Genomic DNA, 54164 nt, shown 5'->3' with positions numbered 1-54164 from the left:
GGCGATCGGTCCGCTGATCATGACCGCGGTGTTGAGCACCGGGCTCGGCTGGCGCTGGGGGTACGGCATCATCGCCGCCGCCCAACTCGTCCTCGCCGCCGCGTTCGCGCTCACCGTGCGGGCCTGGCACCGTGGCGTCCCGGCCGGCACCGAGGCGGGCACGACCGTCCAGGCCGGGCTCTCCGCCACCGATGGCGGGTCGGCACCGGTCGTCCGGGTTCCGATCGGGGAGACGCTGCGGCTGCCGGCGGTCTGGTCCGGGACGCTCGCCTTCGTGCTGTACGTGGCGATCGAGGTGTCCGCCGGGCTGTGGGCGTTCCTGCTGCTCACCGAGGGACGCGGGCTGAGCGCGGCGGTGGCCGGCGGCTGCGTCTCCGCGTACTGGGGCAGTCTCTTCGTCGGCCGGGTCGTGCAGGGTCTGGTCGCCGAGCGCCTGGGGGCGGGGCTGGTGCTGCGCGTCAGCCTGGCCGGAATGGCGGTCGGCGCGGCGCTGATCGCGGTACCCGGGCCGGCTGTCCTGGCGGTGCTCGGCCTGGTCGTTGTCGGTTTCGCCGCCGCGCCGGTGTTTCCGCTGCTCACCCTCACCACCGCCGAACGGGTCGGGGTGGCGCACGCGGACCGGGCCATCGGGCTGCAGATCGGTGCCGCTGGCATCGGCGCGGCGCTCGTCCCGGCCGGGCTGGGCGTGCTGATCGGCAACACGTCGGTGCAGGTGCTGGGCTCGGCGCTGCTGGTGCTCGCGCTGGCACTGATCGCGCTGCACGAGTGGGGTACGCGCCGACCCGCCGTCGAGCCGCCCGCGCCCGACCGGCCCGGGAACGCGGGTCAGACGTCCGGCCCGGTCCTGCCGGTGGTGGACGGGCGGTAGGCGCGCTGCGGGTCGGTGGCCTCCCGGCTGTTGCCCCGGGCCTGCCCCTCGCGGTCCGACGCGGCCGCCCCGTGCCCGAACGCGGCCTCCTCGCCGGCGTCGTTGCCCGTCACGTCGTCGGCCTGCCCGTCGAGGCTGGAGCCCGACACGGCGCGCTCCAACTCCTCCAACGGAAGCCGCTCCTCGTCCCGCCACACCCTGATGCTGTCGTCGGTCATACCTCCAGCCGTACCCGGGCACGATGATCGCAAACAGGCTCGGACACGGCGATGGCCGCCGGGAACCCCGACGGCCATCTGCGGTCACCGCTCAGCGTCACGGCTGCGGACGGTCCACCTGCCCGCGCCAGGCACCGGTCTCCTGACCACGCCGTTCGATGTAGGTCTTGAACCGTTCCAGGTCGCCCTTGGCCCGCCGGTCGACGATGCCGAGCTTGTCGCCGGCCTGCTCGACGACACCGTGCGGCTCGAACTCGAGTTGCAGGGTGACCCGGGTCTTGTCCTCGTCCAGGCGGTGGAAGGTCACCACGCCGGCCTGCTGGGTGCCGCCGGTGGACCGCCAGGCGACCCGCTCGTCGGGGAGCTGCTCGGTGATCTCCGCGTCGAACTCGCGCTTCACCCCGGCGATGTCCACGGTCCAGTGGGTCATCGTGTCGGAGAGCTGCCGGACCTCCTGCACGCCCTCCATGAACTCGGGAAACTCCTCGAACTGCGTCCACTGGTCGTACGCGGTGCGGACGGGCACGGAAACGTCTACGTGTTCGGTAACGCCACTCATCGGGGAACCTCCTTCAGCCGCTGGTGGGTTGGTGGATCGGGGGCGATCCGTCTCACCAGCGAGTCGTCTCGTTCTTGTTGCCGAGCGCGGCCCACACCTCGGAGACCGTCTGGTAGACGGTGCCCTCGGGCAGCCGTTCCAGCGCCGCCACGATGTCGTCGGGCGCCTCGTTCTCGCGGGCGCTGGCGATGAGCACCAGGCGGTCGCCCGGCAGCGCGCTCATTGAGATGAACCGGCCGAGCCGGCTGCGCTGCTCGACGTCCGTCGAGCTCATCCCCTGTGGGGCGCCGGTGCGCGTATCGCCGGCCGGGGCGGTGGTCGCCTCCGGCTGGTCCTCACCGGCCGGTTCCGGAACCCGGAACTCGTCGACTCGAGAGCCACCGGTCCCCGGCCCCTGTACCAGGCCGCTGACCTCCTGACTCATCTGTTCGTCGATCCTCGGTCCGTGCTTGCTGTTGCCACGCTCCATGCCTTCTGCGCTACCCGGCACCCCGCCCGCTAAACCGGCACCGGGCCACGAACCGGCCCTCGGTCCGGCGCCGAACCGGACGTCATTGCCGAACGGGACCTCACTCGTCGGCCGGTCGGCGCGGCGGCAGCACCGGCTCGTCCGGGTCCGGGTCGCCGCCCTGCAACTGACGCCCGCGCTGCACCTCGGCGTTGATCTGCACGCCCAGCATCAGCGCCGAGTTCGACAGGTAGAGCCAGACCAGGAACGCGATGGCCGCGCCGAGGCTGCCGTAGGTGGTGTCGTACGAGCCGAAGTTGGCCACGTAGAGGCCGAAGCCGAAGGAGGCCGCCGCCCAGGAGAGCAGGGCCACCGCGCCGCCCGGGGTGAGCCAGCGGAACCGGGGCTGGCGCACGTTCGGCGCGATCCAGAACAGCAGGGACAGCAGCACCATCATGATCATGGCGAGGACCGGCCACTTCGCCACGCTCCACGTGGTGCGGGCCAGGCCGCCGGCGTTGATCAGGTCGCCGACCGCGTCGGTGACCGGCCCGCTGACGATCAGGCCGAGAGCGACCACCGCGAGCAGCACCAGCGTGATCGCCGCCAGGCCGATCTGCAGCGGCCGGAGCTTCCAGACCGGGCGACCCTCGGTCACCCCGTACACCGCGTTCGAGGCCCTGGTGAACGCGCCGATGAAACCCGACGCGGACCAGAGCGCGCCGAGCAGGCCGAAACTCAGCAGCAGCTTGGGGTTGCTCTGGTCGAGCACCACGGCGCGGATCACCCCGATCACGCCGTCCTTGTCGTCGGTCAGCACCGCCCCGGCGCCCACCTGGTTGGCCAGGTCGACAACGGTGTCGACGGTCTGCTCGCCGCTGGAGACCAGGCCGACCAGCGCCACCACCACGATGGCGGACGGGAACAACGCCAGGACGCCGTAGTAGGTGAGCGCGGCGGCCCAGTCGGAGCAGTTGTCGGTGACGAAGTTCTGCACACTGCGGACCAGCACCCCACGCCAGGTTCGCCAGCTCAGCTGCCGTATCCGTCGCGGCACCCGGCGGCCCGCTGTGCCGTCGAGGGTGGTACCGGGCTCCGTGGTCGTCATTGCCCGCTCCCTGCGCCCCGGCCGCCGGATGACCGGTCGTCCGGTCTGGCCTGGCCCGGCGGTACCCGGATGGGTAAATCGACAAACCCCACCCCCGGGCCGGCCGACGCCGCTATGGTTTGCCGCCGCGTCACCGGGGAACGGTCACAGTGACCCTGTCGACACGGAGGAGGACGAGATGCCCGGGCGCGAAGACCTGCCCAGCACGCTGCGGCGCTCCCCGGATAAGGCGCAGCGCACCTGGGAGAAGACGCACGACTCGGCGGTCGAGACCTACGGTGAGGGGGAGCGGGCGCACCGCACCGCCTTCGCCGCGGTGAAGCACCAGTTCGAGAAGGTGGGCGACCACTGGGAGCCGAAGGGCCGCAAGGGCCCCAGCGACCAGCAGGCCGCCGGTGGCGGGCCGGAACGACGGGCCCCCACGGCGGGTGGCGTGGACGCCAACGCCACCAAGGACCACCTGATGTCGGTGGCCCGCAAACTCGACGTACCCGGCCGGTCGGGCATGACCAAGCCGGAGCTGGTCACGGCCATCGAGAAAGCCAACGACCGCGCCACCCGCAAGGCCCGCGGGAACTGACCGCGCCGCACCGGAGCACCACCGACGCGGTACGGGCGGACGCGCCACCCCTGCGTCCGCCCGTGCTGTCCTACCAGTGCCCGCCGCCCGGCGCCTCGATGTGCACGGCCTTGGTGGCGGTGAACTCGTCCAGCAGCTCCGGGCCGTACCCGAAGCCCTGCCCACTGGCCCGGCGCGGATGCGCGGCACCGCCCGGCGCGCCCCCGAACACCGCGTTGATCTTGACGGTGCCGACCGGCAGCTCTCGCCAGGCCCGCTGCGCGTGACTCATCGACGGGGTCAACACGGTGGCCGCCAACCCGTACGGGGAGTCCGCCGCGCAACGCAACGCCTCGTCGAACGAGTCGACCACCACCACCGGTGCGACCGGCCCGAACGTCTCCTCGCGGACCAGCGCCGTGTCGTGCCGGCAGTCCGTGACGACGGTCGCCGGATAGAACGCCCCCGGGCCGGGCGGCACCTCGCCGCCGGTGCGCACCCGCGCCCCGTCGGCCACCGCCGCCGCCACCTGCCCGTGCACGTGGTCCCGGTGCCGTCGGTCGACCAGCGGGCCCAGCTCGGTGCCCGGGTCCCGGCCCGGCCCGACCCGCAGCGCCTCGGCGCGTCGTACCAGCGCGGCCACGAAGTCGTCGGCCACCTCCCGGTGCACGTAGAGCCGCTCGACCGCCACGCAGATCTGCCCGGCGTTGGCGAACGCGCCGAGCGCGGCCTGCTCCGCCGCCCACTGCGGGTCGACGCCCGCGTCCACCACCAACGGGTCACTGCCCCCGTTCTCCAGGAGCACCTTCGCGCCGGTGCGGGCCGCGGCGGTGGCGATCGCCCGGCCGGTCGCTGTCGCGCCGACGTGGGCCACCACGTCGACCTCCTGCGCCGCCAGCGCCGCACCCACCTCCGGGCCGCCGGTGAGCAGCGACAACACCCCGGCCGGCAGCGCCTGGTCCAGCGCGCGGGCCAGCAGCCAACCCGTCGCCGGGGTCCGTTCGCTCGGCTTGTAGAGCACCACGTTCCCGGTCACCAGAGCCGCGCCGAGCAGCCCACAGGAGACCGCCACCGGGTCGTTCCAGGGGGTGATCGCCGCGACCACCCCCCGGGGCTGCGGGGTCAGGAAGTCCAGCGCGTCGGGGTCGCCATTGAGGGTGCGCCCGCCGCGCAGCGGCGCCAGCTCCGCATACTGTCGCAGGGTGCCGATCCCCGCCTCGACGCCGCCACGGGCGTCCGCCAACGGCTTGCCCATCTCCGCGGTGACCGCCGCCGCCAACTCCTCGACGACCGCCTCCACCGCGTCCGCGGCCCGGTGCAGCGCCGCCGCCCGTTCCGCCGGCGCGGTCGCCGCCCACTGGGCCGCCACGTTGCGGGCCGCCTGGGTCGCCTTGCCCACCTCGTCGGCGGTGGCCACCGGCACCGTGCTCACCGGCTGGTCGTCCGCCGGATCACGCACGACCAGTTCGCCGCCGTCGCCGCCCGCACCCCACACCCCGCCCACCAGCTGCGCAACCGTGTACATGCGGCGCTGGATGCCCCGGCCCCGGCGAGGCAAACGCGTTTCGCCCGGTTGCGCGCCGGGTAGGCGGATCCGATGACAACCACCGTCGCGCAGAGCGCGGACGCCGTCATCATCGGTGCCGGGCACAACGGCCTGGTGGCGGCCAACCTGCTGGCCGACGCCGGCTGGGACGTGGTGGTGCTGGAGGCGACCGCGACGCCCGGCGGCGCCGTCCGCTCCGCCGAGGTCACCGCGCCCGGCTACCTGAGCGACCTCTACAGCTCGTTCTACCCCCTCGGGTACGCCTCACCGGTGCTGGGCGCCCTCGGCCTGGATCGACACGGGTTGTCGTGGCGACACGCCCCGGACGTGCTGGCCCACCTGCTGCCCGACGGTCGGGCCGCGGTGATCAACCGGGACCCGGACGCCACCGCCGCGTCGCTGGAGCAGTTCGCTCCCGGTGACGGCAAGCGGTGGCTGAGCGCGTACGCCGAGTGGCTCGACGTGGCCGAGCCGATGCTGGACGCGATCACCGCGCCGTTCCCCCCGGTACGCGGAGGCGTCGGCCTGCTGCGGCGGTTGCGGGTCGCTGGCGCGCTGCGACTCGCCCGCCGGCTTGTCGTGCCGGTCCGCAAGCTTGGCGACGAACTCTTCGACGGTCCCGGCGGGCCGGCCCTGCTGGCCGGCTGCGCCCTGCACACCGACCTCTCCCCGGAGGAGGCCGGCTCCGGGGTCTACGGCTGGCTGCTGGCCATGCTCGGCCAGCAGGTCGGCTGGCCGGTGCCCGACGGCGGCGCGCAGCGGATCACCGACGCGCTGGTGGATCGGCTACAGGGGCGCGGCGGGACGATCATCTACGGCGCGCGGGCCGAACGGGTGCTCACCGCCCGGGGCCGGGCGATGGGGGTCCGCACCGTCGGTGGCGCGCTGTGGCGGGCCCGGCGGGCCGTGCTCGCCGACGTTCCGGCGCCGGCGCTCTACCTCGACCTGGTCGGCCCGGCGGCGCTGCCGTCGCGGCTGGTGGAGGACCTGGCGCACTTCCGGTGGGACGGCTCCACGCTGAAGGTGGACTGGGCGCTCTCCGCGCCGGTGCCGTGGACGAACCGGCAGGTGGCCGGCGCCGGCACCGTGCACCTCGGCGCGGACCTGAACGGGCTCACCCACTACGCCAGCGAGTTGGCCCGTGGTGAGCTGCCCCGCGACCCGTTCCTGCTGGTCGGGCAGATGTCGGTGGCGGACCCGAGCCACTCCCCGCCGGGCACCGAGTCGCTCTGGTCGTACACCCATCTGCCGTTCCGGCGGACCTGGCGGGCCGACGACGTGGCCGGGCACGTGCAGCGGATGGAGGACGTGCTGGAGGCCGCGGCACCGGGTTTCCGGCGCCTGATCGTGGGCCGGCACGTGGCCTCGCCGGTCGATCTGGAGGAGGGCAACCCCAGCCTGGTCGGCGGCGCGCTCGGCGGCGGGACCGCCGCCGCGTACCAGCAGCTCTTCCTGCGCCCGATCCCTGGACTGGGTCGGGCGGACACCCCGGTGGACCGGCTCTTCCTGGCCAGCTCGTCGGCGCACCCGGGCGGCGGGGTGCACGGCGCGCCCGGTGCGAACGCGGCCCGCGCGGCGCTGGCGCGCGACCGTGCGCTCACCGGCCGCGCCTACGCCGCAGCCATCGCCACCGCCCACAACGCCATCTACCCCACCACCCCCTGACCGCCACCCTTCCCGCGTCCCGGTGATCAAGAGGTTCGCGTCAGATTCGCCACCGTCGGCGACGCGAACCTCTTGATCACCCAGCAGGATGGGGTGGGGGTGGGGGTCAGCGGGTTACGTTGCGGTGTTTGCTGCGGAGGCGGAAGGGCATGAGGGCGCTCTCCACCTTGGTCGCGGTGGTCATCTTGGAGACGCCGTCGCGCCGCTCCTCGAAGCGGATCGGCACCTCCAGAATGGTGTGCCCCAGCTTGGTGGCGAGGTAGTGCATCTCCACCTGGAAGCTGTAGCCGTTGGACTGCACCCGCTCCAGGTCGATGTCGCGCAGGGCGTCGGCCCGCCAGATCTTGAAGCCGGCGGTGAGGTCCCGGATGCGCACCCGCAGCAGCGTGTGCACGTAGAGGTTCGCCCAGCCACTGAGCGCCCGGCGGTAGAGCGGCCAGTTCTCGTCCAGCTCGCCACCGGGCACGTACCGGGAACCGATCACCACGCTGGCCTGGGTGGACAGCAGCGCGCCCAGCATCCCCGGCAGCGCCTCCGGCGGGTGCGAGAGGTCGGCGTCCATCTGCGCCACGTACTCGGCGCCGCCCGCGACCGCCCGGCTCATCCCGTCCACGTACGCCCGGCCGAGGCCTTCCTTGCCAGCGCGGTGCACGACCTCGATCCGGTCGGGGTTCTCGATGGCCAGCTTGTCGGCCACCTCCCCGGTGCCGTCGGGGGAGTTGTCGTCGGCGACGAGGATGCGCAGCCCCGGCAGCGGCAGCGCGAGCAGCCGCTCGACCAGCGCCGGGAGGTTGCCCGCCTCGTTGTACGTGGGCACGACGACGGTCAGGCGTGCGTCCCGCCACGGCGACGGCAACTGCACCGGCTGGATCATGTCGGTCATCCTCGGTTTGCGGACATGGGTCATGGAAAGGGTATCCAGTTGCCGCATTCGCACCGAGGGGGCACCCCTCCCGGGCGTTGCGGACCGTCGTCGTCCACCGCGCTCCGGGGTAACAGCCCTGGTCAAGGGGCTTGTGTTGGTCAGCGCCGACGGCGAGCGACAGCGCCGAGGGCGAGCGTCGCGACGGCGAGCGCGACACCGGAGAGTGCCGGCTTGTGCGTGCTCACCCACAACGCCGCGGAACGGTCACGTGCCTGGTGGCGGAACACCCCGGCCGCGCCCCGGTCGGTGTCCGCGTCGCCGGGGTGGTCCAGATTGTCACGCCAGGTCGCCGGATCGATAGTGGCGCCGGTCTGCTGGCTGTCGTACCCGTCGCGGGCCAGCTTCCGGTCGAGCAGGCCGGGGAACAGCGCGTCGGCCAGCCGGGCCTGCCAGGTCGGGCCACCCACGTTCAACTCCCGGGTGCCGTGGTCCGCCGCCCACACGATGGCCCGGGCGGCCAGCTCCGGAGTGAAGATCGGCGGCACCGGCTGCGGATGCCGGGGCAGCCGGGTACGGACCCAGGAGAACTGCGGCGTGTTGATCGCCGGCAGTTGCACCATCGACACCTTCACCCCCGGGCAGTCGTGCAGCAGCTCGGCGCGCAGCGAGTCGTTGAACCCCTGCACGGCGTGCTTGCTCGCGCAGTACGCCGACTGCAGCGGGATGCCCCGGTAGGCCAACGCCGAGCCCACCTGCACGATTGTGCCCCGCCCGTGCGCCCGCATGTGCCGCAGCGCGGCGAGCGTGCCGTGCACCGTGCCCAGGTAGGTGACAGCGGTGACCCGGTGGAACTCCCGCGCCGGAATCTCCCAGGCGGACGCGAACACCGACACCATCGCGTTGTTGACCCACACGTCGATGCCGCCCCACCGGTGCACCACGTCGTCGGCGGCCTGCTGCACCGCGCCCGCGTCGGACACGTCGACCCGGTACACGCGCACGTCGGTCGCGCCGCGCAGCCGGCACTCCCGCTCGGCGGCGGCCAGGCCCGCCTCGCCCCGGGCCAGCAGCGCCAGCCGGGCGCCGCGCGCCGCGTACGCGTGGGCGACGGCCCGGCCGACGCCGGCGCTCGCGCCGGTCACCACCACGGTCCGCGTCACGCTCACCCCTTCTGCCGGGTGGCGATGTCGGAGAGCCGGGCCAACGTCTCCCGGTTGCGCCGGTGCAACACCAGATCGTTGATCTTGTTGTGGACCCAGCGCAGCGGTCCGGCGGCGAAGTCCTCCCCGAGGCGGACCCGGGTGGCTCCCCCGCCCACCGGCTCCAGGGTGAAGGCCACGATCGCCTCGCCCGCCGGCCAGAGACCGGCCTTGAGCACGAGCCGGTGCGGCGGTTCGCAGACCAGCACCGTCGAGGCGTCCTGCAGGGAGAACGGCCAGGGCCCGGCACGGTGGTGCAGTTGGCTGCCGACCCGGGGCCAGGCGTCGTCCACGTCGCGCATGTGCGCGGTGCCGACCACCCAGTCGCTGTACGTCCATCCGTCAGCGAGCACGTCGAACACCCGCTGCGGGGGAGCGTCGATCACTTTCTCCACAATCGCCACCGGGATTCCATACCCGGGGCACGGCACTGGCTAACGGCCGGCGGGGTTAGCTTCTCCGGCACGGCGGGTAAGGCCGACCCGGGGCACCGCGGCGCGCTGGCCCACCGCCTCGACGACGACGTTTACTCCTCGGGGCGCAGGGAACCCGCCGCCTGTGCGACAGGACCAGGAGGATCCGTATCAGCGCAGGTCAGCCCAGGTGTACGCCGCTGCTGACCGCGCCGGTTCCGGGTCTGTCGCAAGCCCCCGGCCCGTCCTGTACGACGCGGTGCTGCTGGACCGGGACGGCACCCTGATCGAGGACGTGCCGTACAACGGCGACCCGGAGAAGGTGCGCCCGGTGCCGGGCGCCCGGGCGGCGCTGGACCGGCTGCGCGCGGCCGGGCTGCGGCTGGCGGTCGTCACGAACCAGTCGGGTCTGGCCCGGGGTTACTTCACCGGGGAGCAGATGCGGGCGGTGCACGCCCGCGTCGAGGAGCTGCTGGGCCGGTTCGACGCGTGGCTGGTCTGCCCGCACGACGACGCCGACGGTTGTGACTGCCGCAAGCCGGCACCCGGTCTGGTGCACGCCGCCGCCCGCGAGCTGGGCACCACCACGTCCCGGTGCGTGCTGGTGGGCGACATCGGCCGGGACGTCGCCGCGGCGCTGGCCGCCGGGGCGGCGGGCGTGCTGGTGCCCACCCCGGTGACCCGACCGGAGGAGATCGCCGCCGCCGGGTGGGTGGCCTCCGACCTGCCGTCGGCGGTGCACGAGATCCTGCGCCGGCAACAGGCCGTGCAGCCGGCGACCCCGCCCACCGAACCGGTACGGACGGCGCTGGTGGTCCGCTCGGACTCGGCGGGTGACGTGCTGGTCACCGGCCCGGCGATCCGCGCCGTGGCGGCCGGAGCGCAGCGGGTGGTGCTGTTGTGCGGGCCGCGCGGTCGCGCCGCCGCCAACCTGCTGCCCGGCGTCGACGAGATCATCGAGCACCCGCTGCCGTGGATCGACCCCACGCCGGGGCCGGTCGATCCGCAGGCCATCCGGGACCTGACCGCGCGGCTGGGCGCGATCGGCGCGGACCAGGCGGTGGTGTTCACCTCGTTCCACCAGTCCGCCCTGCCGTTGGCGCTGCTGCTGCGGATGGCGGGGATCGACCGGATCGCGGCGATCAGCGACGACTACCCGGGCTCGCTGCTGGATGTCCGGCACCGGGTGCCGGTCGGCGTCCCCGAACCCGAACGCGCCCTCTCCCTGGCCGCCGCCGCCGGCCACCGGCTGCCCGACGGCGACGAACCCGTGCTCCGGCTGCGCCGGGACGCCGTGCCGCCGCGCCCGGCCGACCTCGGCGACCCGGGGTACGTGGTGCTGCACCCCGGGTCGGCCGCGTCGAGCCGGGCCTGCCCGCCCGAGCTGGCGACCCGGATCGCCGGGGCGTTGACCGACGCCGGGCACCGGGTGCTGGTCACCGGCGGCCCGGACGAACGCGCTGTCACCGCCCGGGTCGCCGCGGCCGGCGGCACCGACCTGGGCGGTCGCACCGACCTGGCCGGGCTGGCCGCGATCGTCGCGGACGCCAGCGCGGTCGTGGTCGGCAACACCGGGCCCGCGCACCTGGCGGCCGCCACCGGAGTGCCGGTGGTGAGTCTCTTCGCGCCGACGGTTCCGTTCGGACAGTGGGGGCCCTACCGGGTGCCCGCCGTCCGGCTCGGCGACGCCGCCGGGCCCTGCCGGGACACCCGGGCGGCCAGCTGCCCGGTCCCCGGGCACCCCTGCCTCAGCGGCATCGACCCGGAGCAGGTGGTCGACGCGCTCCGGACGCTCACGGTCAGCGGTGGTGGCGGCCGATGAACATCCTGCTCTGGCACGTGCACGGCTCCTGGACCACGTCGTTCGTGCACGGCAGCCACCGCTACCTGATTCCCACCACACCCGACCGCGGCCCGTACGGCCTCGGCCGGGCCCGCACCTACCCGTGGCCGGACAACGCGGTCGAGGTCAGCCCGCAGGAACTGCCGAGCGCCGACGTGGACCTGGTGATCCTGCAACGCCCCGAGGAACTCGACCGGGCCGAGGAGTGGCTTCGGCGCCGCCCGGGCCGCGACCTTCCGGCGATCTACGTCGAACACAACACACCCAAGGGCGACGTGCCCAACACCCGCCACCCGATGGCCGACCGCGACGACCTGCTCATCGCCCACGTCACCGGGTTCAACCAGATCTTCTGGGACACCGGCGCCACCCGCACCACTGTTGTCGACCACGGCATCGTCGCCCCCTCGGCGTCCTACACGGGCGAGTTGGACCGGCTCGCCGTGGTGATCAACGAGCCGGTACGCCGAGGCCGGGTCACCGGCACCGACCTGCTGCCCCAGTTCGCCGAGATCGCGCCGCTGGACGTGTTCGGCATGGGGGTCGCCGGCCTGGCCGACCACCTGGGGCTGCCCGCCGACCGGCTCACCAGCCACGACGACGTGCCCCAGGAGCGGATGCACGTCGAACTGGCCCGGCGGCGGGCGTACCTGCACCTGTGCCGGTGGACCTCCCTCGGGCTGAGCCTCATCGAGGCGATGGCGATCGGCATGCCGGTCGTCGCGCTCGCCACCACCGAGGCGGTGATGGCGGTGCCCCCGCAGGCGGGGGCGCTGGCCACCCGGACCGACACCCTGCTCGACGCCGCCCGCCGGTTCATCACCGAACCGGCGACCGCGCGCCAGGCCGGGGCGGCGGCGCGAACCGCCGCACGCGACAGGTACGGCCTCGACCGTTTCCTCGCTGACTGGGACCGGCTGCTGGAGGAGGAAGTATGCGGATCGCGATGATCTCGGAGCACGCCAGCCCGCTCGCCGTCCTCGGAGGGGAGGATGCCGGCGGCCAGAACACGCACGTCGCGGAGCTGTCCGCCGCGCTCGCCGCCGCCGGGCACGAGGTGCGGGTCTACACCCGCCGCGACGCGCCCGACCTGCCGGTGACCGTCCGCAGCCCGGACGGGTACGACGTGGTGCACGTGCCGGCCGGCCCGGCCGAGCCGGTGGCCAAGGACGCCCTGCTGCCGCACATGCGGGAGTTCAGCGCCTGGCTGATCGAACGCTGGCGCGGCGGCGACTGGGTGCCCGAGGTGATCCACGCGCACTTCTGGATGAGTGGTCTGGCCGGGCTGACCGCCGGCCGGCAGACCGGGGTGCCGGTGGTGCAGACGTACCACGCGTTGGGCACCGTGAAGCGCCGCTACCAGGGGGTGCAGGACACCAGCCCGGCCCGACGGATCTCCTACGAGCGGGAGCTGGGCCGCTCGGTCGACCGGGTCGTCGCGCAGTGCCGCGACGAGGTGGGCGAGCTGGTCCGGATGGGGGTGCCCCGGTCCCGGATGACGGTGGTGCCCTCCGGGGTCAACCTCGCCACCTTCGCCCCGCTCGGACCGGCCGCCGAGAGGGAACCGGGACGGGCCCGGATCCTCACCGTGGGCCGGTTGGTCGAGCGCAAGGGCTTCCAGACGGTGGTCCGTGCGATGGCGTTGGTGCCGGACGCCGAGTGCGTGGTCGTCGGCGGCCCACCCGAGGGGCTGTTGGAGACCGACCCGTACGCCCGCCGGCTGCGGGCCCTCGCCGAGTCGTGCGGGGTGGCCGACCGGGTGCACCTGGTCGGGGCGGTGCCCCGGGAGGAGATGGGCCGCTGGTACCGCTCGGCGGACCTGCTGGTCGCGGCGCCCTGGTACGAGCCGTTCGGGTTGACCCCGTTGGAGGCGATGGCGTGCGGGGTGCCGGTCGTCGGCACGGCCGTGGGTGGCATCCGGGACACCGTTGTCGACGGGACGACCGGTGATCTCGTGCCGGCCCGGGATCCGCAGGCCCTGGCCACCGCGATCCAGGGGTTGCTCGATGACCGGATCAGGCGCTTCGCGTACGCGACGGCGGCCCGCGAGCGGGCCCGGGAGCGGTACTCGTGGGCGGCGACCGCCGAGCGGCTGGTCGAGGTCTACAGCGAGGTGGCCGCCGTGCGCCGGCCGACCCGGGTGGTGGCCTGATGCCGACGGGCAGCCTGCTCGACACCCACCTGACGAATCTCGCGGCGGCGCTGGTGCCGTACCGGCGGTGTGAGCGGCAGCTGACGCGCTGGGGCGCGGACCTGGCCCACCGGCTGGCCGCCGGGGGTCGCCTGCTGGTCGCCGGCAACGGCGGCAGCGCCGCCGAGGCCCAGCACCTCACCGCCGAGCTGGTCGGCAAGCTGCGCGACGATCGTCGGCCGTTGTCGGCGATCGCGCTGCACGCCGAGACGAGCGCGCTCACCGCCATCGCCAACGACTACGGCTACACCGACGTGTACGCCCGCCAGGTGCGCGCCCACGGCCGCCCCGGCGACATCCTGCTGCTGCTGAGCACCAGTGGGACCAGCGCCAACCTGGTGGCCGCCGCGCGGGCCGCCCGCGACGTCGGGGTGACCTCCTGGGCGCTCACCGGCGTCGCTCCCAATCCGCTCGCCGACGCCTGCGACGACGTGCTGGCCGTCGCGTCCCCGGACACCCAGGTCGTCCAGGAGCTGCACCTCGTGACCAGTCATCTGCTCTGCGAGTACCTCGAACAGGAGTTGCCGGCCGCGCTGGCCGCAGCCGGCGACACGGCGGTCGTGCACCCCGGGCCCGGGGCGCCGGCGCCCGTGCGTACCGGGGTCGAGGTGGTGCTCGACGGCGGAACCGGACAGCAGGTCGACGCGTGAGGATGAGGAGGCAGGCGTGAGGGGACCGGTGGTGGTGCTGGGGGACACCCTGCTCGACCGGGACGTGGAAGGCGTGGTGAACCGGCTCTGCCCGGACTCCCCGGTGCCGGTGCTCGACGAGACAGCGGCCACCGACCGGCCGGGGGGCGCCGGGCTGGCGGCGGTGTTCGCCGCCGCGCAGGGCGCCGAGGTGGTGCTGGTGACCGCGCTCGCCGACGACGCCGGTGGGGCTCGGCTGAGCGCTCTGCTCACCGCCGCCGGCGTGCAGGTGTACCCCCTGGCCCTCTCCGGCGCGACGCCGGAGAAGATCCGGCTGCGGGCACGGGGACGGGTGCTGCTGCGTCACGACCGGGGCGGCACGTCCGGGGAGCCGGGTCAGCCCTCCGACGAGGTGCTGCGGGTGATCGCGTCGGCGTCGGCGGTGCTGGTCAGCGACTACGGCCGGGGGGTGGCCCGGCAGCCCGCCTTGCGCGACGCGTTGGCCGCCACCCGCGCGCCGGTGGTGTGGGACCCGCATCCGCGCGGCCCGGCGGCGGTGCCCGGCGTCCACCTGGCCACCCCGAACGAGTCCGAGGTGCGCGAGCTGGTCCCCGCGCTGCCCGGCGCCTCCCGACTGGCCACCGCGTCGCGCGGCGCCCAGGGGCTGCGGCGACGCTGGCGGGCCGGCGCGGTCGCGGTGACGTTGGGCGGTGACGGCGCGCTGCTCTGCCACGCGGGGTCGACGCCGCTGGTGGTGCCGACGCCGGGTAGCGCCGAGGGGGACACCTGCGGTGCCGGCGACCGGTTCGCGGCGGCCGCCAGCCTCGCGTTGGCCCAGGGGGCGCTGGTCTCCGAGGCGGTGCAGGTGGCGGTCGCCGAGGCGTCCGCGTACGTGGCGGGTGGGGGAGTGGCGGCGGCGCTGCCGCCGTCGGGGCCCGAGGTGCGGGCCGGGAGCACGTCGGGGCCGCGCGTTCTCCAGAGCGGACCACGAGGTGGTGCGGTGGCTGACCGGGTGGGGGTCGCCGCCGTCGCCACGCTCCTCAACGAGGTACGCGCCGCTGGCGGCACCGTGGTGGCCACCGGCGGGTGCTTCGACCTGCTGCACGCCGGGCACGTGGCCACCCTGGAGGCCGCCCGGCAGCTCGGTGACTGCCTGATCGTCTGCCTGAACTCCGACGCCAGCGTGACCGGGTTGAAGGGGCCGGACCGGCCGGTGCAGTCCGAAGGTGACCGCGGCCGGCTGCTGGCCGCGCTGAGCTGCGTCGACGCGGTCCTCATCTTCGACGAGCCGACCCCGGACGCGGCGCTGTCCTGGATACGCCCCGACGTCTGGGTCAAGGGCGGCGACTACGCCACCGGTGGTGGGGACGCCTCCGCCGTCCTGCCCGAGGCGCAGGTCGTACGCCGGTGGGGCGGGAACACGGTGGTGGTGCCCTACCTGGACGGTCGGTCCACCACCGACCTGATCGTCCGCACCCTCGCGGAGCGGACCCGATGACCGGCACGCGGCCCGGTGCCGGGCCCACCGTCCTGGTCACCGGCGGGTCCAGCGGGCTCGGTGCCGCCGTGGTCGCCGCGGTGGCCGCCTCCGGTGGCCGACCGCTCGTGCTGGACCGGCAGCCGCCGGTCGACGGGGTGTCCTGGACCGAGTGCGACCTGGCCGACACGCGCGCCGCCGAGGCGGCCACCCGGCATCTCGCCGAGCAGGCCGGGGGCCTGGACGCCGTGGTCACCGCCGCCGGCACCGACGTGCCGGGCCGGCTCGCCGACCTGCCGGGCGAGACCTGGGACCGGATCGTCGCCGTGGACCTGCTGGCCACCGCGGCGGTGATCCGGGCCGCGCTGCCGTTCCTGCTGACCTCTCGGGGGCGCGTCGTCACCGTCGCCTCCACCCTGGGCGTCAAGGCGGTCAGCGACGCCACCGCGTACTGCGCGGCGAAGTTCGGGGTGGTGGGGTTCACCCGAGCCCTCGCCGCCGAGCTGGCCGGTCAGGTCGGCGTCACCCTGCTCATCCCGGGTGGGATGCGCACCGCGTTCTTCGACGAACGTGACCCGCAGTACAAGCCGGGGCCGGACGCGATCCTCAACGAGCCCGCCGACACCGCCGCCGCGATCATGTTCGCGCTCAGCCAGCCGGCCGGTTGCGCGGTGCGCGAGATGGTGGTCTGCGCCGAGCAGGAGACCTCGTACCCGTGATCCTCGTGCTGCGCGCCCTCGGCGTCGGCGATCTGGTGACCGCGGTGCCCGCGCTGCGGGCGCTGCGGGCCGCGTACCCCTCGCGGGAGCTGGCGCTCGCCGCGCCGGCCTGGCTGGCTCCGCTGGTCGACCTGGTCGGCGGGGTGGACCGGCTGGTGGACACCACCGGGCTGGACCGACCCCTGCGGGTCGGGTCGGCCCCGCGGGTCGCGGTCAACCTGCACGGCCGCGGTCCGCAGTCGCACCGGCTGCTCGCGGCCACCCGACCCGGTCGGCTGCTCGCCTTCGCCAACGCGGACGCCGACTGTGCCGACGGCCCGCGTTGGGCCGCCGACGAGCACGAGGTGGACCGGTGGTGCCGGCTGCTGTCCTGGTACGACATCCCGACCGACCGGGCCGACCTCAGCCTGCGCCGACCCGGGTCGGCGGGGCTGCCCAGCGGTGCCACGGTGCTGCACCCGGGCAGCAAGATCCCGGCCAAACGGTGGCCGGCCGAGCGGTTCGCCGCGCTGGCCCGGACGCTCACCGACCAGGGGCACCGGGTGCTGCTCACCGGCTCGGCCGACGAACGGGAGTTGGCAACCCGGGTGGCCGAGGCGGCCGGCCTGACCTCGGACGCGGTTCTGGCCGGCCGGACCGACCTCGGCGGGCTCGCCGCGCTGGTGGCCGACGCCCGGTTGGTGGTCAGCGGGGACACCGGCGTCGCCCATCTGGCCACCGGGTACGGCACCGCGTCGGTGGTTCTCTTCGGGCCGGTGCCACCGGCGCACTGGGGGCCACCACCGGACCGGCCACGGCACCGGGTGTTGTGGGCCGGTGCGGGGGATTGGCCCAGGTGGGACGGGGTAGGAAGCCACCCGACGATGGCGGCTCTGCACCTCGACGAGGTGCTGGCCGCGGTGGCCGAGGTGGAGAGGGTGGTGCGGGTCTCCGGTGCGGTTGCGGCGTAGCGACCCGGGTCGACCGGGGTACGGACGGCGTCGTCGCGGACGGGGCTGGCTGTTCGTCGATCCGTCCGGGGCGCCGGTGCGGGATCCGGAGGTGCTGGCCCGGCTGCGGGAGCTGGTCATCCCGCCGGCCTGGCAGGACGTCTGGATCGCGCCGCATCCCAACGGGCACATCCAGGCGATCGGGATCGACGCGGCCGGGCGCAAGCAGTACGTCTACCACCCCCGGTGGCGGGAGAAGCAGGACGAGGCGAAGTTCGACCACATGCTGGAGGTGGCCCGGCGGTTGCCGGCGCTGCGGGAGCGGGTGGGGCGCGACCTGGACGGCCGTGGACTGGGCCGGGACCGGGTGCTGGCGACGGTGGCCCGGCTGCTCGACATGGGGATGTTCCGGGTCGGCAGCGACCAGTACGCGAACGGCGACGACCCGACCTACGGGGTGTCCACCCTGCGCCCCGAGCACGCCCGGTCCCGGCGCGGCTGCGTGGTGTTCGTGTTCCCCGCGAAGGGGGGCATCGAGCAGGTACGCCGGATCGAGGACCCGGAGCTGTGCCAGGTGCTCGTCAATCTGCGCCGTCGCCGGCGCCGGGCGGAGCGGCTGTTCGGCTACTGGGACGGCCGGGAGTGGCGCGACGTGCGCAGCGACGAGGTCAACGGTTACCTGCGCGACGCCAGCGGTGGGGAGATGACCGCGAAGGACTTCCGCACCTGGCACGCCACGGTGCTGGCGGCCACCGAGTTGGCCACCGCCGGCCCGGCCCGTTCGGTGACCGCCCGGCGCAAGGCGGTGGTCGCCGTGATGCGGGAGGTGGCGGAGCTGCTGGGCAACACGCCGACGGTGGCGCGGGCGTCGTACGTGGACCCTCGGGTGGTCGACCTCTACCACGAGGGGGTGGTGGCGGCGGTGGATCCGCTGGCGTCTCGCGAGGAGGCGGAGCGGGTCGTCCTGAAGCTGCTGGAGGGGGCCTGACCGGCCCCGCCGGCGATTCTGGGGAGGCGCGACGGGGTCGGAGCCTCGGGCTTGAGCAGGGTGCCACCGGGCGGCCGCCCGCCGCTCGCGCGGCGGGCGCCTCGCCACGGCCCCCGTTGCGGCCCACCAGGCGATGGTCGGCCGCGCCGGTGTCAGTCTGCCGGTCCCGAGTTGACGGTGGACGCCTGACGGTTGACGATCCGCGCCAGATCCGAGGCGTTGTCGCGGTGTTCCTGCGGGGTCATTCCGTAGGCGGCCTTGAACGCCCGGCTGAAGTGGGCCTTGTGGGGAAACCCCCACCGCGCCGCGATGGTCTGCACGGGCTGGTTGCGCAGCGCCGGGTCGGTCAGGTCGCGTTGGCACCGGGCCAGTCGCAGGTCCCTGATGTACGACGCCACTGTGGCGTCCTCGCCCTCGAACAGGCGGTGCAGGGACCGCACCGAGATGTGGTGGGCGTCGGCGACGACCTGGGGGTCGAGGGTCACCTCGCCGAGGTGGCGGTGGATGTACGCCTGCACCTGGGTGAGCAGCGCCCGGCGGCGGACCTCGGTGGGCACGGCGTCCTCGGCGACGAGGTGCCGGCCGAGCATGGTGGTGGCCAGGTCGAGCCCGACCGCGCCGAGCCGTCCGGCGTCGGCGGCGTGGTACTGCTCGGGGTGCCCGGTCACCTGGAGCAGGAACTGCGCTAGCAGCGCCCCGATCCCCTCGCTGCCGGACATCCGGCCGCCGTAGAGCGCGGCCATCCGCTGTGGCGGTAGCGGCAGGGCGGCGTGCGGGATCAGCGTGATGATCGAGGTGGCCTGGTCCCGCTCGGGCTCGGTGGCGTGGTGGCAGACGTCGTGCGGCCGGGACCCGTCGTAGAAGGTGAACTCGCCGGCCAGGATCTCGCTGTGGCGACCGTCCTGGCTGGAGGTGCCGATGCCGCCGGTGGTGAGGGCGAGGATGTACAGCTCCGGGTCGGACTGGCGGACCAGCTTGCGGGTCCGGGTGGCGTCCAGCGACGGGTATTCGTACTGCACCAGCTGGACCGGGCCGAGGTCGGTGAAGTCGGCGCGGGCGGCGAAGTCGTCGCTGTGCGCGGACCGGATGCGCAGCGGCGCCGAGGTGCGCGCCACCAGGTCCAGCCACATGCCGAACCGTTCGCGCGGCGGCAGAACCGTGGTGTCGATGGTGTCTCTCGCCAGCATCGGGCGCCCTAACCCGCTCGGCGCTGGATCAGCGCTTCGACGCCGTCGAGGATCCGGTCCAGACCGAAGGCGAACTCGTCGTCGGGGTGGTCGTCCTGGCTGAGCACGCCGGCGCTGAGCACCCGGTGCAGCGCGGGGAAGCGGGCCGGGTCGATGAGCCGGCCCACCAGCCGGGCGTACCCGGGCATCATCTCGGCGGGCTCGACGCCGGCCGCCCGGCTGCCCTCGGCGATCTGCGACGTGAGGGTTGCCTCGTTGCGGACGTACCCGGTGATCAGCAGCAGCACCGACATCTTCTCGTTCTCGCCGAGCGCGGTGCCGTCGAGGCAGCGCAGCCCGTCCTCCATCCAGCCGAGCTGCTGCGGGGTGATCGGTGGGCCGCTGATCGGGACGTGCAGCAGCCAGGACCGTCGCCGCAGCACCTCGTGTTCGGCCCAGGCCCACCGGGTGAGGCCGGTACGCCAGTCGTCGCGCGGGCCGGGCGGGCCGGGGGAGGGGCCGTACCCGGTGTCCACCATGAGCATCAGCAGTTCGTCCTTCGAGCCGACGTACCGGTAGAGGGCCATGGTCGCGGCGCCCAGCTCCTTGGCCACCCGGCTCATCGACACGGCGGCCAGGCCGTCGGCGTCGGCCACCCGGACCGCGGCGTCCACGATGGTGGGCACGCTCATTCCCGGCCGGGGCCCCTTGGGTGGTCGCTCCCGCAGCCCCCAGGCGCTCTCGATGGCCGGCGGGAGTACGGGCCCGCTGTCGTCTGTCTTCGCCGCCACATTTCCTCCCTTGCCTCGCCATCCTAGTTCTGCGTATGGTCTACGCATAACAGCGTATGGCATACGCAGAAAGAAGGATGATCATGAAGACCACCACCACACCGGCAGCGCGCGCCGGCCGGAGGGAGTGGATCGGGTTCGCGGTGCTGATGCTGGCGCTGCTCCTGGTCTCGATGGACGTGTCGGTGCTCTACTTCGCCGTCCCGTTCATCAGCGCGGAGCTGCGCCCCAGCGCCACCGAGCAGCTCTGGATCTTCGACATCTACGGTTTCGTGCTGGCCGGGCTGCTGATCACGATGGGCGCTCTGGGTGACCGGATCGGCCGACGCCGGCTCCTGCTGATCGGTGCCACCGCGTTCGGGGCGGCGTCGCTGCTGGCCGCGTACGCCGACAGCACCGCGACGCTGATCGCCGCCCGCGCCCTCCTCGGCGTCGGTGGGGCCACCCTGATGCCCTCGACCCTCGCACTGGTCCGCAACATGTTCCACGACGCCAAGCAGCGCGGCACCGCCATCGGCGTCTGGACCGCCACCCTGACCGGCGGCATCGCCCTCGGCCCGGTGCTCAGCGGCATCCTGCTGGAGCACTTCTGGTGGGGCTCGATCTTCCTGATCAACATCCCGGCGATGCTCCTGCTGCTCCTGCTCGCCCCGCTGCTGGTGCCCGAGTTCCGCAACCCGGCGACCGGGCGTTTCGACCTGATCAGCGCGGTGCTGTCACTCGGCGCGCTGCTGCCGGTGATCTACGGCATCAAGGAGATGGCGCGCGACGGCGTCAGTGCGGTGCGGGTGCTCGCCATCGTCGGTGGCCTGCTGGTGGGCGCGCTCTTCCTGCACCGGCAGCGGACCGGGGCGTACCCGATGGTCGATCTCGCGTTGTTCCGCCGTCGCGGCTTCGCCGGGTCGCTCGCCGTCAACCTGCTGGCGATGTTCGCCATCGTCGGCTTCGCCATCTTCACCACCCAGCACCTGCAACTGGTGCTCGGCCTGAGCCCGCTGCGGGCGGCACTGTGGAGCCTGGTGCCGTCCCTCGCCGTGGGCGCCGTCGCACCGGCCGCCGCCGCCCTCGCCCAACGCGTCGAACGCGCCTACCTGATCGGCGCGGGATTCGGCATCGCCGTGGTCGGCTTCGCGGTGCTGACCCGGGTCACCCCGCAGACGCCGCTGTGGCTGCTGCTCGTCGGCGCCAGTGTCTACGCCGGTGGTCTGGTGATGGTGATGTCCCTCGTCACCGAACTGGTCCTCGGTGCGGCACCGCCCGAGCAGGCCGGTGTCGCGTCGGCACTGACCGAGTCCAGCAGTGAGCTGGGCGGTGCGCTGGGCATGGCGATCCTGGGCAGCGTCGGCGCGGCGGTCTACCGGCGCGAGATCGTCGACGGCCTGCCGGCCGGGCTGCCCGCCGACACCGGCGACGCGGCCCAGGAGACCCTGGGTGGCGCGCTCGCGGTCGCCCAGGGGCTGCCGGCGGAGCTGGCCGACGCGGTGCGGCACGCCGCCGCTGTCGCGTTCACCGACGGGCTGCACCTGGCCGCGTACGCCGCCATGGCGGTGATGCTGCTGGGTGCCGTCACCGCGCTGGCCGCGCTGCGCGGCGTCCAACCGGCCGACTCCACGGCGGTGGCCGCCGAGCCGACCGGTCCGGCCGACACCTCGTTGTCGTCGGTCAGTCGATGAGCACGTGCGCGAGCCGGTCGCGGAAACGCCGCTCGGAGTCGCTGACCGACTCGCCGCCGATGCCCAGCAGCCCACCGCTGGAGGCGGCGCCCACCACCTGCTCGGCGATCTTCACGAGCCAGTGCTTGTACGCGCCGGCCTCACCCTCGTCGACCCGCGCGGCCAGCAGTTCGGCCGCCTGGCCGGCCCGCAGCAGCACGTCGTCGAGGTAGGCCCCGGGGTCGGCGGGCGCAATGACCGGCAGCTCCTCACCGGTCTCCGGGTCGCCGACCCGGGTGACGATCTCACCGGCCACGGCGGCGACCAGTGGGCTGGCCGACTCCCGGCCGGCGGCGATGGTCTCCAGCCCGGCCGCGTTCTCCGCCATGGTCCGGCGGGTGCCGTCGGACTCGGCGGCGCTCGCCGCGGTCAGCACCGACTGCGGGAGGCCGACCAGCAGCCCCCACTCCTCGTCGGAGAACCCGAACCCGGTGTACGCCGGCTGCTCGATCACGACAACGCCCCTTCCGCCCTGCTCTGCTTGATCAATCGGTGCTCTGCTTTGTCGATCCACCGGGCCCGGAACCGGTGCCCGGGTCAGGCTAGTCCAGGGTCAGCAGGCCCTGTTCGGACACCACGCGCACCGACAACGTCTTGTACCCGACCTCCTCGAAGAGGACCGTCATCTTGTCGTCCTCGTAGGAGAGCACCATCCCCTGCCCCCACTCCGGGTGCCGCACCTGGCTGTGCACCGGGAACGGCCCGACCGCGCCCTGGTCGGCCACGCTGGTGCCGTTGTGGCAGTTGTCGCAGTGACCGCAGACCTCCGTCATCTGCTCGCCGAAGTAGGCCAGCAGGGTCTGCCCCCGGCAGGACCGGGTCTCGGCGAAGGCCCGCATCATGTCGGTGCGGGACCGGGTCACCGTCTGCTGGCGCTCCGCCTCGGCCAGCGCCGCCGCGGCGGCGTCGGTCGGGTTGGGGGAGTAGCGGGGAGCACCGACGCGCTGCCGGGCGCGCGGCTCGGCCGCGCCGACCTGCTCCAGCAGGGAGAGGTACTGGCCCAGCTTGCGCGGCCCCAGGCCGGTGGTCTCGCGCAGTTCGGTCTTGGTGGCCGCCTTCTTGCGCAGCAGCGCGGCCAGGTCGCGCAGCTCGTTCTCGTCGGGCAGGCCGCCACTGAAGAACCGTTGCAGGCCCACGTCCTCGGCCCGCCAGAGCAGCAGCACGCGGGACGGTTGCCCGTCCCGCCCGGCCCGACCGATCTCCTGGAAGTAGCTGTCCGGCGAGTCGGGCAGCGCCATGTGCACCACCCAGGCGATGTTCGGCTTGTCGATGCCCATGCCGAACGCCGAGGTCGCGACCATGATCGGGACCTGGTCGGCGAGGAACGCCTCGTGCAGCTCGGCGCGGGCGCCGACCGCCATCCCACCGTGGTAGAACTGCGCCGGGAAGCCGGCGTCGGTCAACCGGGTGGCCAACTCCTCCGCGGCGCGGCGGGTCGGCACGTAGATGATCCCGGGCCGACCCTCGTCGCTCAGCAGGGTCATCAGACGCCGCCACCGGTAGTCCTCGTCCGGGCAGTGCGCCACCTCGAGGAACAGGTTGGGTCGGTCCAGCCCGGAGACCACCACGTCCGGGTCGCGCAACCGCAACCGGGCGATGATGTCGTCGCGTACCGGCGGGGAGGCGGTGGCGGTCAGCGCCACCACCGGCGGCCGGCCGATGCCCTCGATGAGGTGCCCGAGCGCCAGGTAGTCGGGGCGGAAGTCGTGCCCCCAGGCCGAGATGCAGTGCGCCTCGTCGATCGCCACCAGGGCCGGCTTCAGGCTGGCCACCTCGGCCATCCGTTCCGGGTTGCTGAGCTGCTCCGGGGTGATGAAGAGGAACTCCGCCCGGCCCTCGCGGACCTCGGTGATCGCCTCGGCCTGCTGGGTGGGCGTCTCGTTCGAGCTGATCCGCACCGCCCGCAGCTCCGGGCGTTGCCGCTCGTTGAGGGAGGCGATCTGGTCCTGCTGGAGGGCCAGCAGCGGGGAGATCACCACTGTGGGGCCGGGGATCAGGCTGGCCGGGATCTGGTAGATCGCCGACTTGCCGGCGCCGGTGGGCAACACCACCAGCGCGTCGCGTCGCTTCATGACCGCGCGCATGGCGGCCAGTTGGTTGGGCCGCAGCGCCTTCCAGCCGAAAAGGCTGCGGGCCGCGCGGCGCAACGTCATCGAGTGCGTGGACAGTTTCATCGAGGGCCGGAGGTACCCGAGCCCATGATTCCCGAAACGCCTTCGGGCGATCATGGGCTCGGTTGCCTCCCGCAGTTCAGCGCAGCCGGGGCAGGACCTCGCGTTGGTAGAGGTCGAAGAGGCCCTGGTGGTGCGGGCCGGTGTTGGCCACGTAGACCTCGTCGAAGCCGGCCTTGGCGTACTTGTCGATCATTTCGAGGTGCGCGTCGGCGCTGTTGCCGCAGACGAACGCCTCCTTCAACATCTCCGGTTTGACCAGCTCGGAGGCCTGCTCGAAGTGCCGCGGTGAGGGCAGCACCTGGGACAGTTCACCCGGCACCCCGGCGTTGGGCCAGCGCTCGTACGCGATCCGCATCCCCTCGTCCTCGCTGTCGGCGTACGCCGCCTTGAAGCCGGCCTGGCACGGCTTGTCGCCGCCGCCGTTCTCGCGGAAGCGCCGGACCATCTCGCCGTCGGGCATGGTGCTGACGTAGCCGTCGCCGATCCGGGCGGCCAGGTCGATGGCCTTCGGTCCGAAGCCGGAGACGTAGATCGGCGGGGGAGTGTCGGGCAGCGTGTAGATCCGGGCCTGTTCCACCGTGTAGTGCTTGCCGTGGTGGCTGACGAAGTCGCCGCCCCACAGCGCGCGCAGCACCTCGACGGCCTCCTCCAGCATCTCCAGCCGGACGTCGGCCTGTGGCCACGCGTCGCCGAAGATGTGTTCGTTGAGTGCCTCGCCGGTGCCGACGCCGAGCACGAACCGTCCGCCGTGCAGCACCGCGCTGGTCGCCGCCGCCTGGGCGATCACGGCCGGGTGGATCCGCACCGTCGGGCAGGTCACCGCCGTGGTCACCGGCAGCGAGCAGACCTGGCTGAGCGCCCCGATCATCGACCAGACGAACGGGCTCTGGCCCTGGGCGTCCACCCAGGGGTGGTAGTGATCGGAGATCCACAGCGCCTCGAAGCCGGCCCGTTCGGCACCGCGCGCCTGCTCCAGCAACTCGGCTGGCGTGAGCTCCTCACTGGAGAGAAAGTATCCGATCTTCATGGCTTACCCCTTCGGCGCGCGGACTGCTGATGGGCAGAGCCGTACCCCGGTGGGGCCGGGTCACACCGGTGCTCGCCGTGGGCCGGGTCAGCGTCGACCGAACATCGCCCGGATCGCGGCGAGCAGCAGCAGAGCGCCGACCACCAGGCCGAGCAGGCGTACGCCGGGGATGTCGGCCGGGCTCGTCGCGTCGGCCAGCGGGACGGGATCCATCCCCGCACTCTCCCCGGGAAGCGGGCCGCCAGGCAACTGTAAGGTTTATTGACTATTGAATCGCTCAGTGTGACCATGGCAGGACCGCCTGCCGGTGGCGGTGCGCCGAGGGCGCGTGAGAGATGGGGTACGGGGGCCGCATGAGCGAGCGCAACCAGCGGATCGACGGGAGCGCACCGTCGTCGGCGATCGACGTCGGCCACTGCGAGGGGGCGCGGTGACCACGACCACCGGGCATCTCCCGGCGCTCGCCGCCGCCGTCCTGCAACCCGGCTTCGTCGGCACCACCCCACCACCGTGGGTGTGCCGCTGGCTCGGCGACGGCCTCGGCTCGGTGGTGCTCTTCGCCCGCAACGTCGTCGACACCGAGCAGGTGGCCGCGCTCACCGCGACGCTGCGCGCGGAACGGCCGGACGTCATCGTGGCGATCGACGAGGAGGCCGGTGACGTCACCCGGCTGGAGTCGGTCCACGGCAGCTCCCGGCCCGGCAACTTCGCCCTCGGCGCTGTCGACGACCCGACGCTGACCGAGGCCGTCGCCCGGGACCTCGGCGTCGAACTCGCCGCGGCCGGCGTCACCCTCAACTACGCCCCGGACGCCGACGTCAACTCCAACCCGGCGAACCCGGTGATCGGCGTCCGCTCCTTCGGCACCGATCCGACGCTGGTCGCGCGACACACCGCCGCCTGGGTCCGTGGGCTCCAGGCCGGCGGCGTCGCGGCCTGCGCCAAGCACTTCCCCGGGCACGGCGACACCCGCGTCGACTCGCACCACGACCTGCCCCGGATCACCGCCGACCGGGCCCGGCTGGACGCCTGCGAACTGGCCCCGTTCCGCGCCGCCGTGGCCGCCGGGGTGCAGGCGGTGATGACCGGTCACCTGCTGGTGCCCGCGCTCGACCCGCAGCTGCCGGCGACGCTGAGTCAGCGCATCCTCGGTGGCCTGCTCCGCGACGAGCTGGGCTTCTCCGGCGTGGTGGTCACCGACGCGGTGGAGATGCGCGCGGTCGCCGACCGGTACGGCTTCGCCGGTGCGACGGTCCGCGCCCTCGCCGCCGGTGCCGACGCGATCTGCATCGGCGGCGAACGGGCCGACGAGCAGGCCGCCCGGGAGCTGCGCGACGCCATCGTGGCCGCCGTCATCTCCGGCGAGTTGCCCGAGGAACGGCTCGCCGAGGCCGCCAAGCGCGTCGGTCAACTCGCCGCCTGGACGGTGGCCGCCCGCGGCGCCGGCTCCGCCGCGGCGCGCGCCGCCGACGTCGGGCTGGTGGCCGCCCGCCGGGCCGTCCGGGTCACCGCCGCCCCGGGCACGACGGGCGCGCTGCCACTGACCAGCGCCGCACACGTCGTCGAGTTCGAGCCGCTGCGCAACATCGCCATCGGTGCCGAGACCCCCTGGGGCATCGGTGGGCCGCTGGGCGAGCTGCTGCCCGGCACCAGCACCGTCCGCTACGGCGAACCCGACGTGCCGGCAGACCCGGGCGCCGGGGCGGGCACCCGCCCGTTGGTCCTGGTCGTCCGCGACCTGCACCGGCACGACTGGATGCGCGCCGCCGTGCACCGCGCGTTGGCCGCCCGCCCGGACGCGGTGGTGGTCGAGTTGGGCGTGCCCGAGATGGTCACCGGGGCGGTGCACCTGGCCACCCACAGCGCCACCCGGGCCAGCGGACGGGCCGCCGCCGAGGTGCTCACCGGCGCCCGCTGACCCGCCCGGCTACGGGAGGTCGGCGACCAGGTCGGCGTACTCGGGGTGCTTGTCGATGAACGCGGCCATGAAGGGGCACTGCGGCACCACCGTCGCGCCCCGGGCGCGGACCTCGTCCAGCGTGCCGCGGATCAGCGCGCCGCCGACGCCCTTGCCCTGAAAGCCCCGGTCCACCTCGGTGTGGGTGAAGACCAGGACCTCCCCGCGCATCAGGTACGCGGTGAAGCCGGCCAGCGCGTCGTCGACCAGGATCTCGAAACGGTGCTTCGCCGGGTTGTCCTCGACCAGGGTGCTCATCCGGCCATTCTCCCCGCCGCGTCGGCCAGCGCGTCGAGTTCGCCGAGCAACCGGTCCACCTCGTCGGCCGTGTTGTAGTGGTAGATGCTGGCCCGCACCGCGCCGCCGCTGTCGCGCAGACCCATCAGTTGGAAGTACTCGTAGGCGTAGTAGTCGCCGACGGAGAGACAGAGCCCGGCCGCGCCCAACGCCTCCTGGACGGCCGCCGGCGACATCCCGGCGACCCGGAACGACACCGTCGGGCAGCGCCGGGCCGGCGAGCCGTAAACGGTGATCGCCGGCCGCTGCGCCAGCCCGGCGAGCAGTCGGTCCAGCAGCGCCTCCTCGTGGGCCTGGGCGGCGGCCAGCCCGGCCCGCAGCCGGGCCCGCCGGTCCCCGACCGCGTCCGGGTCCAGCCCGGCCAGGTGATCCACCGCGGCGGCCACCCCGGCCAGCAGCGGGAAGCTCGGCGTGCCGTACTCGAAGCGGTCCGGCACCGCGTCGGAGGACGGCAGCAGCTTCGCCGGGCGCAGCGTCGCCCAGAGAGCGGGGTCCGCCACCATCGCCGCCAGGTGCGGCCCGGACCACTTGTACGCGCTGGTGACCAGCACGTCGGCGCCGAGCGAGGTCAGGTCGGTCGGGACGTGCGGAACTGAGTGCACCCCGTCGACGTGGACCAACGCGCCGGCCGCGTGCGCGGTCTTGGCGATCGCCGGCACGTCCGGCATGGTGCCGATGGCGTTGCTGGCGGCGGTCACCGCCACCAGCCGGGTCCGCTCGCCGACCAGGTCGGCGTACTGGGCGGCGGGCAGCTCGCCGGTCCGCCGGTCGACCTCGGCCCAGCGAACCGTCGCGCCGGCCGCCTCGGCGGCCTGCACCCACGGCCGCACGTTCGCGTCGTGGTCGAGCCGGGAAACCACCACCTCGTCACCCCGGCGCCAGGTCGCGCCGAGCGTGCGGGCCAGGGTGTACGTCAACGCTGTGGCACTCGGGCCGAGCACCACCCCGGACGGGTCGGCGCCGAGCAGGTCGGCCACCGCCGAACGGGCCTCGGCCACCAGCTCCAACGACCGGCGGCCGGCCACGTTGGCGGCGCTGCGGTTGCCGACCGCCATCCGCATGGTCTCGGTGACCGCGTCGATCACACCGGCCGCCGTCTGGGTGCCGCCGGCACCGTCGAAGTGGACGAAGCCCTCGGTCAGGGCGGGGTACGCGGCCCGGGTACGGGCGATGTCGAACGGCATGTCCCGGACCCTAGCCGGGGTGCTCCGGGCACTCGCCGCCGCCCGGCATCGCGTCCGTCTCGTACCCTTGGCGGGGTGACGAACCGACCCGCCACCATGCCCATCCCCTCCGTCCGCCGCGCCGCCGGTCTCTTCGCCGGTCTGGCGCTCGGCCTCGCCGCCCTCGCCGGGTGCAGTTCCCAGGGCGCCTCCACCGACTGCGCGGTGGACGCCTGCACCGTCACCTTCGATCGGGGTGTCGACGCGCGGACCACCATCCTCGGCATCGAGGCCAAGCTGGTCGGCGCCGAGGGCGACCAGGTGACAGTCGAGGTCGCCGGGGAACAACTCACCCTCACCACCGGTCAGCAGGCCGCCGAGGCCGGCGGCTTCGCCGTCACCCTGGACAGCGTGACCGACCAGCAGGTCAAGGTCCGGGTGGCCCGCAATCCGGGTAGCTGACCCGGGCGGGCGGCGGTGGCCGACGTTTGGAAATCTTCGTAAACGGAGATTGTGGCGCCATGTCACTTACCCGTAACGCCGAAGCCACCGCCTCCCGTACGGCGGACAGCCGGTGGCTGGAACTCCTCGCCCGGGCCGGCTTCATCGGCTACGGCATCGTGCACCTGCTCTTCGCCTGGCTGGCGTTGCAGATCGCGTTCGGCACGTCGTCCGACGACGGCGACCAGTCCGGCGCGCTGCGGACCCTCTCCCAACAGCCCCTCGGCAAGTTCCTCGTCATCGCCGTCGCGATCGGCCTGCTCGCGATGGCGATCTGGCAGGGACTGGAGGCGGCGGTCGGGCACCGCGCCGAGCGCGGCAAGGAACGGGTCATGGAACGGGTCGCGTCGGCCGGCCGGACCATCGTCTACCTCTACTTCGCCTGGACCGCCTTCAAGGTCTTCTCCGACGCCGGGTCGAACAGCGCCGACCAGCAGGAGGCGCTGACCGGCAAGCTGATGACCTCCAGCGGTGGCCGCTGGCTCGTCGGCCTGGCCGGCCTGGTGCTCGCCGCAATCGGTATCGGCCTGGTCATCTACGGCATCCGCAAGAAGTTCGAGAAGCACCTGAAGACCGGTGAGATGAACCCGAAGACCCGCCAGCTGGCCCGCCGGCTGGGCATGGCCGGGTACGTGGCCAAGGGTGTCGCGTACGGCATCGCCGGTCTGCTGGTCATCGTCGCCGCGGTGAACTACGACCCGGAGAAGGCCCGTGGTCTGGACGCCGCGCTGCACACCCTGCGCGAGCAGTCGTACGGCACGTTCCTGCTGACCCTGGTCGCCCTGGGCATCGCCGCCTTCGGCGTCTACTGCTTCCTCCAGTCCCGGTACCGCAAGGTCTGAACTGGTCGATTCCCAGGCCGTCGGGCACTCTTGGGCTTTTGCCCGGAGTGCCCGACGCCTGGTTGAAGGGGAGCACCGAAGCCGTGCAGAACTATCTCGAAACGGCCGTCGCCGCGCTCGTCGCGGCGGCGGTCGCCCTGTTCCTGGTCGAGGTCGTCCACCGGTTGACCCGGCGGTTCGGCCGCCGGTCACTGCTGCTGACCGAGCTGACCGAGCACGCGCACCGCCCGTTCCAGGTCGCCGCGACGGTCCTCGCCGTGCAGTTCGCCGTCCGCTTCACCACCGGGTACGCGGTGGGCGAGAGCTGGCGGCGGCTCCTGCTGCACCTGCTCATCCTCGGCGTCATCGCCACACTGGCCTGGCTGGTCGCCTGCCTGCTGGTCGTCGTGGAGGACACCGCGCTGGCCCGGTTCCGGGTCGACGTGCCCGACAACCGGCACGCCCGGCGGGTACGGACCCAGGTGGTGATGCTGCGCCGACTGACCATCGCGGTGATCGTCATCCTGACCGTCGGCGTGATGCTGATGACCTTCCCCAGCGTGCGGGGCATCGGCGCCGGTGTGCTGACCTCCGCCGGTGTGGTCGGTGTGGTGGCCGCACTCGCCGCGCAGAGCCTGCTCGGCAACGTCTTCGCCGGCCTCCAGCTCGCCTTCAGCGACGCCGTCCGGCTCGACGACGTGGTCGTCGTGGAGGGGGAGTGGGGGCGCATCGAGGAGCTGACCCTCAGCTACGTGGTGGTGCAGATCTGGGACGACCGACGGTTGATCCTGCCCACCTCGTACTTCACCAGCAAGCCGTTTCAGAACTGGACCCGGACAGAGGCGGCGGTGCTCGGCACCGCCGAGTTCGACGTGGACTGGGCGGTGCCGGTGCAGACCATGCGTGAGGAACTGCGCCGCCTCGTCGAGGGCACCGAGCTGTGGGACGGGCGGGTCTGCGTCCTCCAGGTCACCGACGCCACCGGCGGGACGGTGCGGTTGCGCGCGCTGGTCAGCGCCGCCGACGCGGGCAGTCTGTGGGACCTGCGCTGCCTCGTGCGGGAGCACCTGGTCGCCTGGATCCGGGACAACCGCCCGACCGCCATGCCCCGGCTGCGCACCGAGCTGGGCGACTCCAACAGCAACCTGTCCTGGCAGTGGGTGCAGCCGCGGCGGCCGGCCCGGCGTCCCTCCGACACCGAGGCGCCCGACGACGCCCGTGTCTTCGGCGGCAGCGACGACGGCGACGCCCGCAGCGAAGCCTTCGTGGGCCCCGACGAATCCCGCCCCCAATAGCCCTCGCTCCGCCCCGATGGAGGGCTGGGGGAGCGGGTCGGTTCGGGGAGGTTTGGTCGGGCTTGGGTGGGGGATGTGCTGCCGGACGTCTCTGGCGTGATCGCGGCGGCTGTGGCCGCGTATCGGCGGCGCGGCGTGCGGACAACACCGACGGTGCGCCACTTGGCGCGCTTTAGGATTGACGAGCGGCGACTCCGGGCATACAGCGCGGTGATGAGGAAAGGAGGACAGCATGGCTGACGTGGCGAAAGCCCGCACATCCCAGAATGGGAGCGAGCCCTCCACCGCCGAGTTGGTGCAACGAGCCACCGAGCAGATCTCCCGCCTCGTGCGGGACGAACTGACGCTGGCCCGAGCGGAGTTGACCCAGAAGGGTAAGCACGCGGGCATCGGGATCGGCCTGTTCGGCGGCGGCGGCGCGCTCGCGTTCTTCGGCCTGGGTGCGCTGGTCGCCACGGCGATCCTGCTGCTCGACCTGGTGTTGCCCGCCTGGGCCGCGGCGCTGATCGTGGCGGTGGCCTGCTTCCTGGTGGCCGGCATCCTCGCCCTGGTGGGCAAGAAGCAGGTCAGTCGTGCCGTCCCGCCGGTCCCGGCGGCCACGGTCCGCAGCCTCCGGGCAGACATGGACACCGTCACCGCCGCGGTGAAGGACAGGGGGCGGCAATGACCGGCAACGGGACCGGCGACACGGAGGCGCTGCGCGAGGAGATTCGTCGCACCAGGGTCGAGCTGGGCGAGACGATGGAGGCGTTGGCCGCCAAGGCCGACGTCAAGGCGCGTCTCAGGGAGTCCGCCGAGCAGGCCAAGGAGCGGATGCGTGAGCAGGCGGCACAGACCGTCGCCCGGGTCCGCGGGCAGGCCGTGCGGGGCGCGGGGATGGCGCGGGCGCGGGCCCACGAGAAAAGCGAGTTGGTACGCGCACAGGCGTACGACAAGGGCGAGTTGGTGCGCCGCAACCCGATGCCGTGGGCGGCCATCGCGGCCGGTGCGGTGGCCACCGTTGTGGTGTTGATGATCGTGCGGGGGAGGCGTAGGTGAGTAAGAGCATCGGCAGGGTCGCGTACCGGCCGGTCGGCGTGTTGATGGGCATCGCCGCGGGGGCGGTGGCCGGGGCGATCTTCCGGCAGGTCTGGAAGGTCACTGCGGGCGACGGTGAGGCGCCCAACGCGACCGACGAGGATCGCGGCTGGGGCGAGATCCTGGCGGCCGCGGCATTGCAGGGCGCCATCTTCGCGGTCGTCCGGGCCGCCGTGGACCGGGGCGGCGCGGTCGGCGTACGCCGGATGACCGGCAGCTGGCCGGACTGACCAGACAGCGACGTCAGCCCCCTTCCCGCATCGATGGGAAGGGGGCTTTCGCATGGCATCACCCGCCACCCGGCACGCCTGAGGCATCCGTCAGGTCACATGTCGGAGAAATTCGTCGGAGAGGTCGTGACAGACTTTTTGCGTCCGTGATTTGCTGGTCCCCGCTGTTGCGAGATGGCGTGGGTTGAGAGAAGTCTCCTTCGTGGGGCCGCCTCAGGCACCGCTGCTCAAAAACGGCCAATCGGCCGGACGGCGTGCACGGCCGCCAGTTTTTAGAGGGAGATACACATGGCTCAGGGAACCGTGAAGTGGTTCAACGCTGACAAGGGCTTCGGCTTCATCACCGTCGATGGTGGGGGTGCTGACGTGTTCGTCCACTTCTCGGCCATCCAGACCAGCGGCTACCGCTCGCTGGAGGAGAACCAGCGGGTGGAGTTCGAGATCGCGCAGGGTCAGAAGGGCCCGCAGGCCGAGCAGGTCCGTCCCATCTGAGTAGGACGGCCGGCCCCCGCCGGCCAGTGGGACGATCCGGCCCAAGGGTAACTGTGCAGCCCCGCATCCCATCGGGATGCGGGGCTGCACACGTGTTCGGGCTCCCCAGTGGAGCGAGCGCTCAGCGTCGACGCGAGCGCAGACCGAGCCAGAGCACCACCAGCCCGGCCAACGCCACGAGCGGACCGACCACCGCCCAGATCTTCTGGTCGGTCATCACGCTGCCGTCGACGTAGCCGAGGCCCTGGACCGTCCACACCGCGCCGATCACCACGGCCAGCAGGCCGAGGGTGAGCGGAAGCCAGCCCCTCATCGCGTCCCCTCTCCGCCGCCCGGGGCGGCACGCCGCCGTCCAGCATCGCCGGCCGGACGGTGCGACGCGAGCATCCCGGGCGCGCGGGTCACCACCGGTCGTGCACCTGCGGGCGGATCAGCTCGTCGTAGGCCTCGCGGACGGCTGTCAACTGCTCGTCGGTGAGCGGGGACAGGGCGGCCGCCGCGGCGTTGCGTCGGGCCTGGTCGGCGTCGCGGGCACCGGGGATGACCACTGTGACGCCCACCTGGTCCAGCACCCAGCGCAGTGCGAACTGCGCCATCGTGCGGTCCGCGTCGACCAGCGGGGCCAGCCGACGTACGGCGGCCAGACCCCGGTCGAAGTCGACTCCGGAGAACGTCTCCCCGACGTCGAAGGCCGCGCCGTGCCGGTTGAAGTTGCGGTGGTCGTCGGCGGGGAACTCGGTGTGCTCGTCGTAGCGGCCGGAGAGCAGGCCGCTGGCGAGCGGCACGCGGGCGATGATGCCGACGCCGGCTGCCGCCGCGGCGGGCAGCACCCGCTCCAGGGGCTTGTGGCGGACCGCGTTGAGGATGATCTGGACGCTCGCCACCCCCGGTCGGGCGATCGCGGTGAGGGCCTGGTCGCAGGTCTCGACGCTGACCCCGTACCCGGCGATGGCCTTCTCGGCGACCAGGGTGTCCAAGCCGTCGAAGACCTCGTCGGAGGAGAAGACCACGGTGGGCGGGCAGTGCAACTGGACCAGGTCGAGGGTGTCCATGCCCAGGTTGGCCCGGGAGCGGTCGGTCCACTGCCGGAAGTTGGCCAGGGTGTACGCCTCGGGCCGCTGCTCGACGCGGCGGCCCATCTTGGTGGCGACGGTCAGCCCGGCGTCGGGTCGGGTGCGCAGGAAGCGGCCGATCAGCTGCTCGCTGCGGCCGTCGCCGTACACGTCGGCGGTGTCGAGGAAGGTGACCCCGGCGTCCACGGCGGCGGCGAGCACCGCCATCGCGTCGTCCTCGCTGACGGTGCCCCAGTCGGCCCCGAGTTGCCACGCGCCCAGGCCGACCGCGCCAACGGTCCGGCCGAGCCGGTTGAAGCTGCGCTGTTCCATGCCCCGAGCCTAGTGATCGGGTTGCCACGGTGCCAGGCGAGCCGTACCGTAAACAGTACGCACGTACGGTTTAGGAGGCGATCATGTGGGATCCGACGGCCTACCTGCGCTTCGGCGACGAGCGGTCGCGGCCGTTTCACGACCTCGTCGCCCGGATCCCGGCCGGGCGACCCCGGGCGGTGGTCGACCTCGGCTGCGGCCCCGGCCAGCTCACCGCCACCCTCGCCGAGCGCTGGCCGACGAGCCGCGTGCTCGGCCTGGACTCCTCACCCGACATGATCGAACGGGCCGCGGCCCTCGGCGCGCCGGTCGACTTCGCGGTGGCCGACCTGCGCGACTGGCGTCCGGCCGGCGACGAGGACGTGGTGGTCAGCAACGCGGCGCTGCAGTGGGTCCCCGGCCACCAGGAGCTGCTGCGCCGGTGGGCCGCCGAGCTGCCCGCCGGGGCGTGGCTCGCCATGCAGGTCCCCGGCAACTTCGACGCCGACTCGCATCGCGCCCTGCGGGAGGTCGCCGACCGACCGACCTGGCGGGCCGACGTCGCCCCGCTGCTGCGCGCCGACCCGGTCGACGATCCGGCCGACTACGCGGCGCTGCTGACCGCCGCCGGCTGCGCTGTGGACGCCTGGGAGACTACCTACGTGCACCTGCTACCGGCCCGACCCGCGGCCGAGCACCCGGTGCTGGTCTGGATGGAGGGCACCGCGCTGCGCCCGGTCCGGGCCGCGCTGGACGCCGCCGGCTGGTCCGCCTTCCGGGCCGAGCTGGGGGTACGGCTCGCCGCGGCGTACCCGGTGCGGCAGGGTCAGGTGTACTTCCCGTTCCGCCGCGTCTTCGTCGTCGCCCGCACCGGCGACCATGTTCAGGAGAACCCGTGACCGACCTGCCCACCTTCATCGCCGGCCTGCCCAAGGCGGAGCTGCACGTGCACCACGTCGGCTCCGCCTCGCCCCGGATCGTCGCCGAGCTGGCCGCCCGCCACGAGGGACGCACCCCCGTGCCGACGGACCCGGACGCGCTGGCCGCCTACTTCGAGTTCCGCGACTTCGCGCACTTCATCGAGGTGTACCTGAGCGTCGTGGACCTCATCCGGGACCCGGAGGACGTCTGGATCCTCACCCACGAGGTGGCCCGGGAGCTGGCCCGCCAGCAGGTCCGGTACGCGGAGCTGACCATCACCCCGTACTCGCACGTCCGGCGGGGCATTCCCGCCCCGGCGTTCTGCGAGGCCATCGAGGACGCCCGCAAGCGCGCCCAGGCCGACTTCGGCATCGAGCTGCAGTGGTGCTTCGACATCCCCGGCGAGGCCGGCCTGCCGGCAGCCGAGGAGACGCTGCGCATCGCGCTGGACGAACGCCCGGACGGGCTGGTCAGTTTCGGCCTGGGTGGCCCGGAGATCGGCGTGCCCCGACCGCAGTTCCGGCCGTACTTCGACCAGGCCCGCGCCGCCGGGTTGCGCTCGGTGCCGCACGCCGGGGAGACCACCGGACCGCAGACCGTCTGGGACGCGCTGAACGAGCTGGGCGCCGAGCGCATCGGGCACGGCATCTCCGCCGCCCAGGACCCGCAGCTGCTGGCGTACCTGGCCGAACGGCAGATCGGCATGGAGGTCTGCCCGACGTCCAACGTCCGTACCCGGGCGGTGGCCACCATCGACGAGCACCCGCTGCCCCGACTGGTCGAGGCCGGGTTGCTGGTCACCATCAACTCCGACGACCCGCCGATGTTCGGCACCACCCTCAACGACGAGTACGCGGTGGCGGCCAGGCTGCTCGGGATCGGCGCCGAGGGCCTGGCCGGGCTGGCCCGCAACGCGGTCACCGCGTCCTTCCTCGACCCCGCCGGTAAGCAGCGGATCCTCGCCGAGATCGACGCGTACCTCGTCACCGCCGGCTGACCCGGTCGCCACTCGGTGGCCGGCCGGGCCGGCGGTGGCGAGCAGGGCGCGCGGCGGGAGCGTGGGTGTGGGGGGACCTGTGGCTCCCGCCGCGCGCGCGGCTCCACCGGCAGTGGGTGCGTGCTGCGCTCGGCCGGTGGAACTGGTGGGTTCGTGCTGTGATCCTGTCAGCCCGCGACCGACGTGAGGCCGTCGTTAACCGCGATCTAAGGAAGACTTGCACCGGCGCACAGCCCGGGGTTCCGGCCGGGTCAGTCGTCGGTGGGGCGCTGGCGGGGCCACCGGCGTCCGCTGGCCTTCGTGTCCCGCGCGTCGCGGGCCATCCGGCCGACCAGACCGAAGCGGCTGACCTGCCGGGGTGTCGCCTCCGGGTCGGCGAGCAGCATCACCACGCTGGCCCCGCCCAGCCGGGCGCGGTCGATGCTCACCGAGCCGTTGGCCTGCAACGCCACCCGCTTGGCGATGTCCAGGCCGAGCCCGGTCGAGCCCTGGTCACTGGCGCCCCGGCGCAGTGCCCGGTCCGGGTTGGCGATGCCGGGGCCGGCGTCGTCGATCCGGATCGCCACGTAACCGTCGCGCCGGGACACCGCCACCTCGAACGCGGTGCCCTGCGGCGTGTAACGGAAGACGTTGCCGATGACCGCGTCCAGCGCCGCGGCCAGCTCGGCGCGCGGCACCGGCGCCGGGATGCGCAGCTGCGCGCCGGTGACCCGGTGCGGCCGGTTCTGGTCACCGGCCAACGCCGCCCAGAACACCATCCGGTCCCGGACCACCTCGCTGACGTCGCACATCGCCGGCCCGGCCTCGTGCGCCACCGCCTTGCGGGTCGTCTTGATCAATACGTCGATCTCACCCTCCAGGGTGACGATCGCCTGCCGGATCCGCCGGATCCCGCGCAGCCGGTCCAACTCGGCCTGGCTGAACGAACCCACGCTGGTGTCGTCGGACTCCAACGCCTCCGCGTCCAACCGCAGCACCGTCAACGGGGTACGCAGCCGGTGCGACAGGTCGGCCACCAGCTCCCGCTCGTCGGTGCGGGCGGCGTCCAGCCGGTCCGCCATCCGGTTGAAGGCGTACCCGGCCTCGGCCAGCTCGCGCGGACCGGTCGGCTCGACGCGGACGCCGAGGTCCCCGTCGCCGATGGAGAGTGCCGCCTTGACCAGGCCGCGGGTCGAGTCCACCGCGCGGGCGGCGACCCGGTCGACCACCAGCACCGCCGCGCCGACCATCGCCGCACCGACGGCGAACAGCAGCAGCCAGGTGCCACCGGCGCCCTCGCCCAGCGCGGACTCCGGAAGGAACACCTCGACCACTGCCGTCCGGTCACCGAGGACCACCGGGTCGAGCCGGGCCACCCCGCCGTCGACGTCGACGACCACCGACTGGCGCTCGGAGCGGGCCCGCTCCAGGTCACCGCCGCTGGCCCGGCCGGCGGACTCGTCCAGCCCCAACCCGTGCACCACGGGTCGGGTGGGTGCGCCCTCGGCGCTGGCCACGACGGCACGCTCGACGACCACCGGGTCGGTGCTCACCGCCAGCGCGCCGGTCACCAGCGCGCTGCGCCGCGCCGCGTCGGCGATCGCCTCGTCCCGACTCTGTTCCCGCAGACTGAGCCCGAGCGGAATCAGGAACGCGAGCGCCACCAGGCTGCACATGCCGGCGGTGAGCACCGCCAGCGCCGTCCTCAGTCCGGTGCCACCAGCCGGAATCCGACCCCCCGCACGGTGCGCAGGTAGCGCGGCTTCGCCGCGGACTCGCCCATCTTTCTGCGGAGCCAGTACAGGTGAACGTCGATGGTCTGATCCTCGCCGACCGATGGCTGCCGCCATACCTCCTCCAAGAGTTCCCGGCGGGACACTACCCGCCCAGGTCGTGCGGCGAGATACGCCAACAGGTCGAATTCCTTACGGGTCAGCGCCAGCGGCTCCCCGTCGAGCTGGGCGCTGCGCTCGCCCACGTCCACCCGCAGCCCGCCGACGCTGTGCACCGCCGGCTGCACGGACCGACTGGCCCGGCCGGCCCGGCGCAGCACCGTGGTGATCCGCGCGTCCAGGTGCGCCCCGGTGAACGGCTTGACCATGTAGTCGTCGGCGCCGGCGCGCAGCAGCTTCACCACCGACTGCTCGTCGTCACGGGCGGTGGCGATGATGATCGGAATGTCGGTGATGCCGCGCAGCATCCGCAGCGCGTCCGAGCCGTCCAGGTCGGGCAGGCCGAGGTCGAGCACCACCAGGTCGGGTGTCTCCGCGGCGACCCGACGCAGCGCGTCCAACGCCGTACCCACGGCGTGCACGGCATGCCCCCGGTCGGTGAGGGACCGCAGCATCGCGCCGCGTACGACGTGATCGTCTTCGACCAGGAGCACGGAGGCCACGACAAGACCGTACTTGGCCTGGCAAGTTGATCGCGTTGCGACGTGCCTGGCGACCGGGCAAGCTGGTACGACGATGTCGTTCACCCTGTTCGCCGATGCCCGCCTGGCCCTCGCCCGGGACAGCCTCGCCGGTCTCTCCACCGGCGACGCCCTCGGCGCGCAGTACTTCCTGCCGGGGTCGGCGCCGGTGGATGTCGCCGCCGCCGCCCTGCCGCCGGCGCCCTGGGAATGGACCGACGACACCGAGATGGCCTGCTCGGTCCTCGCCCAGTTGGCCGACTCCGGCGGCATCGACCGGGACCGGCTGGCGCTCTCCTTCGCCGAACGGTGCACCCCGCGCCGAGGCTACGGTGCTGGCGCGATGCTGATCCTGGAGCTGATCCGCACCGGCACCCCGTGGCCGCTCGCCGCCGCCTCGGCCTTCGACGGGCAGGGCTCCTGCGGCAACGGTGCGGCGATGCGGGTCGGCCCGCTCGGCGCGTACTTCGCCGATTCGACCGCCCGCGCCGCGGCGCAGGCCCGCGCCGGTGCGGAGGTGACGCACGCCCACCCGGAGGGGATCGCCGGCGCGGTCGCCGTCGCCGTGGCCGCCGCGCTGGCCGCCCGGGCCCGCCTCGACGGGCACCGGCCGGCCCCGGAGCGGCTGCTCGCCGGGATCGGTGCCGCGCTCGACCCGGGCACCGCCGTGCATCGGGGCGTACACCGGGCGGCCGAGCTGCTCGGACGGCCGCTGTCCCGGGTGGTGGCGGCGCTCGGCAACGGCTCCCGGGTGACCGCCCAGGACACCGTCGGGTTCACCCTCTGGGTGGCCGCCACCCACCTCGACGACTATCCGGCGGCCATCGAGACGTGCATCCGGGCCGGTGGGGACATGGACACCACGGCCGCCATCGCGGGATCGGTGGTGGCGGCGTACACCGGCGTCGGCACCCCGGGCGGGGTGCCCGAGTCGTGGCTGGCCGCCCGCGAGCCACTACCCACCTGGCTCCCCTGAGCCGAGGCCGCCTTGCCCGCGCGGGCCGCCCTGCGCAGCTGCTCTGACGACGCGGGCCGCCCTGCGCACCGGGGCTGCCTTGCCCGCGCGGGCCGCTCTGACGACGCGGGCTGCCCGCCCCCCGGGGCTGCCCTGACGAGGCGGTTCCCCCTGCTCACCGGGGCTGCGTGCCCGCGCGGGCCGCCCTGCGCAAGATCAACTCGGCTTCCTGTATATCGGGGTGTCCGCGTGGCCCGGTTGCCGCGGTTTTCGGAAAGCCGAGTGGATCACCGCCAAATCGGACTGTCCGGGCGGTCGGGACGCCGCGGTTTCCGGGAACCCGAGTGGATCACCGCGATGCCGCGGAAACGGCGGGCTGGGGGTCGGCGGGCTGCGGGTTGGTCCGCGTCGGGTCGGCGGGCTCTGCGGGCTCGGCTGCGTTACCGATTGTCTCGGCGGGCGTCGTGGCGTCGCTCGCGCTGCCACGTGTCGCGGTGGGTTCGGCGCTGCCGCGCGTCGCGGTGGGTTCGGCGCTGCCACGTGTCGCGGTGGGTTCGGCGCTGCCGCGCGTCGCGGTGGGTTCGGCGCTGCCACGTGTCGCGGTGGGTTCGGCGCTGCCGCGCGTCGCGGTGGGTTCGGCGCTGCCACGTGTCGCGGTGGGTTCGGCGCTGCCACGTGTCGCGGTGGGCTCCGCGCGGCCGGTTATCTCGGCCAGGGTCGCGGCCTCGTCGCGCTTCGTGCCCTGGTCCGGGTCGCCGGTCACCTCGGCGAGCGCGGTGGTCTCGTCCGGGCCGCGTCGGCGCCACCGGCTGACCAGCCAGCCGATAGCCGCGCCGCCGCCCAACCCGGCCAGCAGGCCGGCGGCCAGCATCCCGTCGGCGTTGCCGGACTCCTCGCCGGCGCCACCCGCGCGGGTGGCCGGGTCGCCGTCGCCGCCCGGTTCGCCGTCGGCACCGCTGCCCTCAGCGGCTGGCGCGCCGGCCGGCGGCGCGCCGTGACCGCCACCGTGCGCGGCCGGTCCGGCGGCGCCCGGGGCCGCCGGGAGCAGGGTGAGCGCCGGGGCCCGCTGCGCGCCTGCGGCGTCCGCCCACCGGACCACGGTCCCGTCGGCGTACGTCTGGACGACCTCGAAGGTGAGCCGCTCGGCCTGCGGCATCGGCCCCATGGAGAGCGCCAACCGGGCCGGGCCGGCGTCGCCCGCACCGACCCGGACCCAGGTCACCGCCGTCGTCACAGTGCTCACCCCGGAGGAGTGGATGCCGGCCAGCGGCTTGTCCAGGGTGCGGGAGCTGATCCGGGGCGCCCAGCCGTCCACCGACATGGGGTAGACCTCGGCGACCGGCGCGTCGGCCGGCAGTCGGACCTCGATCTGCTTGGTGGTGGTGCCGGCCCGCTCCGCCGGGACGGTGAACTCCAGCCGTACCGCGTCGCCCTGCCGGGCCTCGGTCGGGGTGATCGTCACGTCCGCCGCGTACGCCGTGCCAGGCCAGAGCAGCAGCCCGGCGGCGGTCACCGCGGTCGCCGCCACGATCCGCCGCCGACGGCCGTCGCCGTGCGTGCTCCCCATCTCGTGCCCCCATCCGTGTCGACGCGGCCGGCACCGGTTCCGGCCACACCTTCTAGTTCGGCTGCGAGGCGCGAAAGGTTCAACGGCGGCGGTAAGGAAGGTGCCGTTCCCGGTCGGGGACACGGCGACCGATAGCATCGGCAGGAGCCGAGGATCGGCACCGTTTCGTACCGCTTGGAGGAGTCACCGTGTCCGCACCCCGTACCCCCGCCGTGGCCGACCCCGTCGTCGTCGCCGCCGGGACCACGGCGGCCGACGCGGTGGCCGCGGCCGGACTGCCCGCGAACGGCCCCAAGGCGATCGTCGTGGTCCGCGACCCGCAGGGCCAGTTGCGCGACCTGGACTGGTCGCCGGCCGAGGAGACCGTCGTCGAGCCGGTCAGCCTGGACTCGCCGGACGGGCTCAACGTGCTGCGCCACTCCACCGCGCACGTGCTCGCCCAGGCCGTGCAGGACGTCTTCCCCGAGGCAAAGCTGGGCATCGGCCCGCCCATCGAGAACGGCTTCTACTACGACTTCGACGTCGACAAGCCGTTCCAGCCCGATGACCTCAGCAAGCTCGAGAAGCGCATGCAGGAGATCATCAAGTCCGGGCAGCGGTTCCGTCGCCGCCGCTTCGGCAGCCTGGACGAGGCCCGCTCCGAGTTGGCCGACGAGCCGTTCAAGCTGGAGTTGATCGAGGTCAAGGGCGAGGGCCTCGACACCGACGAGGTGATGGAGGTGGGCGGCGGCGAGCTGACCATCTACGACAACCTCGACGCCAAGGAGGACAAGGTCTGCTGGTCGGACCTGTGTCGTGGCCCGCACCTGCCGACCACCCGGCTGATCGGCGCGTTCAAGCTGATGCGCTCCGCCGCCGCGTACTGGCGGGGGTCGGAGAAAAACCCCCAACTGCAGCGGGTGTACGGCACCGCGTGGCCGACCCGCGACGAGCTCAAGGCGTACCTGAAGCTGTTGGAGGAGGCCGCCCGGCGCGACCACCGCAAGCTCGGCGCGGACCTCGACCTGTTCAGCTTCCCCGACGAGATCGGTTCCGGCCTGGCGGTCTTCCACCCCAAGGGCGGCATCATCCGCCGGGAGATGGAGAACTACTCCCGGCAGCGGCACGAGGCCGCCGGGTACGAGTTCGTCAACACCCCGCACATCACCAAGGCGCAGCTGTTCCAGACCTCCGGTCACCTGCCGTACTACGCGGACACCATGTTCCCGCCCATGCAGCTCGAAGGCGCGGACTACTACCTCAAGGCGATGAACTGCCCGATGCACAACCTGATCTTCAGGTCGCGCGGGCGGTCGTACCGGGAGCTGCCGCTGCGGATGTTCGAGTTCGGCACCGTCTACCGGTACGAGAAGTCCGGCGTGGTGCACGGCCTGACCCGGGTCCGGGGCCTGACCCAGGACGACTCGCACATCTACTGCACCCGCGAGCAGATGGCCGGCGAGCTGTCCACGCTGCTCAGCTTCGTGCTCGACCTGCTGCGCGACTACGGCCTCGACGACTTCTACCTGGAGTTGTCGACCCGCGACGACTCGCCGAAGTTCATCGGCGCGGACGAGGACTGGGCGGAGGCGACCGAGGCGCTGCGGACCGCCGCCGCGACCTCCGGCCTGGAACTGGTGCCCGACCCGGGCGGCGCGGCGTTCTACGGCCCGAAGATCTCCGTGCAGGCCCGCGACGCGATCGGCCGGACCTGGCAGATGTCCACCATCCAGGTCGACTTCAACCAGCCGGAGCGGTTCGGGCTGGAGTACCAGGCCGCCGACGGCAGCCGGCAGCGGCCCGTGATGATCCACCGGGCGCTGTTCGGGTCGATCGAGCGGTTCTTCGGGGTGCTCACCGAGCACTACGCGGGTGCCTTCCCGGCCTGGCTGGCGCCGGTGCAGGTGGTGGGCATCCCGATCCGCGAGGACCACACGGACTACCTGCACGGCTTCGTCGCCGCGCTGCGCGCGGAGGGCATCCGGGCCCAGGTGGACGCGGGTGACGACCGGATGCAGAAGAAGATCCGGACGGCCCAGCAGCAGAAGGTCCCGTTCATGGTGATCGCTGGCGACGACGACGTGGCCGCCGGCACGGTCTCCTTCCGCTACCGCGACGGCTCGCAGCGCAACGGGGTGCCGATCGCCGAGGCGGTGACCCACGTGCTGGACGTGGTCAGCTCGCGGACCAACATCGGCCCCTCCGCCGCCGCGGAGTAGCGCAACCGCCGCGCGGCCGGTGTGCCGCCGGTGTGCGCCGCGCCTGCCCGCTCGCCGCGCTCGTGGTGCCCGCTCGCGGGTGCTGGCTCGCCGCGCTTGTGGTGCTGGCTCGTCGCATGATCGTGCTCGATCCAGGAAGTAGTGGCCTCCCCGGTGCGGGAGGCCACTACTTCACTGTTCGAGCGCGATCATGGGATGGCGGCCGGGGCCGGCGATCATGGGCCCGGAGGCCGGGGGCCGCCGATCATGGGTCGGAGGCCGGAGGCCGGGGGCCGGCGTGCGAGGCCGGGGGCGGTTTCGGGTGTCAGATGCCGCAGTTCGGCGCTGACCAGCCGCCGACCGCCGCCACGTGGGTGTGGTCGTTGTGGTCCGGGTAGCCGGGGCCGAGGATCTGCCCGAAGCCGTGGTAGCGGGCCTGCTGGGCCAGTCGGCAGAACGACGGGGACCCGACCAGGTCCACCCCGTCGCCGTACAGGTGTCGGCTGTTCGACGCGCCACCGACCGCGCTGTTGCAGGCGTAGCTGCGGAAGCTGCTGCTGATCGCGATGGACACGTCGCCGAGTGCGTGCCGCATGGCCTGGAGTTTCCACATCGACACGAGCGCGTTGAACCGGGCGGTGCTCGCCGACACCGCACCGCCGGACCAGTCGCTGTTGCACTTGTTCAGCTCGGCGTAGCTGAAGTTGGCCGGGGTGCAGTCGTCGTCCTGGAGGGCGTAGAGCCGGTTGAAGGTCTGTGGGCCGGCGATCCCGTCGGCGGGCAGCCCGTACGCCTGCTGGAAGCGGATCACCGCCGATCGGGTGGCTGGGCCGTACGCGCCGTCCAGGGTGAGCACCGCGCCGTAGCCGGGGTAGCCGGCGACCCGGATCTGGAGCTGCCGGACGTCCTCGCCGGACGCACCCTGGGCCAGGGTGCGGCCCCAGGTGTAGCAGCCGTCCGCCTGGGCCGCGCCGGCGGTGAGGGTGACGCCGACCACTGTGGTGGTGGCGGTCAGCGCAAGTGCCGCGAGGAACCTGCCGAGCCGTCGGAACATGAAGCCCTCCATCAATGCATGGAAGTATCTGAGTGCATGGAAGTTTCATGCCTTGCCGTTGATCCGTCAAGAACTTGCAATGCCCGGTTTCCCGACGGCGGTGTCGCGGCGTGTCCACCGGGCTCCGTAGGATCGGCTCGTGACAGGGGCGGAGCGGCACACGGACACCGACGGCATGGCGGACGGCCTGGAACGGCTCTGGACGCCGCACCGGATGACCTACATCTCCGGCGAGGACCGCCCGGCCGAGGGCTACGAGAAGCCCACCGGCTGTCCGTTCTGCCGAGGGCCGCAACTCCCCCCGGAGCAGAGCCTGGTGGTGGCCCGTGGCGAGCACGTGTTCGTGGTGCTCAACCTCTACCCGTACAACCCGGGCCACCTGCTGGTCTGCCCCTACCGGCACGTCGCCGACTACACCGACCTGGACGTGCCGGAGACCGCCGAGCTGGCCTCGTACACCCAGACCGCCATGCGGGTGATCCGCAAGGTCAGCAACGCCCACGGCTTCAACCTGGGTATGAACCAGGGCGGGGTGGCCGGCGCCGGCATCGCCGCGCACCTGCACCAGCACGTGGTGCCGCGCTGGGGTGGCGACGCGAACTTCATGCCGGTGATCGGCCGCACCAAGGTGCTGCCGCAGCTGCTCGGCGACACCCGCGACCTGCTCGCCCGCGCCTGGCCGTCCTGACCGTCGCCGGCCGCGTCGGGCTGGCTCGGTGGCGTCCGCGTCGGGCTGGCTCGGTGGCGTCCGCGTCGGCCCAACTGGTCGGCGCGCAGCAGCGAGGTCGGCTCCGGCCAGCCCGTCGCGTGCGGGCGATCATGCCGTACGGTGACCGTCTCCGTGCGCCCGCGTGTCCGCCCGCCGGATCTGCTACGCCCCGACCCGGCGAAGGTGGCACGATCGGCCGATGGCAGTCACGACACGGATGTTGGGGCGCAGCGGCATCGAGGTCAGCGCCCTCGGCATGGGGTGCTGGGCGATCGGCGGACCCTGGGCGGAGGGCAGTCAGCCGCTGGGCTGGGGCGCGGTCGACGACGACGAGTCGGTGCGGGCCGTCCGTCGGGCACTCGACCTCGGCGTCACCCTGTTCGACACCGCCGACGCGTACGGGGCCGGGCACGGCGAACGGGTGCTCGGCCGGGCACTCGCCGGCCGCCGCGACGAGGCCGTGATCGCCACCAAGTGGGGTTACACGTTCGACGAGGCGAGTCGGCAGGCCACCGGTGAGGACGCGTCGCCCGCGTACCTACGTAGCGCGGTGACCGCCTCGCTGCGCCGGTTGGGCACCGACCGGATCGACCTGTATCAGCTGCACCTGGCCGACCTGTCGGTGCCGAGGGCGCAGGCGCTGATCGGGACCTGCGAGGACCTGGTGGCCGATGGCCTGATCAGGGCGTACGGGTGGAGCACCGACCGCCCCGACCGGGCCGCCGCGTTCGGGCAGGCCGCCGCCGGTGCCACCGCTGTGCAGCACGCCCTGTCGGTGCTGCGTGACGCCCCCGAGTTGCTGGCCGTGTGCGACAAGTACGACCTGGCCAGCATCAACCAGGGGCCGCTCGGGATGGGGCTGCTCACCGGCAAGTACACGGCTTCGTCGACGCTGCCCCGCGACGACGTGCGAGGGTTGGCGCCGGGCTGGTTGGGGTGGTTCCGGGGTGGCCGGCCGGCGCCCGAGTGGCTGCGCCGGGTCGGCGCGGTCCGCGCCGCGCTCACCGCTGACGGGCGCACCCTCGCCCAGGGTGCGCTGGGGTGGATCTGGGCGCGCAGCGGTCGCACCATCCCGATCCCGGGCTGCCGTACTGTCGCCCAGGTCGAGGAGAACGCCGCCGCCCTGCACCGGGGCCCGCTGCCGGGCGACCAGTTCGCCGAGGTGGAGCGCCAGTTGGCGGCCCTGCGCACGGCCGCCCTACGCGACGCCGACCGCCCCCACTGGCCCCGCCCGGCCTACCCCACAGTCCACCCCTAACCCCACCCACCCCCACCCTCACCCCACCCCGCCCTGGTCCTGGCCCTGACCCCGTCGATCTTGCACTTTCTGCGGTGACATATGCCGCGACAGCGACATAAGGACGACAGAAAGCGCAAGATCGCCGCAGGGCAGGGCAGGGCAGGGCAGGGCAGGGCAGGGCAGGGCGGGGCCGGGGCCGGGGCAGGGCAGGGCGGGGCGGGGCGGGGCAGGGTCGGGTTACGCGGGTTGTTCCTTGCGGGCCTGGTCGGCCAGGTGGGTGGGCATGGGGTCGTGGCGGACGAAGTGCCGGCGGAAGGTGCCGGTGCCGGCCGTCATGGAGCGCAGCTCGACGGCGTAGCGGAGCAGTTCGGTGGCCGGCACCTCGGCGCGGACGAGGGTGCGGCCCTCGGCGTCCGGGTCCGGTTCGGTGCCGAGCACCCGGCCGCGCCGGCCGGACAGGTCGCCCAGCACCGTGCCCACCGAGCCGTCCGGAACCCGGATGCTCACCTCGTCGATCGGCTCCAGCAGGGCCGGCTGACCACGCTCGGCGGCGTCGCGCAGCGCCAGCGCGCCGGCGGTCTGGAAGGCCGCGTCGGAGGAGTCGACGCTGTGTGCCTTGCCGTCGACCAGTGTCACCCGCAGGTCCACCACCGGGTGGCCGGCGACCAGCCCGCGCTCCAGCTGGGCACGGACGCCCTTCTCCACCGACGGGATGTAGTTGTGCGGCACCGCGCCGCCGACGACCCGGTCGACAAACTCGAAGCCGCTGCCGCGCGGCAGCGGCTCGACCTCGATGTCGCAGACCGCGTACTGGCCGTGGCCGCCGGACTGCTTGACGTGGCGGCCGTGCCCCTTCGCGGGCACTGTCAGCGTCTCGCGCAGCGACACCCTGACCGGCTCGGTGTCCAGCTCGACGCCGCCGGCACGCAGCCGGTCGAGCACCACGTCCGCGTGCGCCTCGCCCATGCACCAGAGCACCAGCTGGTGGGTCTCCGGGTTGCGCTCCAGCCGCAGGGTGGGGTCGCCGGCGACCAGGCGGGCGAGGTTGCGTGCCAGGGCGTCCTCGTCGGCGCGGCTGCGGGCGACGATCGCCACCGGCAGCAGCGGCTCCGGCATCTCCCAGGGGGCGATCAGCAGCGGCTCGTCCCTGGTGGAGATGGTGTCGCCGGTCTCGGCGCTACCCGACTTGGTGATCGCGCAGATGTCACCGGCCACGCAGAGCGACACCTCCCGCAGGGTGGCGCCCAGCGGGGTGTAGATGTGCCCGACCCGCTCGTCGGCGTCGTGGTCGGGGTGTCCGCGTTCGGCCAGGCCGTGCCCGGAGACGTGCACCGTCTGGTCGGGGCGCAGCGTGCCGGAGAAGACCCGGACCAGCGAGACCCGACCGACGTGGCGGTCGACGGTGGTCTTGACGACCTCGGCGACGAGCGGCCCGGCCGGATCGCAGCTCAGCGGCGGACGCGGTGAGCCGTCCACGCCGGTCACCGCCGGCAGCTCGTGCTCCAGCGGGGAGGGGAACGCGGCGGTCAGCACCTCCAGCAGCACGTCCAGCCCGACGCCGGTCTGGGCGCAGACCGGCACCACCGGGTAGAAGTGGCCCCGGGCGACGGCCTTCTCCAGGTCGTCGATGAGCACCTCGTCGCTGATCTCCTCGCCGTCGAGGTAGCGGTCCATCAGGGTCTCGTCCTCGCTCTCGGCGATGATCCCCTCGATCAGCTCGTCGCGGGACTCGTCGATGGCCCGCTGGTGCTCCGGGTCCGGGTCGCGGACGTCGGCGGGCAGCCCGGCGCTGTAGTCGAAGACCCGGCGGGTGATCAGGCCGAGCAGACCTTCGGTGGACACCCCGTCGTCGCCGAGCATCGGCAGGTAGAGCGGCATCACGTTGTCGCCGAAGAGGCGCTGGCAGAGCGCCACCGTCTCGTCGACGTCGGCGCGGGGCTGGTCCAGTCGGGCCACCGCGACAGCCCGGGGCATGTCGACGGCGGCGCACTCCTCCCACAGGGCGACGGTGGCCGCGTCCATGCCGCCCGCGGCGGAGACCACGAACAGCGCGGCGTCGGCGGCCCGCAGCCCGGCGCGCAGCTCACCGACGAAGTCGGCGTACCCGGGCGTGTCCAGCAGGTTGACCTTGATGCCGTTGTGCAGCAGCGGCGCGCAGGACAGGCTGACCGAGCGCTGCTGGCGTACGGCGGCGGGGTCGTGGTCGCCGACCGTGGTGCCGTCGACCACGGTGCCGGCGCGACCGATCGTGCCGGTCGCCGCGAGCAGCGCCTCGACCAGGGTGGTCTTGCCCGCCCCGGAGTGGCCGACGAGCACCACGTTGCGAACCCGCTCGGGCTCGGTCACCACCGGCGTGCCGCCCGTGGAACCCTTGTCGTGACTCTTCTGCGCCATGGGGCGCACCTCCCTCAGCCGGTGGTGGTGGCGACCGCCGCGCGACGGGAAGCGGCCCGGGGCGAGTGCGCGGCGATATCCTCCGGTGGTCTGCTGCACAGCGGGAACTCAACGGGCGGACGGGTGAGCTGGCTCACCTCCCGGCTCGATCTCACACCCGTTGCCGGACAGGCACAAGCCTCCCCCGGGCGGGTCGGCGGTACCGTCCGTATCGGCAGAGCTGGGCGGACCGTTATCGTGGGGACCGCCATGGCGAAGATCTTCCAAGTGTCGGCCCGCGCGGGGATGACCCGCGTCGTCGAGCCGATTGCCCGCGCCCTGCTGCGCGCGGGCGTCACCCCCAATGCCGTCACCGTCGCGGGCACCGTTGGTGTGCTCGTCGGCGCGCTCGGCTTCGGTGCTCGCGGCCATCTGGTCGCGGGCGCGTTGATCGTCACCCTGTTCGCGCTCACCGACCTGCTTGACGGGACGATGGCCCGGATGAGCGGTGGCTCCACCCGGTTCGGCGCGTTCCTCGACTCAAGCATGGACCGGGTCGCCGACAGCGCCGTCTTCGGCGCTGTCGCGTACTGGCTGGCCACGCAGGGCAACTACTCCGGGGTGGCCGCCGCGTTGGTCTGCCTGGCCGCCGGCAGCCTGGTCTCCTACGTGAAGGCCCGCGCCGAGGGGCTGGGCATGACCTGCAACGTGGGCATCGCCGAACGCACCGAGCGGCTGCTGATCGTCGGCGTCGGCGGGATCCTCACCGGCCTGAACGTGAAGCCGGCGCTGGAGATCGCGCTCTGGCTGCTCGCCGCCGTGTCGATCTTCACGGTGGGCCAGCGGATGACGCACGTCTACCGCCAGGCCCAGCAGCTCCAGCCGGACGGTCAGGCGTGAGTGGCCTGCCGGCGACCCGCCGTCGGAAGACCGGCGGCCGAGTCGCGTGAACCTCACCGAGCTGGGCTACATCGCCGGTTGGCGGGTGATCCGCGCGCTACCCCGGCCGTTGGTGGCGGCGGCGTTCCAGGCGGGCGCGGACCGCGCCCATCGCACCGGCGGCGGGGGTACGGCCCGACTGCGCGCGAACCTGCGCCGGGTGGTCGGCCCGGAGCTGCCCGACGCCGAGCTGGACGATCTCGTCAAGCGCGGGCTGCGCTCGTACGCCAGGTACTGGATGGAAGCGTTCCGGCTGCCCAGCCTGAGTCGGTCGCAGATCCTGTCCACCTTCCGGCTGGACGGCGCGGAGCTGCTCGCCGCCGACGTGGCGGCCGGCCGGGGCGCGGTGGTGGCGCTGCCGCACGCCGGCAACTGGGATGCCGCCGGTGCCTGGGTGGCGGCCACCGGTTGGCCGCTCACCACGGTGATGGAGCGGCTCAAGCCGGAGGGCGTGTACAAGCGTTTCCTGGCCTTCCGAAAGGTCCTCGGGATGGAGATCCTGCCGACCCACGGTGGGCCGCGCCCGGCCTTCGACGTGCTGCTGGACCGGCTCCGCGCCGGTGCGGTGGTGCCGTTGCTGGCCGACCGGGACCTCTCCGCCCGGGGGGTGGAGGTGGACTTCTTCGGCGGGAAGACCCGGATGCCCGCCGGGCCGGCGCTGCTCGCGCTGCACACCGGCGCGCCGCTCTACGTGGCCTCGATGTGGTACGAGCCGGACGCCGCGTGTGCGTCGCTGGATGGCCCGCTGCCGGTGCCCGGGCCCGAGGTGGGTCCCCTGGACCAGCGGGTCCGGTCGCTGACCCAGTTGATCGCTGACCGTCTGGCGGCGGGTATCGCCCGGCATCCGGAAGACTGGCACATGTTGCAGCGGATGTGGCTGGACCAGGGAAGGTCGGGGGAGGGCGCGGCGCTGCCCTCGTCGGCCTCCGGCCAGGCCTGAGGAGGTGGGCTGACACATGCGGATCGGCATCGTGTGCCCGTACTCCTTCGACGTGCCCGGTGGGGTGCAGAACCATGTCATGGACCTCGCCGAGGCGCTGATCGCGCTGGGCCACGAGGTCAGCGTGCTCGCGCCGGCTGACGACGATTCGCCGCTGCCGGAGTACGTGGTGTCCGCCGGGCGGGCCGTTCCGCTGCCGTACAACGGTTCGGTGGCCCGGATCGCGTTCGGCCCGGTGTCGACCGCCCGGGTGCGGCGGTGGATCACCAACGGTGACTTCGACGTGCTGCACGTGCACGAGCCGCTCACGCTGAGCCTGTCGCTGCTGGCCGTGCTCTCCGCCCGTGGCCCGGTGGTGGCCACGTTCCACACCGCGATGACCCGTTCCCGGGTGCTCGCCGCCGCGCAGGGCGTGCTCCAGATCGTGTTGGAGCGGATCACGGCCCGGATCGCGGTGAGCGCGTTGGCCCGCAAGGTGCAGGTCGAGCACATGGACGGCGGCGCGGTGGAGATTCCCAACGGGGTGGCGGTGGCCAAGTTCGCCGACGCCGAGCCGTTGCCGGGCTGGCCGGGGGAGTGCGCGGCCGGCACCGGGGGCACGCTCGGCTTCCTGGGCCGGTTCACCGAGGCTCGCAAGGGCTTCCCGGTGCTGCGCGACGCGTTCGTGGCGTTGGCCGCCACCCGGCCCGGCCTGCGGTTGCTCGTCGCCGGTCCCGGTGACCCCGACGACCTGTACGACCAGTTCCCCGCCGAGCTGCACGAGCGGATCACGTTCCTCGGCCTGGTCAGCGAAGCGGACAAGGCGCGGATGCTGCGCAGCGCGCATCTCTACGTCGCACCGAACACCGGCGGCGAGTCGTTCGGCATGATCCTCACCGAGGCCCTCGCGGCGGGTACGACTGTGGTCGCCAGTGACCTGGACGCGTTCCGGCGGGTCCTCGACGGTGGGCGGGCCGGTCGCCTCTTCCCCACGGGCGACCCGGTGGGGCTGCGTGACGTGCTGAGTGAGCTGCTGGACGACCCGGCCGGGCGGGCCACGCTGAGTGCCTGCGGCGATCAGGTGGTGGCGAATTTCGACTGGCCGGTGGTTGCTCGGCGCGTTGTGGAGGTATACGCAGCGGCGATCGAGGCAACCGACGGGCGGGTCATCGACCAGGAGTGGGTGGGGCTGGGCTGAGCCGGGTGTGACGGATGGTGCGGTGGTGACCGGTGGGACCGGTCCGGCCGCGCCCAATCGGACGAAACGGAGCAGCACTACGATGCCGCACATGTGGTGGGTGGTGGCCGGAAGCGTGGTCGTGGGGCTGGTCGCGGCGTACCTCATCTGGACCGCCGGCCGGGTCGAGCGGCTGCAGGGCCGCGCGGAGCTGGCGGCCCGGGCCCTCGACGCCCACCTGCTGCGCCGCGCGGCGGCGGCCGCGGTCCTGGCTGAGCGGCGTTTCGGGGTCGAGCTGTACGCGGCGGCCCGGATCGCCCTGGACGCCAGCCCGGACGAGCGGGAGGCGGCGGAGAACGACCTCACTCGCCAGCTGCGCGGTGTCCAGTTGGACGCGGCCGACCCGGACTGCGCGGCGGTCATCGCCGCCAGTCGTCGGCTCGCGTTGTCCCGGCAGGTGCACACCGACCTGGTCCGGGACGCCCGCTCGGCGCGCAGCAGGCCGCTGGTGCGCCTGTTGCGGATGGGACGGGGCCGGGAGTGGCCGCGCTACTTCGACATCGACGACCCGACCCTCGTCGTCCCGGCGGACGTCCCCGCCGCCTGATCCCCGGCGGGCGCCGGCCGCTCCCCGACGGCCCGGTGACCACTGCCACAGTGCAGGCCACCGGGGGTCTGATTGGCTGTCGGTACGGCGTTGCACGGCGCGTAGCATTTTCGCTGCCACCCCCACCGCAGGTCCAAGGAGCGATGACCCGTGCCCGAAAACACCGCCTCGAACACCGGTTCCGCCCCCGTCGTCGGCACCGCCCGCGTGAAGCGCGGCATGGCCGAGATGCTCAAGGGCGGCGTGATCATGGATGTCGTCAACGCCGAGCAGGCCAAGATCGCTGAGGACGCCGGTGCCGTGGCGGTGATGGCCCTGGAGCGGGTGCCCGCCGACATCCGCGCGCAGGGCGGGGTGTCCCGGATGAGCGACCCCGACATGATCGACGGGATCATCGAGGCGGTCTCCATCCCGGTGATGGCCAAGGCCCGCATCGGTCACTTCGTGGAGGCGCAGATCCTCCAGTCGCTGGGTGTGGACTACGTCGACGAGTCCGAGGTGCTGACCCCGGCCGACTACGCGAACCACATCGACAAGTGGGCGTTCACGGTGCCCTTCGTCTGTGGCGCGACGAACCTGGGCGAGGCGCTGCGCCGGATCACCGAGGGTGCGGCCATGATCCGTTCCAAGGGCGAGGCGGGCACCGGTGACGTCTCCAACGCCACCACCCACATGCGGAAGATCCGCCAGGAGATCCGCCGGCTCTCCTCGCTGCCGGCCGACGAGCTGTACGTCGCGGCCAAGGAGCTGCAGGCCCCGTACGAGCTGGTCAAGGAGGTCGCCGAGAGCGGCAAGCTGCCGGTGGTGCTGTTCACCGCGGGCGGGATCGCCACTCCGGCCGACGCGGCGATGATGATGCAGCTCGGCGCGGAGGGTGTCTTCGTCGGCTCCGGCATCTTCAAGGCCGGCAACCCGGCCCAGCGGGCCGCCGCGATCGTCAAGGCGACCACCTTCCACGACGACCCGGACGTGCTGGCCAAGGTCTCCCGGGGACTCGGCGAGGCGATGGTCGGCATCAACGTCGACGAGATCCCGCAGCCGCACCGCCTGGCCGAGCGCGGTTGGTGAGCGCGAGGAGTGAGCCGTTCTTGCGAGCCCCGCAGTCGCGAGGGAAGGACGGGTTGGTGAGCGCGCTCCCGCGCTCCCGACAGCCACGGAAGGAACGGTGCCGATGAGCCGGCCCACCATCGGTGTCCTCGCCCTTCAGGGGGACGTCCGGGAGCATCTGGCGGCGCTGACCGGGGCGGGCGCGGACGCCCGCCCGGTCCGCCGTCCGGGCGAGTTGGACGCGGTCGACGGCCTGGTCATCCCCGGCGGGGAGTCCACCACCATCAGCAAGCTCGTCGACATCTTCGAGCTGCGCGAGCCGATCGACAAGCGGATCGCCGACGGCATGCCCGTCTACGGCTCGTGCGCCGGCATGATCATGCTGGCCACCGAGGTGCTGGACGGCCGCGCCGACCAGCGCGGTTTCGCCGGCATCGACATGACGGTACGGCGCAACGCGTTCGGCCGGCAGGTCGACTCGTTCGAGGCGCCCGTGGAGATCACCGGCGTGCCGGGCGGGGGATTCCACGCGGTGTTCATTCGCGCGCCGTGGGTCGAACGGGTCGGCGCGGGCGTCGAGGTGATCGGCACGGTGACCGGTGGCCCGGCCGCCGAGCGGATCGTGGCGGTCCGGCAGGGCAACCTGCTGGCCACCTCGTTCCACCCCGAGCTGACGGGTGACCCGCGCGTGCACGCGTACTTCGTGGAGCTGGCGCGCACCGCCTGAGCGGCCGACCCGCGCGGCCGGGGCGGCGGCCCTTCCCCGCCCTTTCCCGGAACCCGAGCGGATCCTCGCCCG

At 73.2% G+C, this 54164-nt stretch carries 55 protein-coding genes (1 of these 55 cut by a window edge); 32 read left to right on the top strand and 23 right to left on the bottom strand.

Translation table 11 applies throughout. From position 1 onward, the window contains the following. Positions 1-868, top strand: the 3' portion of a protein-coding gene (locus tag ACX27O_RS21165) for an MFS transporter (protein ID WP_030334987.1). It extends 431 nt beyond the left edge of the window; the window shows 868 of its 1299 coding nt (coding positions 432-1299); its start codon lies beyond the left edge, outside the window; the stop codon is at positions 866-868. Here the strand turns inward: ACX27O_RS21165 and ACX27O_RS21160 are convergent. From ACX27O_RS21160 to ACX27O_RS21145, 4 genes are all read right to left on the bottom strand, one after another. After that, entirely contained in the window at positions 826-1086 is a 261-nt protein-coding gene (locus ACX27O_RS21160) for a hypothetical protein (protein ID WP_030334986.1), read from the bottom strand. The two genes, ACX27O_RS21165 and ACX27O_RS21160, sit on opposite strands and share 43 nt — an antisense overlap. A gap of 97 nt (positions 1087-1183) precedes the next feature. Beyond that, positions 1184-1645: an SRPBCC family protein gene (locus tag ACX27O_RS21155; protein WP_030334984.1), complete on the bottom strand. Its 462-nt coding sequence runs from the start codon at positions 1643-1645 to the stop codon at positions 1184-1186. Between the two features lie 52 nt (positions 1646-1697). Next, positions 1698-2114 carry a DUF2795 domain-containing protein gene (locus ACX27O_RS21150; protein ID WP_030334982.1) on the bottom strand — a complete coding sequence of 139 codons (417 nt, stop codon included), beginning with the start codon at positions 2112-2114 and terminating at the stop codon, positions 1698-1700. A 100-nt stretch (positions 2115-2214) separates the two neighbouring features. Next, a complete protein-coding gene (locus tag ACX27O_RS21145; RefSeq protein ID WP_210865544.1) occupies positions 2215-3201 on the bottom strand; it encodes a YihY/virulence factor BrkB family protein in 987 nt (328 codons plus the stop codon). A 178-nt stretch (positions 3202-3379) separates the two neighbouring features. Between ACX27O_RS21145 and ACX27O_RS21140 the strand changes: the two genes are divergently transcribed. Then, positions 3380-3781: a ChaB family protein gene (locus ACX27O_RS21140; RefSeq protein WP_030334978.1), complete on the top strand. Its 402-nt coding sequence runs from the start codon at positions 3380-3382 to the stop codon at positions 3779-3781. Between the two features lie 70 nt (positions 3782-3851). On the opposite strand, the gene ACX27O_RS21135 is transcribed toward ACX27O_RS21140, so the two are convergent. Continuing rightward, on the bottom strand, positions 3852-5285 hold the full coding sequence (locus tag ACX27O_RS21135; RefSeq protein WP_030334977.1) for an aldehyde dehydrogenase family protein: 1434 nt from the start codon (positions 5283-5285) through the stop codon (positions 3852-3854). 72 nt (positions 5286-5357) lie between these two features. On the opposite strand from ACX27O_RS21135, the gene ACX27O_RS21130 reads away from it, so the two are divergent. Then, positions 5358-6971, top strand: a complete 1614-nt coding sequence (locus ACX27O_RS21130) for a phytoene desaturase family protein (RefSeq protein WP_458939949.1) — start codon at positions 5358-5360, stop codon at positions 6969-6971. A 106-nt stretch (positions 6972-7077) separates the two neighbouring features. On the opposite strand, the gene ACX27O_RS21125 is transcribed toward ACX27O_RS21130, so the two are convergent. The 3 genes from ACX27O_RS21125 to ACX27O_RS21115 all read right to left on the bottom strand — a co-directional run bounded on the left by ACX27O_RS21125 (position 7078) and on the right by ACX27O_RS21115 (position 9439). After that, entirely contained in the window at positions 7078-7845 is a 768-nt protein-coding gene (locus ACX27O_RS21125; protein ID WP_030334974.1) for a polyprenol monophosphomannose synthase, read from the bottom strand. A gap of 149 nt (positions 7846-7994) precedes the next feature. Next, positions 7995-8996, bottom strand: coding sequence for an SDR family oxidoreductase (locus ACX27O_RS21120; protein ID WP_030334972.1), 1002 nt, complete (start codon positions 8994-8996; stop codon positions 7995-7997). A gap of 2 nt (positions 8997-8998) precedes the next feature. After that, entirely contained in the window at positions 8999-9439 is a 441-nt protein-coding gene (locus ACX27O_RS21115; protein ID WP_030334971.1) for an SRPBCC family protein, read from the bottom strand. Between the two features lie 154 nt (positions 9440-9593). Between ACX27O_RS21115 and ACX27O_RS21110 the strand changes: the two genes are divergently transcribed. From ACX27O_RS21110 to ACX27O_RS21075, 8 genes are read left to right on the top strand one after another with little or no spacing between them, the layout of a single operon-like run. After that, positions 9594-11270, top strand: coding sequence for an HAD-IIIA family hydrolase (locus tag ACX27O_RS21110; RefSeq protein WP_210865548.1), 1677 nt, complete (start codon positions 9594-9596; stop codon positions 11268-11270). Then, positions 11267-12241 (top strand): glycosyltransferase, encoded by a 975-nt coding sequence (locus ACX27O_RS21105; protein WP_458939948.1) that lies wholly within the window; start codon positions 11267-11269, stop codon positions 12239-12241. Before ACX27O_RS21110 ends, ACX27O_RS21105 begins: the two co-directional genes overlap by 4 nt. After that, positions 12226-13443 carry a glycosyltransferase gene (locus ACX27O_RS21100; RefSeq protein ID WP_210865549.1) on the top strand — a complete coding sequence of 406 codons (1218 nt, stop codon included), beginning with the start codon at positions 12226-12228 and terminating at the stop codon, positions 13441-13443. Before ACX27O_RS21105 ends, ACX27O_RS21100 begins: the two co-directional genes overlap by 16 nt. Then, on the top strand, positions 13440-14132 hold the full coding sequence (locus tag ACX27O_RS21095; RefSeq protein ID WP_458940014.1) for a D-sedoheptulose-7-phosphate isomerase: 693 nt from the start codon (positions 13440-13442) through the stop codon (positions 14130-14132). Before ACX27O_RS21100 ends, ACX27O_RS21095 begins: the two co-directional genes overlap by 4 nt. Before the next feature lie 16 nt (positions 14133-14148). Next, positions 14149-15609, top strand: a complete 1461-nt coding sequence (locus ACX27O_RS21090; RefSeq protein ID WP_358136323.1) for a PfkB family carbohydrate kinase — start codon at positions 14149-14151, stop codon at positions 15607-15609. Further along, entirely contained in the window at positions 15606-16307 is a 702-nt protein-coding gene (locus ACX27O_RS21085; RefSeq protein WP_030334959.1) for an SDR family oxidoreductase, read from the top strand. The genes ACX27O_RS21090 and ACX27O_RS21085 overlap by 4 nt, the downstream gene beginning before the upstream one ends. After that, a complete protein-coding gene (locus tag ACX27O_RS21080; protein WP_458939947.1) occupies positions 16304-17257 on the top strand; it encodes a glycosyltransferase family 9 protein in 954 nt (317 codons plus the stop codon). Before ACX27O_RS21085 ends, ACX27O_RS21080 begins: the two co-directional genes overlap by 4 nt. Next, positions 17241-18224: a DNA topoisomerase IB gene (locus ACX27O_RS21075; RefSeq protein ID WP_458939946.1), complete on the top strand. Its 984-nt coding sequence runs from the start codon at positions 17241-17243 to the stop codon at positions 18222-18224. Before ACX27O_RS21080 ends, ACX27O_RS21075 begins: the two co-directional genes overlap by 17 nt. 152 nt (positions 18225-18376) lie before the next feature. Here ACX27O_RS21075 and ACX27O_RS21070 read toward each other — a convergent pair whose 3' ends face one another. Next, complete coding sequence (locus tag ACX27O_RS21070; RefSeq protein WP_458939945.1) at positions 18377-19411, bottom strand: helix-turn-helix domain-containing protein; 1035 nt, start codon at positions 19409-19411, stop codon at positions 18377-18379. 8 nt (positions 19412-19419) lie between these two features. Further along, entirely contained in the window at positions 19420-20181 is a 762-nt protein-coding gene (locus ACX27O_RS21065; protein WP_210861116.1) for a TetR/AcrR family transcriptional regulator, read from the bottom strand. Between the two features lie 83 nt (positions 20182-20264). On the opposite strand from ACX27O_RS21065, the gene ACX27O_RS21060 reads away from it, so the two are divergent. Further along, positions 20265-21854 carry an MFS transporter gene (locus ACX27O_RS21060; protein WP_458939944.1) on the top strand — a complete coding sequence of 530 codons (1590 nt, stop codon included), beginning with the start codon at positions 20265-20267 and terminating at the stop codon, positions 21852-21854. On the opposite strand, the gene ACX27O_RS21055 is transcribed toward ACX27O_RS21060, so the two are convergent. The 4 genes from ACX27O_RS21055 to ACX27O_RS21040 form a co-directional block, all read right to left on the bottom strand. Further along, positions 21844-22347: a hypothetical protein gene (locus tag ACX27O_RS21055; RefSeq protein ID WP_030334948.1), complete on the bottom strand. Its 504-nt coding sequence runs from the start codon at positions 22345-22347 to the stop codon at positions 21844-21846. The two genes, ACX27O_RS21060 and ACX27O_RS21055, sit on opposite strands and share 11 nt — an antisense overlap. An 88-nt stretch (positions 22348-22435) precedes the next feature. After that, complete coding sequence (locus ACX27O_RS21050) at positions 22436-24067, bottom strand: RecQ family ATP-dependent DNA helicase (protein ID WP_458939943.1); 1632 nt, start codon at positions 24065-24067, stop codon at positions 22436-22438. A gap of 76 nt (positions 24068-24143) precedes the next feature. Further along, positions 24144-25094 (bottom strand): TIGR03557 family F420-dependent LLM class oxidoreductase, encoded by a 951-nt coding sequence (locus ACX27O_RS21045; protein WP_357689248.1) that lies wholly within the window; start codon positions 25092-25094, stop codon positions 24144-24146. Positions 25095-25181: 87 nt separating this feature from the next. Next, positions 25182-25307, bottom strand: coding sequence for a hypothetical protein (locus tag ACX27O_RS21040; RefSeq protein WP_256443624.1), 126 nt, complete (start codon positions 25305-25307; stop codon positions 25182-25184). A 217-nt stretch (positions 25308-25524) separates the two neighbouring features. On the opposite strand from ACX27O_RS21040, the gene ACX27O_RS21035 reads away from it, so the two are divergent. Then, complete coding sequence (locus ACX27O_RS21035) at positions 25525-27012, top strand: glycoside hydrolase family 3 protein (RefSeq protein ID WP_458939942.1); 1488 nt, start codon at positions 25525-25527, stop codon at positions 27010-27012. 9 nt (positions 27013-27021) lie between these two features. Here ACX27O_RS21035 and ACX27O_RS21030 read toward each other — a convergent pair whose 3' ends face one another. Both ACX27O_RS21030 and ACX27O_RS21025 read right to left on the bottom strand, forming a co-directional pair. Beyond that, on the bottom strand, positions 27022-27309 hold the full coding sequence (locus tag ACX27O_RS21030; RefSeq protein ID WP_269679981.1) for a GNAT family N-acetyltransferase: 288 nt from the start codon (positions 27307-27309) through the stop codon (positions 27022-27024). Next, positions 27306-28532: a cysteine desulfurase-like protein gene (locus tag ACX27O_RS21025; protein ID WP_458939941.1), complete on the bottom strand. Its 1227-nt coding sequence runs from the start codon at positions 28530-28532 to the stop codon at positions 27306-27308. Before ACX27O_RS21025 ends, ACX27O_RS21030 begins: the two co-directional genes overlap by 4 nt. A 75-nt stretch (positions 28533-28607) precedes the next feature. Here ACX27O_RS21025 and ACX27O_RS21020 point away from each other — a divergent pair, with 75 nt between their 5' ends. The 7 genes from ACX27O_RS21020 to ACX27O_RS20990 all read left to right on the top strand — a co-directional run bounded on the left by ACX27O_RS21020 (position 28608) and on the right by ACX27O_RS20990 (position 32927). Next, entirely contained in the window at positions 28608-28973 is a 366-nt protein-coding gene (locus ACX27O_RS21020) for a hypothetical protein (protein ID WP_458939940.1), read from the top strand. Between the two features lie 59 nt (positions 28974-29032). After that, positions 29033-29854 (top strand): DUF1206 domain-containing protein, encoded by an 822-nt coding sequence (locus tag ACX27O_RS21015; protein WP_458939939.1) that lies wholly within the window; start codon positions 29033-29035, stop codon positions 29852-29854. A gap of 83 nt (positions 29855-29937) precedes the next feature. After that, on the top strand, positions 29938-31128 hold the full coding sequence (locus ACX27O_RS21010; protein WP_458939938.1) for a mechanosensitive ion channel family protein: 1191 nt from the start codon (positions 29938-29940) through the stop codon (positions 31126-31128). A 232-nt stretch (positions 31129-31360) separates the two neighbouring features. Next, a complete protein-coding gene (locus ACX27O_RS21005) occupies positions 31361-31795 on the top strand; it encodes a phage holin family protein (RefSeq protein ID WP_030338239.1) in 435 nt (144 codons plus the stop codon). After that, positions 31792-32166: a DUF3618 domain-containing protein gene (locus ACX27O_RS21000; RefSeq protein WP_030338237.1), complete on the top strand. Its 375-nt coding sequence runs from the start codon at positions 31792-31794 to the stop codon at positions 32164-32166. The genes ACX27O_RS21005 and ACX27O_RS21000 overlap by 4 nt, the downstream gene beginning before the upstream one ends. Then, positions 32163-32435, top strand: coding sequence for a DUF4235 domain-containing protein (locus ACX27O_RS20995; RefSeq protein ID WP_030338235.1), 273 nt, complete (start codon positions 32163-32165; stop codon positions 32433-32435). Before ACX27O_RS21000 ends, ACX27O_RS20995 begins: the two co-directional genes overlap by 4 nt. Positions 32436-32723: 288 nt before the next feature. Then, positions 32724-32927: a cold-shock protein gene (locus ACX27O_RS20990; RefSeq protein ID WP_030338233.1), complete on the top strand. Its 204-nt coding sequence runs from the start codon at positions 32724-32726 to the stop codon at positions 32925-32927. Positions 32928-33048: 121 nt separating this feature from the next. Here the strand turns inward: ACX27O_RS20990 and ACX27O_RS20985 are convergent, their stop codons facing one another. Further along, positions 33049-33240: a hypothetical protein gene (locus ACX27O_RS20985; RefSeq protein ID WP_030338231.1), complete on the bottom strand. Its 192-nt coding sequence runs from the start codon at positions 33238-33240 to the stop codon at positions 33049-33051. An 88-nt stretch (positions 33241-33328) separates the two neighbouring features. Beyond that, positions 33329-34312, bottom strand: a complete 984-nt coding sequence (locus ACX27O_RS20980) for an aldo/keto reductase (protein ID WP_210867079.1) — start codon at positions 34310-34312, stop codon at positions 33329-33331. Positions 34313-34395: 83 nt separating this feature from the next. On the opposite strand from ACX27O_RS20980, the gene ACX27O_RS20975 reads away from it, so the two are divergent. Continuing rightward, complete coding sequence (locus tag ACX27O_RS20975) at positions 34396-35190, top strand: trans-aconitate 2-methyltransferase (protein WP_358126458.1); 795 nt, start codon at positions 34396-34398, stop codon at positions 35188-35190. Next, entirely contained in the window at positions 35187-36209 is a 1023-nt protein-coding gene (locus ACX27O_RS20970; RefSeq protein WP_458939937.1) for an adenosine deaminase, read from the top strand. The genes ACX27O_RS20975 and ACX27O_RS20970 overlap by 4 nt, the downstream gene beginning before the upstream one ends. 251 nt (positions 36210-36460) lie before the next feature. On the opposite strand, the gene ACX27O_RS20965 is transcribed toward ACX27O_RS20970, so the two are convergent. Then, positions 36461-37864: a HAMP domain-containing sensor histidine kinase gene (locus tag ACX27O_RS20965; protein WP_030338223.1), complete on the bottom strand. Its 1404-nt coding sequence runs from the start codon at positions 37862-37864 to the stop codon at positions 36461-36463. A gap of 29 nt (positions 37865-37893) precedes the next feature. Further along, positions 37894-38583: a response regulator transcription factor gene (locus ACX27O_RS20960; protein WP_030338220.1), complete on the bottom strand. Its 690-nt coding sequence runs from the start codon at positions 38581-38583 to the stop codon at positions 37894-37896. Between the two features lie 73 nt (positions 38584-38656). Between ACX27O_RS20960 and ACX27O_RS20955 the strand changes: the two genes are divergently transcribed. Beyond that, entirely contained in the window at positions 38657-39577 is a 921-nt protein-coding gene (locus ACX27O_RS20955) for an ADP-ribosylglycohydrolase family protein (protein ID WP_210867082.1), read from the top strand. A 328-nt stretch (positions 39578-39905) separates the two neighbouring features. Here the strand turns inward: ACX27O_RS20955 and ACX27O_RS20950 are convergent, their stop codons facing one another. Next, positions 39906-41123 carry a DUF1775 domain-containing protein gene (locus ACX27O_RS20950; protein ID WP_458939936.1) on the bottom strand — a complete coding sequence of 406 codons (1218 nt, stop codon included), beginning with the start codon at positions 41121-41123 and terminating at the stop codon, positions 39906-39908. Between the two features lie 188 nt (positions 41124-41311). Here ACX27O_RS20950 and thrS point away from each other — a divergent pair, with 188 nt between their 5' ends. Next, positions 41312-43321: a threonine--tRNA ligase gene (gene thrS, locus ACX27O_RS20945; protein WP_357638507.1), complete on the top strand. Its 2010-nt coding sequence runs from the start codon at positions 41312-41314 to the stop codon at positions 43319-43321. 304 nt (positions 43322-43625) lie between these two features. Here the strand turns inward: thrS and ACX27O_RS20940 are convergent, their stop codons facing one another. Then, positions 43626-44354, bottom strand: a complete 729-nt coding sequence (locus ACX27O_RS20940; RefSeq protein ID WP_030338212.1) for a D-Ala-D-Ala carboxypeptidase family metallohydrolase — start codon at positions 44352-44354, stop codon at positions 43626-43628. A 175-nt stretch (positions 44355-44529) separates the two neighbouring features. Here ACX27O_RS20940 and ACX27O_RS20935 point away from each other — a divergent pair, with 175 nt between their 5' ends. Together ACX27O_RS20935 and ACX27O_RS20930 are read left to right on the top strand one after the other, a co-directional pair. Beyond that, a complete protein-coding gene (locus ACX27O_RS20935; protein WP_209444630.1) occupies positions 44530-45042 on the top strand; it encodes an HIT family protein in 513 nt (170 codons plus the stop codon). A gap of 220 nt (positions 45043-45262) precedes the next feature. After that, complete coding sequence (locus ACX27O_RS20930) at positions 45263-46321, top strand: aldo/keto reductase (protein WP_458939935.1); 1059 nt, start codon at positions 45263-45265, stop codon at positions 46319-46321. A 219-nt stretch (positions 46322-46540) separates the two neighbouring features. Here ACX27O_RS20930 and ACX27O_RS20925 read toward each other — a convergent pair whose 3' ends face one another. Further along, positions 46541-48697 carry an elongation factor G-like protein EF-G2 gene (locus ACX27O_RS20925; RefSeq protein ID WP_458939934.1) on the bottom strand — a complete coding sequence of 719 codons (2157 nt, stop codon included), beginning with the start codon at positions 48695-48697 and terminating at the stop codon, positions 46541-46543. A 249-nt stretch (positions 48698-48946) separates the two neighbouring features. Between ACX27O_RS20925 and pgsA the strand changes: the two genes are divergently transcribed. The 6 genes from pgsA (at position 48947) to pdxT (ending at position 54092) form a co-directional block, all read left to right on the top strand. Next, on the top strand, positions 48947-49576 hold the full coding sequence (pgsA, locus tag ACX27O_RS20920) for a phosphatidylinositol phosphate synthase (protein WP_030336879.1): 630 nt from the start codon (positions 48947-48949) through the stop codon (positions 49574-49576). Between the two features lie 46 nt (positions 49577-49622). Next, entirely contained in the window at positions 49623-50555 is a 933-nt protein-coding gene (locus ACX27O_RS20915; RefSeq protein ID WP_210863359.1) for a phosphatidylinositol mannoside acyltransferase, read from the top strand. A 16-nt stretch (positions 50556-50571) separates the two neighbouring features. Then, the gene (locus ACX27O_RS20910; protein ID WP_030336883.1) at positions 50572-51732 is read left to right on the top strand and encodes a glycosyltransferase family 4 protein; all 1161 of its coding nucleotides are present in this window, start codon (positions 50572-50574) and stop codon (positions 51730-51732) included. Between the two features lie 82 nt (positions 51733-51814). After that, positions 51815-52318, top strand: a complete 504-nt coding sequence (locus ACX27O_RS20905; protein ID WP_210862599.1) for a hypothetical protein — start codon at positions 51815-51817, stop codon at positions 52316-52318. 150 nt (positions 52319-52468) lie between these two features. Next, positions 52469-53386, top strand: coding sequence for a pyridoxal 5'-phosphate synthase lyase subunit PdxS (pdxS, locus tag ACX27O_RS20900; protein WP_030336887.1), 918 nt, complete (start codon positions 52469-52471; stop codon positions 53384-53386). Positions 53387-53489: 103 nt separating this feature from the next. Beyond that, positions 53490-54092, top strand: a complete 603-nt coding sequence (pdxT, locus tag ACX27O_RS20895; RefSeq protein ID WP_030336889.1) for a pyridoxal 5'-phosphate synthase glutaminase subunit PdxT — start codon at positions 53490-53492, stop codon at positions 54090-54092. The last annotated feature ends 72 nt before the right edge of the window (positions 54093-54164 follow it).

Source organism: Micromonospora sp. SD19 (genome assembly GCF_054462275.1).
Note: the sequence above shows the minus strand (reverse complement) of the source record. Positions and strands in the feature narration are given on the sequence as shown.

Bases quoted from the DNA above. Each gene is read 5' to 3' on its own strand.
- ACX27O_RS21160 (WP_030334986.1), bottom strand. From the start codon at position 1,086: ATGACCGACGACAGCATCAGGGTGTGGCGGGACGAGGAGCGGCTTCCG.
- ACX27O_RS21155 (WP_030334984.1), bottom strand. From the start codon at position 1,645: ATGAGTGGCGTTACCGAACACGTAGACGTTTCCGTGCCCGTCCGCACC.
- ACX27O_RS21150 (WP_030334982.1), bottom strand. From the start codon at position 2,114: ATGGAGCGTGGCAACAGCAAGCACGGACCGAGGATCGACGAACAGATG.
- ACX27O_RS21145 (WP_210865544.1), bottom strand. From the start codon at position 3,201: ATGACGACCACGGAGCCCGGTACCACCCTCGACGGCACAGCGGGCCGC.
- ACX27O_RS21140 (WP_030334978.1), top strand. From the start codon at position 3,380: ATGCCCGGGCGCGAAGACCTGCCCAGCACGCTGCGGCGCTCCCCGGAT.
- ACX27O_RS21135 (WP_030334977.1), bottom strand. From the start codon at position 5,285: ATGTACACGGTTGCGCAGCTGGTGGGCGGGGTGTGGGGTGCGGGCGGC.
- ACX27O_RS21130 (WP_458939949.1), top strand. From the start codon at position 5,358: ATGACAACCACCGTCGCGCAGAGCGCGGACGCCGTCATCATCGGTGCC.
- ACX27O_RS21125 (WP_030334974.1), bottom strand. From the start codon at position 7,845: ATGATCCAGCCGGTGCAGTTGCCGTCGCCGTGGCGGGACGCACGCCTG.
- ACX27O_RS21105 (WP_458939948.1), top strand. From the start codon at position 11,267: ATGAACATCCTGCTCTGGCACGTGCACGGCTCCTGGACCACGTCGTTC.
- ACX27O_RS21100 (WP_210865549.1), top strand. From the start codon at position 12,226: ATGCGGATCGCGATGATCTCGGAGCACGCCAGCCCGCTCGCCGTCCTC.
- ACX27O_RS21085 (WP_030334959.1), top strand. From the start codon at position 15,606: ATGACCGGCACGCGGCCCGGTGCCGGGCCCACCGTCCTGGTCACCGGC.
- ACX27O_RS21070 (WP_458939945.1), bottom strand. From the start codon at position 19,411: ATGCTGGCGAGAGACACCATCGACACCACGGTTCTGCCGCCGCGCGAA.
- ACX27O_RS21060 (WP_458939944.1), top strand. From the start codon at position 20,265: ATGAAGACCACCACCACACCGGCAGCGCGCGCCGGCCGGAGGGAGTGG.
- ACX27O_RS21050 (WP_458939943.1), bottom strand. From the start codon at position 24,067: ATGAAACTGTCCACGCACTCGATGACGTTGCGCCGCGCGGCCCGCAGC.
- ACX27O_RS21045 (WP_357689248.1), bottom strand. From the start codon at position 25,094: ATGAAGATCGGATACTTTCTCTCCAGTGAGGAGCTCACGCCAGCCGAG.
- ACX27O_RS21040 (WP_256443624.1), bottom strand. From the start codon at position 25,307: ATGGATCCCGTCCCGCTGGCCGACGCGACGAGCCCGGCCGACATCCCC.
- ACX27O_RS21030 (WP_269679981.1), bottom strand. From the start codon at position 27,309: ATGAGCACCCTGGTCGAGGACAACCCGGCGAAGCACCGTTTCGAGATC.
- ACX27O_RS21025 (WP_458939941.1), bottom strand. From the start codon at position 28,532: ATGCCGTTCGACATCGCCCGTACCCGGGCCGCGTACCCCGCCCTGACC.
- ACX27O_RS21015 (WP_458939939.1), top strand. From the start codon at position 29,033: ATGTCACTTACCCGTAACGCCGAAGCCACCGCCTCCCGTACGGCGGAC.
- ACX27O_RS21005 (WP_030338239.1), top strand. From the start codon at position 31,361: ATGGCTGACGTGGCGAAAGCCCGCACATCCCAGAATGGGAGCGAGCCC.
- ACX27O_RS21000 (WP_030338237.1), top strand. From the start codon at position 31,792: ATGACCGGCAACGGGACCGGCGACACGGAGGCGCTGCGCGAGGAGATT.
- ACX27O_RS20990 (WP_030338233.1), top strand. From the start codon at position 32,724: ATGGCTCAGGGAACCGTGAAGTGGTTCAACGCTGACAAGGGCTTCGGC.
- ACX27O_RS20985 (WP_030338231.1), bottom strand. From the start codon at position 33,240: ATGAGGGGCTGGCTTCCGCTCACCCTCGGCCTGCTGGCCGTGGTGATC.
- ACX27O_RS20980 (WP_210867079.1), bottom strand. From the start codon at position 34,312: ATGGAACAGCGCAGCTTCAACCGGCTCGGCCGGACCGTTGGCGCGGTC.
- ACX27O_RS20975 (WP_358126458.1), top strand. From the start codon at position 34,396: ATGTGGGATCCGACGGCCTACCTGCGCTTCGGCGACGAGCGGTCGCGG.
- ACX27O_RS20965 (WP_030338223.1), bottom strand. From the start codon at position 37,864: ATGTGCAGCCTGGTGGCGCTCGCGTTCCTGATTCCGCTCGGGCTCAGT.
- ACX27O_RS20955 (WP_210867082.1), top strand. From the start codon at position 38,657: ATGTCGTTCACCCTGTTCGCCGATGCCCGCCTGGCCCTCGCCCGGGAC.
- ACX27O_RS20950 (WP_458939936.1), bottom strand. From the start codon at position 41,123: ATGGGGAGCACGCACGGCGACGGCCGTCGGCGGCGGATCGTGGCGGCG.
- ACX27O_RS20940 (WP_030338212.1), bottom strand. From the start codon at position 44,354: ATGTTCCGACGGCTCGGCAGGTTCCTCGCGGCACTTGCGCTGACCGCC.
- ACX27O_RS20935 (WP_209444630.1), top strand. From the start codon at position 44,530: ATGGCGGACGGCCTGGAACGGCTCTGGACGCCGCACCGGATGACCTAC.
- ACX27O_RS20930 (WP_458939935.1), top strand. From the start codon at position 45,263: ATGGCAGTCACGACACGGATGTTGGGGCGCAGCGGCATCGAGGTCAGC.
- ACX27O_RS20925 (WP_458939934.1), bottom strand. From the start codon at position 48,697: ATGGCGCAGAAGAGTCACGACAAGGGTTCCACGGGCGGCACGCCGGTG.
- pgsA (WP_030336879.1), top strand. From the start codon at position 48,947: ATGGCGAAGATCTTCCAAGTGTCGGCCCGCGCGGGGATGACCCGCGTC.
- ACX27O_RS20910 (WP_030336883.1), top strand. From the start codon at position 50,572: ATGCGGATCGGCATCGTGTGCCCGTACTCCTTCGACGTGCCCGGTGGG.
- ACX27O_RS20905 (WP_210862599.1), top strand. From the start codon at position 51,815: ATGCCGCACATGTGGTGGGTGGTGGCCGGAAGCGTGGTCGTGGGGCTG.
- pdxT (WP_030336889.1), top strand. From the start codon at position 53,490: ATGAGCCGGCCCACCATCGGTGTCCTCGCCCTTCAGGGGGACGTCCGG.